The organism is Emticicia sp. BO119, from assembly GCF_013912375.1.
Taxonomy (GTDB): Bacteria; Bacteroidota; Bacteroidia; order Cytophagales; family Spirosomataceae; genus Emticicia.
On sequence record NZ_JACETV010000003.1, the window covers coordinates 173014 to 230684 of the forward strand.

Annotated in this window: 45 protein-coding genes (2 of these 45 only partly in view); 23 read left to right on the plus strand and 22 right to left on the minus strand. The window is 40.0% G+C overall.

The annotated features are described in order from the left end of the window. From H1R81_RS12140 to H1R81_RS12160, 5 genes are all read left to right on the plus strand, one after another. A protein-coding gene (locus H1R81_RS12140; RefSeq protein WP_229251117.1) for an HD domain-containing protein crosses the window boundary here: on the plus strand, nt 1-354 show its 3' portion. It extends 918 nt beyond the left edge of the window; 354 of the gene's 1272 nt are visible here — the last part of the coding sequence; its start codon lies off the left edge, out of view; the stop codon is at nt 352-354. Nucleotides 355-487: 133 nt separating this feature from the next. Next, the gene (gene lpxD / locus H1R81_RS12145; protein ID WP_181840994.1) at nt 488-1546 is read left to right on the plus strand and encodes a UDP-3-O-(3-hydroxymyristoyl)glucosamine N-acyltransferase; all 1059 of its coding nucleotides are present in this window, start codon (nt 488-490) and stop codon (nt 1544-1546) included. A 33-nt stretch (nt 1547-1579) separates the two neighbouring features. After that, nucleotides 1580-2971, plus strand: coding sequence for a bifunctional UDP-3-O-[3-hydroxymyristoyl] N-acetylglucosamine deacetylase/3-hydroxyacyl-ACP dehydratase (locus tag H1R81_RS12150; protein ID WP_181840995.1), 1392 nt, complete (start codon nt 1580-1582; stop codon nt 2969-2971). 76 nt (nt 2972-3047) lie between these two features. After that, on the plus strand, nt 3048-3848 hold the full coding sequence (gene lpxA / locus H1R81_RS12155; RefSeq protein ID WP_181840996.1) for an acyl-ACP--UDP-N-acetylglucosamine O-acyltransferase: 801 nt from the start codon (nt 3048-3050) through the stop codon (nt 3846-3848). Beyond that, entirely contained in the window at nt 3838-4458 is a 621-nt protein-coding gene (locus tag H1R81_RS12160) for an ABC transporter ATP-binding protein (protein WP_181840997.1), read from the plus strand. The genes lpxA and H1R81_RS12160 overlap by 11 nt, the downstream gene beginning before the upstream one ends. 89 nt (nt 4459-4547) lie before the next feature. On the opposite strand, the gene queG is transcribed toward H1R81_RS12160, so the two are convergent. Together queG and lpxK are read right to left on the minus strand one after the other, a co-directional pair. Then, a complete protein-coding gene (gene queG / locus H1R81_RS12165; RefSeq protein ID WP_181840998.1) occupies nt 4548-5480 on the minus strand; it encodes a tRNA epoxyqueuosine(34) reductase QueG in 933 nt (310 codons plus the stop codon). Between the two features lie 216 nt (nt 5481-5696). Next, nucleotides 5697-6758, minus strand: coding sequence for a tetraacyldisaccharide 4'-kinase (gene lpxK, locus H1R81_RS12170; protein WP_181840999.1), 1062 nt, complete (start codon nt 6756-6758; stop codon nt 5697-5699). 130 nt (nt 6759-6888) lie between these two features. Here lpxK and menC point away from each other — a divergent pair, with 130 nt between their 5' ends. After that, the gene (gene menC, locus H1R81_RS12175) at nt 6889-7974 is read left to right on the plus strand and encodes an o-succinylbenzoate synthase (RefSeq protein ID WP_181841000.1); all 1086 of its coding nucleotides are present in this window, start codon (nt 6889-6891) and stop codon (nt 7972-7974) included. 104 nt (nt 7975-8078) lie between these two features. Here menC and H1R81_RS12180 read toward each other — a convergent pair whose 3' ends face one another. Then, entirely contained in the window at nt 8079-9587 is a 1509-nt protein-coding gene (locus tag H1R81_RS12180) for an McrB family protein (RefSeq protein ID WP_181841001.1), read from the minus strand. A 429-nt stretch (nt 9588-10016) separates the two neighbouring features. Between H1R81_RS12180 and H1R81_RS12185 the strand changes: the two genes are divergently transcribed. The 4 genes from H1R81_RS12185 to H1R81_RS12200 all read left to right on the plus strand — a co-directional run bounded on the left by H1R81_RS12185 (nt 10017) and on the right by H1R81_RS12200 (nt 17125). Continuing rightward, a complete protein-coding gene (locus H1R81_RS12185) occupies nt 10017-13298 on the plus strand; it encodes a SusC/RagA family TonB-linked outer membrane protein (RefSeq protein ID WP_181841002.1) in 3282 nt (1093 codons plus the stop codon). Between the two features lie 29 nt (nt 13299-13327). After that, entirely contained in the window at nt 13328-15007 is a 1680-nt protein-coding gene (locus H1R81_RS12190) for a SusD/RagB family nutrient-binding outer membrane lipoprotein (RefSeq protein ID WP_181841003.1), read from the plus strand. Between the two features lie 72 nt (nt 15008-15079). Then, entirely contained in the window at nt 15080-15796 is a 717-nt protein-coding gene (locus H1R81_RS12195) for a hypothetical protein (RefSeq protein ID WP_181841004.1), read from the plus strand. A 78-nt stretch (nt 15797-15874) separates the two neighbouring features. Beyond that, the gene (locus H1R81_RS12200; RefSeq protein WP_181841005.1) at nt 15875-17125 is read left to right on the plus strand and encodes a hypothetical protein; all 1251 of its coding nucleotides are present in this window, start codon (nt 15875-15877) and stop codon (nt 17123-17125) included. Between the two features lie 16 nt (nt 17126-17141). Here the strand turns inward: H1R81_RS12200 and H1R81_RS12205 are convergent, their stop codons facing one another. Then, on the minus strand, nt 17142-17732 hold the full coding sequence (locus tag H1R81_RS12205; RefSeq protein WP_181841006.1) for a redoxin domain-containing protein: 591 nt from the start codon (nt 17730-17732) through the stop codon (nt 17142-17144). Nucleotides 17733-17796: 64 nt separating this feature from the next. Next, complete coding sequence (locus H1R81_RS12210; protein WP_181841007.1) at nt 17797-19116, minus strand: alkaline phosphatase; 1320 nt, start codon at nt 19114-19116, stop codon at nt 17797-17799. Between the two features lie 74 nt (nt 19117-19190). Here H1R81_RS12210 and H1R81_RS12215 point away from each other — a divergent pair, with 74 nt between their 5' ends. Beyond that, entirely contained in the window at nt 19191-20081 is an 891-nt protein-coding gene (locus H1R81_RS12215) for a diacylglycerol kinase family protein (RefSeq protein WP_181841008.1), read from the plus strand. A 10-nt stretch (nt 20082-20091) separates the two neighbouring features. On the opposite strand, the gene H1R81_RS12220 is transcribed toward H1R81_RS12215, so the two are convergent. After that, entirely contained in the window at nt 20092-20469 is a 378-nt protein-coding gene (locus tag H1R81_RS12220) for a hypothetical protein (RefSeq protein WP_181841009.1), read from the minus strand. Nucleotides 20470-20661: 192 nt separating this feature from the next. Between H1R81_RS12220 and H1R81_RS12225 the strand changes: the two genes are divergently transcribed. The 5 genes from H1R81_RS12225 to H1R81_RS12245 all read left to right on the plus strand — a co-directional run bounded on the left by H1R81_RS12225 (nt 20662) and on the right by H1R81_RS12245 (nt 27427). Continuing rightward, entirely contained in the window at nt 20662-23052 is a 2391-nt protein-coding gene (locus tag H1R81_RS12225; RefSeq protein WP_181841010.1) for a TonB-dependent receptor, read from the plus strand. A gap of 7 nt (nt 23053-23059) precedes the next feature. Continuing rightward, on the plus strand, nt 23060-24058 hold the full coding sequence (locus tag H1R81_RS12230) for a DUF4249 domain-containing protein (protein WP_181841011.1): 999 nt from the start codon (nt 23060-23062) through the stop codon (nt 24056-24058). Nucleotides 24059-24144: 86 nt separating this feature from the next. Continuing rightward, nucleotides 24145-24531, plus strand: coding sequence for a DUF3127 domain-containing protein (locus tag H1R81_RS12235; RefSeq protein WP_181841012.1), 387 nt, complete (start codon nt 24145-24147; stop codon nt 24529-24531). A gap of 263 nt (nt 24532-24794) precedes the next feature. Then, nucleotides 24795-26015, plus strand: coding sequence for a diaminopimelate decarboxylase (gene lysA, locus H1R81_RS12240; RefSeq protein ID WP_181841013.1), 1221 nt, complete (start codon nt 24795-24797; stop codon nt 26013-26015). A gap of 200 nt (nt 26016-26215) precedes the next feature. Next, on the plus strand, nt 26216-27427 hold the full coding sequence (locus H1R81_RS12245; protein WP_181841014.1) for an acyl-CoA dehydrogenase family protein: 1212 nt from the start codon (nt 26216-26218) through the stop codon (nt 27425-27427). 59 nt (nt 27428-27486) lie between these two features. On the opposite strand, the gene H1R81_RS12250 is transcribed toward H1R81_RS12245, so the two are convergent. Continuing rightward, a complete protein-coding gene (locus H1R81_RS12250) occupies nt 27487-28134 on the minus strand; it encodes a DUF4230 domain-containing protein (RefSeq protein WP_181841015.1) in 648 nt (215 codons plus the stop codon). Nucleotides 28135-28395: 261 nt separating this feature from the next. On the opposite strand from H1R81_RS12250, the gene miaA reads away from it, so the two are divergent. Further along, nucleotides 28396-29331: a tRNA (adenosine(37)-N6)-dimethylallyltransferase MiaA gene (gene miaA / locus H1R81_RS12255; RefSeq protein WP_181841016.1), complete on the plus strand. Its 936-nt coding sequence runs from the start codon at nt 28396-28398 to the stop codon at nt 29329-29331. Between the two features lie 220 nt (nt 29332-29551). On the opposite strand, the gene H1R81_RS12260 is transcribed toward miaA, so the two are convergent. From H1R81_RS12260 to cmk, 7 genes are all read right to left on the minus strand, one after another. After that, nucleotides 29552-30331, minus strand: a complete 780-nt coding sequence (locus tag H1R81_RS12260; RefSeq protein WP_181841017.1) for a response regulator transcription factor — start codon at nt 30329-30331, stop codon at nt 29552-29554. A 9-nt stretch (nt 30332-30340) separates the two neighbouring features. Further along, a complete protein-coding gene (locus H1R81_RS12265; protein WP_181841018.1) occupies nt 30341-31423 on the minus strand; it encodes a winged helix DNA-binding domain-containing protein in 1083 nt (360 codons plus the stop codon). Nucleotides 31424-31425: 2 nt separating this feature from the next. Next, nucleotides 31426-32412, minus strand: a complete 987-nt coding sequence (locus tag H1R81_RS12270) for a phosphotransferase enzyme family protein (RefSeq protein ID WP_181841019.1) — start codon at nt 32410-32412, stop codon at nt 31426-31428. A 51-nt stretch (nt 32413-32463) separates the two neighbouring features. Next, complete coding sequence (locus tag H1R81_RS12275) at nt 32464-33015, minus strand: hypothetical protein (RefSeq protein ID WP_181841020.1); 552 nt, start codon at nt 33013-33015, stop codon at nt 32464-32466. Between the two features lie 101 nt (nt 33016-33116). Continuing rightward, a complete protein-coding gene (locus H1R81_RS12280) occupies nt 33117-35438 on the minus strand; it encodes a hypothetical protein (protein ID WP_229251118.1) in 2322 nt (773 codons plus the stop codon). A gap of 66 nt (nt 35439-35504) precedes the next feature. Next, complete coding sequence (locus H1R81_RS12285) at nt 35505-36563, minus strand: FAD-binding oxidoreductase (RefSeq protein ID WP_181841021.1); 1059 nt, start codon at nt 36561-36563, stop codon at nt 35505-35507. A gap of 6 nt (nt 36564-36569) precedes the next feature. After that, complete coding sequence (cmk, locus tag H1R81_RS12290) at nt 36570-37271, minus strand: (d)CMP kinase (RefSeq protein WP_181841022.1); 702 nt, start codon at nt 37269-37271, stop codon at nt 36570-36572. A gap of 117 nt (nt 37272-37388) precedes the next feature. Between cmk and H1R81_RS12295 the strand changes: the two genes are divergently transcribed. Together H1R81_RS12295 and H1R81_RS12300 are read left to right on the plus strand one after the other, a co-directional pair. Next, entirely contained in the window at nt 37389-38000 is a 612-nt protein-coding gene (locus H1R81_RS12295) for a DJ-1/PfpI family protein (protein ID WP_181841023.1), read from the plus strand. A gap of 276 nt (nt 38001-38276) precedes the next feature. Continuing rightward, a complete protein-coding gene (locus H1R81_RS12300) occupies nt 38277-38942 on the plus strand; it encodes an MCP four helix bundle domain-containing protein (protein WP_181841024.1) in 666 nt (221 codons plus the stop codon). A gap of 155 nt (nt 38943-39097) precedes the next feature. Here the strand turns inward: H1R81_RS12300 and glgB are convergent, their stop codons facing one another. Next, nucleotides 39098-41065, minus strand: a complete 1968-nt coding sequence (gene glgB / locus H1R81_RS12305; RefSeq protein WP_181841025.1) for a 1,4-alpha-glucan branching protein GlgB — start codon at nt 41063-41065, stop codon at nt 39098-39100. 154 nt (nt 41066-41219) lie between these two features. Between glgB and H1R81_RS12310 the strand changes: the two genes are divergently transcribed. Next, nucleotides 41220-42482 (plus strand): replication-associated recombination protein A, encoded by a 1263-nt coding sequence (locus H1R81_RS12310; RefSeq protein ID WP_181841026.1) that lies wholly within the window; start codon nt 41220-41222, stop codon nt 42480-42482. 75 nt (nt 42483-42557) lie between these two features. On the opposite strand, the gene H1R81_RS12315 is transcribed toward H1R81_RS12310, so the two are convergent. The 4 genes from H1R81_RS12315 to H1R81_RS12330 all read right to left on the minus strand — a co-directional run bounded on the left by H1R81_RS12315 (nt 42558) and on the right by H1R81_RS12330 (nt 48279). After that, the gene (locus tag H1R81_RS12315; protein ID WP_181841027.1) at nt 42558-44570 is read right to left on the minus strand and encodes a beta-L-arabinofuranosidase domain-containing protein; all 2013 of its coding nucleotides are present in this window, start codon (nt 44568-44570) and stop codon (nt 42558-42560) included. A gap of 76 nt (nt 44571-44646) precedes the next feature. Beyond that, a complete protein-coding gene (locus tag H1R81_RS12320) occupies nt 44647-45498 on the minus strand; it encodes a hypothetical protein (RefSeq protein WP_181841028.1) in 852 nt (283 codons plus the stop codon). Between the two features lie 398 nt (nt 45499-45896). Further along, nucleotides 45897-47303, minus strand: a complete 1407-nt coding sequence (locus tag H1R81_RS12325; protein WP_181841029.1) for a Gfo/Idh/MocA family protein — start codon at nt 47301-47303, stop codon at nt 45897-45899. A 19-nt stretch (nt 47304-47322) separates the two neighbouring features. Next, on the minus strand, nt 47323-48279 hold the full coding sequence (locus H1R81_RS12330) for a PD40 domain-containing protein (RefSeq protein WP_181841030.1): 957 nt from the start codon (nt 48277-48279) through the stop codon (nt 47323-47325). Between the two features lie 188 nt (nt 48280-48467). Here H1R81_RS12330 and H1R81_RS12335 point away from each other — a divergent pair, with 188 nt between their 5' ends. Further along, nucleotides 48468-49193 carry an NrtR DNA-binding winged helix domain-containing protein gene (locus tag H1R81_RS12335; RefSeq protein WP_181841031.1) on the plus strand — a complete coding sequence of 242 codons (726 nt, stop codon included), beginning with the start codon at nt 48468-48470 and terminating at the stop codon, nt 49191-49193. Between the two features lie 218 nt (nt 49194-49411). On the opposite strand, the gene H1R81_RS12340 is transcribed toward H1R81_RS12335, so the two are convergent. The 3 genes from H1R81_RS12340 to H1R81_RS12350 form a co-directional block, all read right to left on the minus strand. Continuing rightward, nucleotides 49412-50107 carry a hypothetical protein gene (locus H1R81_RS12340; protein ID WP_181841032.1) on the minus strand — a complete coding sequence of 232 codons (696 nt, stop codon included), beginning with the start codon at nt 50105-50107 and terminating at the stop codon, nt 49412-49414. Nucleotides 50108-50264: 157 nt separating this feature from the next. Beyond that, nucleotides 50265-53000: a DUF1553 domain-containing protein gene (locus H1R81_RS12345; protein ID WP_181841033.1), complete on the minus strand. Its 2736-nt coding sequence runs from the start codon at nt 52998-53000 to the stop codon at nt 50265-50267. Between the two features lie 440 nt (nt 53001-53440). Beyond that, a complete protein-coding gene (locus tag H1R81_RS12350; RefSeq protein ID WP_181841034.1) occupies nt 53441-56182 on the minus strand; it encodes a DUF1553 domain-containing protein in 2742 nt (913 codons plus the stop codon). Between the two features lie 682 nt (nt 56183-56864). Between H1R81_RS12350 and H1R81_RS12355 the strand changes: the two genes are divergently transcribed. Together H1R81_RS12355 and H1R81_RS12360 are read left to right on the plus strand one after the other, a co-directional pair. Next, complete coding sequence (locus H1R81_RS12355; protein WP_181841035.1) at nt 56865-57527, plus strand: hypothetical protein; 663 nt, start codon at nt 56865-56867, stop codon at nt 57525-57527. A 108-nt stretch (nt 57528-57635) separates the two neighbouring features. After that, nucleotides 57636-57671 carry the 5' end (the start) of a hypothetical protein gene (locus tag H1R81_RS12360; RefSeq protein WP_181841036.1) on the plus strand. Its footprint extends 948 nt past the window's final position, so only the first 36 of its 984 coding nucleotides appear in the window; its start codon is at nt 57636-57638; the stop codon falls past the right edge of the window.

Consider the following 57671-nt stretch of genomic DNA (forward strand, 5'->3'; position numbering starts at 1 on the left):
AACTGGCAGTTTCATTCAGATATAATTTTATCAACCATTTGCAGAGATTTACTGAACAGAAACCTGTTCAAAATCAAAATAGCTAATAAACCCATTGAACCAGCACTTATTAGTTCATTAAAACAAGCACTCATTGACAACGGCATCCCCGGGAATCAGTCAGATTATTTTATTACCGAAGGAGACGTAAGCAACAAAGGCTACGTTCGTGGTGATGAAACCATCTACATTTGCACCAAAAACAAAGAAGTAGTAGATATTGCAGATGCCTCAGATTTACCGACTATCAAGGCATTAAGCAACATCGTGAAAAAATACTATGTATGTTGGGGCAAAAATGTATATTTGCAATGATTTTGCTATGTGGTGAATTATTTTTGTACTATTCAAAGAATATTTTCGACAAAAATAATTTTGTCGACACTTTATCCTGTTAAAGTGTTATATTATCCAACGTAAGCAAAATTTAAACACGCTGAAGTATTTTATGCAATTTACGATAAAGCAAATAGCTCACTTAATCAATGGAGAGGTGCAAGGAGACGATTCCTTGACAGTCAGCAAGTTAGCTAAAATTGAACAAGGAAATACCGGCGACATTTCGTTTCTCGCCAATCAGAAATACGAGCATTTTATCTACACTACCAAGGCTTCGGCTGTCATTGTCGGCAAAGATTTTGTTCCAAAAAAGGCTATTTCTGCTTCATTGATTGTGGTTGATAACCCCTATCTTTCGTTTACCCAACTCCTTGAAGAGTATCAGAAGATTTTGAATTTTTCTAAGAAAGGAGCTGAGCAACCAGTGTTTGTAGGAACCGGTACAGAGATAGGCGAAGGGGCTTATCAGGGGGCATTTTCATATGTGGGTAACAACACCAAAATCGGTAAAAATGTGAAGATTTACCCACAGGTTTATATAGGTGACAATGTGGTGATCGGAGATAATACACTGATATATGCCGGAGTAAAAATATATAGTAATGCCATAATCGGAAGCAACTGCGTGTTTCATGCCGGAGCAGTAATCGGGAGCGATGGCTTTGGCTTTGCGCCACAGGAAGATGGAACTTACAAAACTATTCCACAGTTAGGAAATGTAGTAATAGAAGACAATGTAAGCATTGGTGCCAATACTACTATCGATTGTGCTACTATGGGTTCTACCATTATCCACCAAGGTGTAAAAATTGACAACCTGGTTCAGGTAGCACATAATGTTGAAATCGGAAAAAATACCGTAATTGCAGCTCAGACAGGAATAGCCGGCTCAACAATAGTAGGCGAAAACTGTGTACTTGCCGGACAAGTAGGAGTTGTAGGCCATATATCTATTGCGAATGGCACAAAAGTCGGTGCAAAAGCCGGTGTAAGGAAAAGCATTAAACAAGAAAATACTTCTATAACAGGCACATATGCCTTTGAGTTAAATGACTATATGCGGGCAGCTGCTGTTTTCAAAAGACTTCCTCAACTGGATAAACAAGTACGTGAATTAGAAAAACGTCTTGAAGAATTGATTAATGAAGGAGTATTTTCTGAAGCATAAGGTAGCTGAAACCGCAAAATAAGATAATTGCCAATGAACGTAAAACAACAAACCATTCAAAAGAAAGTTTCAATTACGGGCGTAGGCTTGCATACAGGCGAACAAGTATCGCTTACTATTCAACCTGCACCTATCAATCACGGATATAAGTTTCAAAGAATCGACTTAGAAAACAAGCCTATCATAGAAGCTGATGTAGACTATGTTGTAGATACCTCGAGAGGAACAGTTTTAGAGAAAGATGGCGCAAGGATACACACTACAGAACATATTTTAGCAGCCTTGGTCGGTCTTCAGATCGATAATGTACTGATACAGATTGATGGCCCCGAGATTCCGATTTTAGATGGTAGTGCCATGAAGTTTGTTGAACTGTTAGAAGAAGCAGGCGTTGAAGAACAAGCCTCATTGCGTAATTATTACGAGGTAACAGAAGCTATTCATTATCGTAACGATGAACGTAGCATTGAATTAGCCGCATTGCCCCTGAACGACTATCGCCTGACGGCGATGGTCGACTATAACTCGTCTATCCTGCACAGTCAGCATGCGCAATTGCATGCCATTGAGTTATTTAAAGAAGAAATTGCCCCTTGCCGTACTTTTGTGTTCCTTCATGAGTTAGAAACCCTGTTTAAAGCCGGACTCATTAAAGGTGGCGACATCGGCAATGCAGTGGTGATCGTAGACAAAGAGGTATCAGAAGAAGAAGTAGAAAATCTGTCAAAACTACTGAATAAACCAAAAATCAAGGTTGGACAGACGGGGATTCTGAACGATGCCCCACTGCGCTTTCCGAACGAACCGGCACGTCATAAGTTATTAGACGTGATGGGTGACTTAGCCCTTGTGGGTCGTCCGTTAAAAGCACATATTTTAGCAGCACGTCCTGGTCATAAGCCTAATATAGAGCTGGCAAAAAAAATCAAGAAACAAATGCTTGATTCGGCCAAGGGTGCACCCCAGTATGATCCAAATGCTACTCCGGTACTGGATGTAAAAGATATAGCCAAATTATTGCCGCACCGCTATCCGTTTGCCTTATTAGACAAGATTATGTACTTAGACGGCCAAACTGTGATTGGTGTTAAAAATATTACGATGAACGAACCGCAGTTTACGGGTCACTTTCCTGAAAACCCTGTAATGCCGGGTGTGCTTCAAATCGAAGCGATAGCTCAAAACGGTGGTGTGTTGGTTCTTACTTCTACCGGAAATCCCGAAGCCTACTGGCCGTATCTGGTAAGCATAGATAATTGTCGTTTCTACAGAAATGTATTGCCCGGCGATACGCTTATAATCAGATGCTCGTTACTGGCTCCTATAAAATTAGGAGTTGCCAAAATGCATGGCGATGCCTGGGTAGGCAAAAACCTTGTATGCGATGTAAATATGACCGCCCGGTTAGTAAAAAAAGCTAAATAAAGCACAACCACCTGCTAAACTATAAGCTGATTAACTTGTGGTTTAGCTTACAATACTAAGCAATAATCAAACAATTATGAATCAACCGTTAGCATTCATACATCCAGACGCCAAAATAGCTCATAACGTAGTAGTTGAGCCATTTGCTGTGATAAACAAAGATGTAGAAATTGGTGAAGGAACATGGATAGGCTCTCATGCAATAATCATGGAGGGTGCGAGAATCGGAAAAAACTGTCGTATCTTCCCAGGAGCAGTAATTTCGGCTGTTCCGCAGGATCTGAAATTTAAAGGTGAGGAAACAAAAACCATTATTGGGGATAATACCACTATCAGAGAATGTGTAACCGTTAATCGTGGAACGGTAGATAAATACCGCACGGAAATCGGCTCAAACTGCCTGATTATGGCTTATACACATATCGCCCACGATTGCCTTGTAGGTAATAATGTAATTCTTGCCAACTGCGTACAATTAGCCGGACATATCTCTGTTGGCGACTTTGCCAATATTGGCGGGATGTCGGCCGTGCAGCAATTTGTCAAAATAGGTAAGCATACCTATATCGGGGGTTGTTCGCAAATCCGTAAAGATGTGCCTCCTTATATCAAAGCTGCACGTGAGCCCCTTTCATATGCAGGAATTAATTCAGTAGGACTCAGACGCAGAGGACATTCAGACGAAAAAATAGCTGAAATACAGGATATTTACCGGTATATTTATCTCAAAGGATTAAACAACAGTGATGCCATTACACAGGTAGAGCTTGAGTTTCAGGCCTCACCGGAACGTGATGAAATTCTGAACTTTATATCCAACTCTGAAAGAGGAATCATCAAAAGTCCTGCAAAAAAAGGTTTAGAAAGTGATTATTGAGCTTGCTAATATAGGTAAGAAATACCGTAACGAATGGATTTTTCGTAACACCAGTTTATCTTTTACTGCTAAAGAAAGCTATACTTTTGTTGGCCCAAATGGTAGCGGAAAATCCACTCTTTTACAAGTTATAGCGAGTATCCTGCCCCAATCAGAAGGGCAAATTACTTATACATCAGACGGCCAGCCAATAAGTATTGATGATATTTTCAGAAAAATCGTCATTGCCGCTCCATATCTTGAATTAGTTGAAGAATTTACGTTGCTCGAAATCGTTGAGTTTCATCAGCAATTCAAACCTTTCAAAAATCAAATTTCTCCTGCGCAACTACTCGAATTCATTGAATTAACTCCTCATAAAAACAAGACAGTCAGGAATTTTTCGTCAGGCATGAAACAACGACTTAAATTAGGTCTTGCTTTTTACTCAGATTGCCCAATCATTCTATTAGACGAACCAACCTCTAATCTTGATACCCAAGCTACGAGATGGTATCTTGATCAGATAGAACAGCACACCAACGAACGCCTACTGATTATCTGTTCTAACCAGCCTCACGAATATGATTTCTGTAAAAATATTATAGATGTGAGAGATTTTAAGAGGTGAGATGGATAGTACAATTAAAACTTTTTTTACCTTAGAAATCTACCTTAACTGCTGACAGTTTCATTGGTGAAGAAGGCTGTAAATTATTCCTACTTCACAAAATCAATATTCCTCTTCAATCCATCCAACTTTGTTCTTTTCACCGCAGAGCGGCGAAAGATTTCCTGGAAGAGTTCTTCTGTTATTTCCTCCCAGTCTTTTTTGGTAAATTCTGCTAATTGTGGGTTCAATTCAAATTCAGGTGTAGTATGCGGGCGGGCAAAGGAATTCCAGGGGCAAACATCCTGACAAATATCACAGCCAAAAATCCAGTTTTCAAATTTGCCTTTTACTTCATCTGGTATCGCTTCTTTTAGCTCGATGGTATAATAACTGATGCATTTGCTGCCATCAACCACATAAGGCTCTATAATAGCATCTGTGGGGCAGGCATCTATGCAGCGTGTACATGTGCCACAATAGTCTTTTATGGCGCCATCAGGCTGTAATTCAAGGTCGCAGATAATTTCGCCAATAAAGAAAAAGCTGCCTATTTCGCGGTTAATCAGGTTGGTATGCTTTCCCATCCACCCTACTCCACTTTTTCTTGCCCATGCCTTATCCATAACCGGAGCTGAGTCAACAAATACTCTTCCATTTACCTCGCCTATTTCTTCCGAAATCATTTGCATCAAGTCCTTTAGCTTATCTTTCATCACAAAATGATAATCTTTGCCATAGGCATATTTAGAGAGTTTCAGGTCTTCTGATTTTTGTGTCAGTTGTTTTTCCGGATAATAATTCAGAATGAGAGTAATGACTGATTTTGCTCCTTCTACCAATTGGCGGGGGTCGAGGCGTTTGTCGAAGTAGTTGGCCATGTAGGCCATTTGGCCATGATAGTTTTTGTTGAGCCATGATTCCAGGCGTGGAGCTTCTTCTTCCAGAAATTCAGCCCTGGATATACCACAAAAATCAAAGCCTAATTCTCTGGCTTTGGTTTTAATCAGATTGGCATATTTTACTGAATAAGATTGAAGCATGATGCAAATATAAAGCTAATCATTCTGGTAAAGTCATATAAAGTAAGAACCTATGATTTTATAAACATTAATACCGAAGAATAACAATACAGAAGTCTCATTGTTTTCTGACATAATCTTACTTTGTCCTGGCATAATTTTCATTCAAAGTCAGGTTGTATTAATAGCTTTACAAGGGTTATGATATAAGCCTTAAGCCATCAACCGATATCGGTTTCAGCTATTTTTTGAAATAGCTTTTGTAGTTTCAGAAAGGATAAATTTATCGAAATGATTTTTATCAGAGATACTTACTGCAATCGGAACGTAAAAGAATCTATCAAGCTTCTGCTTATTCAGTAAGGGTCTGAGTTTTACCATATCTTTTTCGGTTGTAATGATTTGTTGCGAAGGATTCTGTGCATCAACTATTTGCTCAATCTCCTTTGCTGAAAAAGCAAAGTGGTCTGGGTAATCCATTACTTTGTCAATCATATATCCTTTCTTTTTCAGATATTGATGAAACACTTCCGGTTTAGCTATCGCACTTACAACTGTAACAGGCTTTTGAACACTAAAAATTATACCGGAAGCGTATGGAGTAATATCTCTATAATGAATCACAGAAAAGAAAACCGGAGTGCCTGCCATTGTATATCGGTTTATGCCTGTCTTTAACTCCTCCTTTACTGACAAAGAAATATCGTCAGGGCATTTACTGACAATTACAGCGTGAGCTCTGCCAGCACTCCGGCGAATATCTCTTAATTTACCATAAGGCGCCAGATAATCTGCATAAAAAGGTTGGTTATAATCACATAGTAACAGATTAAGATGTGGAGCTATTTTGCGGTGCTGGAAAGCATCGTCTAAAATAACTAATTCATTATCAGGAAAAATGGCTTGAGTCTGGTTTACTCCTGCTACCCTATCTTCACAGACTACCACCTTGATTTTATCCTTGAATTTCAGATAATACTGCATAGGTTCATCGCCTATTGTTTTAGCTGTGGCGGTATCATCTGCCAGAACAAAACCCTGTGTCTGTCGCTTGTAGCCTCTACTAAGAATAGTGCTTTTGTACCGATTGGCTAATAGATTAACCAGATACTCTACATGAGGTGTTTTACCGGTACCCCCTAAATTCAGATTACCCACATTAATAGTAAAAACATCAGGTCGGGTAATTTTCAACACACCATTATCATACAGCCAGTTTCTTGTATAAACCACACAAGCCATCAGAAAGGTAATCGGAAATAGGATGATTCGTAAAATAAACATCAGGAGAAACCTCATAAATACTTTAGAGATATTGTCAGATTATTAGATTTTTTACACTTTTTCATAAGAAAACAACACAAAATGACTTATCTGTGGCATAAAAAATAAAACTTTCTGTACTTTTGCAAACTTACGCATTTTTTCGATGGGGCTGAAAGCTAATTGGGTCAAACACTTACTGAAGTTTAAATTTGAGGCGGGAACTTCTCGTGGTGTTTATACCGAGAAAGAAACTTTCTATTTAAGAATTACTGACACTGAAACTCCATCAGTTTCAGGATTTGGTGAGATAGCCCCCCTGCATGGTTTAAGCATTGATTATGTACCTGATTTTGAACAGGTATTAAATAATGTATGCGACACCTTCAACAGCCTTGATTTAGAGGTTTTTCCCTGGAATCTGAACATTATTCTTTCTCAATTAATTGATGATGCCTTTCCTTCTGTCAAATTTGGTTTTGAAACGGCTCTGCTCGACTTTATGAATGGGGGTAAAAGAATAATTTTTGATAATGATTTTGCAGATGGTCGAAAAGCTATTCCTATCAATGGTCTGGTCTGGATGGGTAGCAAAGAATTTATGGTGGATCAGGTAGAAGAAAAACTGAAGGCAGGTTTTGATACATTAAAATTAAAAATCGGGGCTATAAATTTTGAAGATGAACTGAGCATTCTCTCTTCTATAAGAGAAAGATATACACCTGAACAGATAAGTCTGCGGGTAGATGCAAATGGGGCGTTTCCTGTCGAAGAAGCCAGTCAAAAACTGGCAAAATTAAATAACTATCAGCTACACAGCATAGAGCAACCCATAAAAGCGCACCAGACTGAGGCAATGGCAATTTTAAGCGAAAGTAGCCCCGTGCCTATCGCACTGGATGAAGAACTGATTGGTATAAGCGACTATGTACAAAAAATGCAGTTGCTAAAAAAAATAAAACCACAGTATATCATTCTGAAACCCACTCTTTTAGGCGGGTTACAACACTGCCGCGAGTGGATTGAAATTGCCAACAGATTACACATTGGCTGGTGGATTACCTCTGCACTTGAATCAAATATCGGCCTCAATGCCATTGCACAATTTTCTGCCGAGTATAAAAACACACTTCCACAAGGCTTAGGCACAGGTGCTTTGTATCATAATAATATAGTAAGTCCATTGACTGTAGAGAATGGTTGTCTGAGATATGATACTAAAAAGGAATGGGATTTAGATATTTTAGAATAATACTTTACGTCTCTGAGTATCAGGGAATGGGGCTGGCTCTCTCAGACACCCGATAAATCCTCCGATTAAGCTTCTCCAGAATAACGCACTCCTGAAACACTTTGTTAGAGATATATACTCTTCAATATTTCTGGACTTAGCTCCTGATTAACCATATACCGATAAGTTTCATCATCATAATTATCAAGGTTTTTTCCGAATACCTCTTTAGTTCTGATGGTTTGTCTTAAAATAATTTCCTGACCTAAAATCAAACGGATTTTCTCCCAGTCGTTATAGAAATACTCTTGCAACAACGGAATGATTTTGTTCAGAAATACCCTGATTAATTCTTCTGCTGATTCAATCTCCATAAAATAGGCATGACCAATAGTATGATTTCGATCTAAAAGAAACTCTATACGCTGGTTTAGTTTTTGAAGTAGTTTTTCTAAATCAATTCCATCGGTTTCTTTCAGCAGATAAGGCTTTGGCATTAGTTCCTGAAACTCAAATCTTCGTCTTAAAGCCAGATCTAATAAGGCAATTGAGCGGTCGGTAGTATTCATAGTACCAACGATATAAAGATTTGCCGGAACTCCGAAACACTCCTGCGAATACGGTAGTATCAAAGAGAGTTCGTTAGCTGCGCCCAGCCGTTTGTCTTTTTCAATCAACGTAATTAACTCACCGAATACCTTAGAAATATTGGCGCGGTTCAGTTCATCAATAATCAATACGTGGCTTTCAGCGTTTTTAAATTTCTTCTCCCGATTTTCCTTTTTGTCATCAATACACGCAGCAAAACTACTATATCCTGCTTTTTTCAGAGCAGCCAGGCAGGCTTTATAGAAAATACCTTTTACAACTTCATAATTTACCTGTCCCCCTCTGGTAACAGGTCTGAGTCCTTCCAGAAACTCTTCGTAACTATATGACTGATGAAAAGTTATAAACTGTACCCTCGTTTTTTGTGCAATATTTTGTGCCTCAAAGGTTTTGCCCGTACCCGGTGGGCCATAATAGACCAGATTAAGCGGAATATCTAATTTCGGTAAATAATCAGTTTCTGTTTCATTGACAGTGGTATATCTATCATTCTGAAGTAAATAAGGCGTATCGGGATTCTCAATCTCCCAGAAAAGCTCATTCCGTAGATTTTCGTCTTCTGCTATCTGATAAATATACGGATTATGTCTTTCTTTTCTGGCACTCGACACCGCCATTGCTTTTAGTTCTTCCAGACACTCTTGCCAGGCACTTCTTATTTTGGTATCCTCAATTAAATGCTTCTCTTCAAAGGGTATATGTGCGTAAAAGTAATCAGAGTTACTCAGCGCCGAGATTTCAATGGTAGTGTGTTTTGAGAATAACTGCTCATGCCGTTTACAGAAGAGCATATCAAACCATACCCCCTTTTTCCGCCGAAAATCAAGCGCAACATAGTTATTAATATTAGCTGCAATGGCCTTGTCTTTCCTGATAGAAAAGGCTATACGGGGGTCATCGATACCCAGATTTGTCACCTCTATCAATTCTTGTAAAAGTACAAAAAACCTCAAAGAAGCCTCTTTATTACCTATTTCTTGCAGTTTTTTAATAAGTAACTCTTTGTTTATAGCTGGTGTATTCATTCTTTTGGTCTATATATTTTTTTTGGTCATATCAACAATTATTTTTTTCGTCGCAACAAAATACCTTTTTCGTATTTTCCTGATTCAGGAATAAATTTGTACTTAAAATAGAATATTTATTCCAGACACAAATAAGTAAAAACAACTATACTTTTAGTGAGTAGAAAGTAAAAAATTACACATATTGTATCAGTTTCAGAATATTATTTGGCTTTTATCAACAATCAAAGAATTTAACAAATGTTTGTATTCTATTTATAATAAAGTTAAATAAATAAAGATTTTCACATTTTTTTTACATTTATTTTCTTTTTTTCTAAAAAAAATCTAAGTTTAAGCACGAATGCGGCAAATAGGTATTTACTACTTTTCTGTAAAAATAGTTATTTCTGCTGCAATCGTGTTTAATAAACCTAAACTAAACTGTTCATGAAAAAAACTCTACTTCTCAGTTTACTGGGGGTCTGGCTTGCTATTGCCTCAATGGCGCAAACAAGAAAGATTACCGGTAAAGTGACCTCTTCCGATGATGGCTCTTCACTGCCAGGCGTTTCAGTTCAAGTAAAAGGTACTGCCAAAGGTACTCAAACAGATGTAGACGGCAATTATTCTATTGAAGCTACCACTGGCGCTACCCTGGTTTTCAGTTTTGTTGGTATGAATACCTATGAAGAAAAAGTAGGTAACCAATCTGTATTAAATGTGTCTTTAGGTGGTGATACCAAACAACTATCAGAGGTTGTGGTAACTGCCATCGGTATTCAACGTGAAAAACGGGCTTTGGCGTATGCAGTATCCAACGTAAAAGCTGAGGATTTACAACAGCGCTCTGAACCTGATGCGCTTCGAGCATTAAATGGCAAAGTGCCAGGTGTGAATATTATAGCCGGAGGTGGTGCTCCCGGTCAGGCTACACGTATTACTATCCGTGGTAATAACTCATTTGCCGGAAACAACCAGCCATTATTTGTAGTAGATGGGATTCCGTTCGACAACTCAGTGAATGCCACTGACGGTTTCAACCAGAATACAGTTACTTCTAACCGTGCCTATGACATTGACCCTAACAACGTGGAGTCATTAACAGTATTGAAAGGTGCGGCAGCCTCAGCCTTGTATGGTTCTCGTGCAGCCAATGGTGTAGTAGTTATTACAACTAAAGCCGGTAGCAAAAGTGCCAAAAAAGGTTTGGAAGTAACCTATGCATCTTCTTTTTCTACTGAGAAAATCTCAACCATTCCCGATTACCAGGACACATATACACAAGGTTCAAACCAGACCTATAATGGTGGTTTTATCGGTAACTGGGGAACGGTTTTCCCTTCTGAAGTTGACCGTGTAAATCAGGCATTAGGCTTTGAGCGCTATTCAAAGGTTATTGACTCTAATTATCCGGCCGGACAAGTACCTCATCCATTGGTTGGCGTGGCATATGGTGCTGCCCGCTATACTTCTGTATTCCCTGAATTATTGGATGCCAACGGAAAACCTGTTGGTGTTGAGCTGAAACCACATGATATTATCGGAGGTTTCTTCCGTACAGGTAATGTATTCGAAAACAGTTTGAATATCTCTTCTACTGGCGATAAAACAACTATTAGTGCCGGAGCGTCCCGCATGACCAACAAAGGTATCATTCCAAACTCAACCGCCAGCCGTACTACATTAAATTTCGGTGGAAATGCTATTCTGGCTAACAAAATAACCATGAGTGGTAATGTAAACTACGTAAACACTGATCAGCAATCACCACAGTCGGGTGCAGGTTACTACGCTGATTATGGTGGACTAAGCTTTGGGGGCTCAATCTATGGTCGTTTGTTCTATCAACCTCGTAACTATGATCTGAACGGCTATCCTTTCGAAAACCCTGTTGATGGTTCAAACGTGTATTTCCGTGCCCTTGATAACCCACTCTGGACAGCCAAGTACAATCTTTACAATAGTACTGTCAATCGTGTATTTGGTAATATGGCATTGAATTATGATGTAACTCCATGGTTGAATCTGACAGCTAAAGGGGGGATAAACACTTATGCGGAAACGCGTCGTAACGTTTTCCGTCCGGGTGGTGTAAGTGTGCCGTTGGGTAATGTAACTCGCCGGGATATTACCAACACCGAAATTGATTTCACTTTTCTGGCTACGGCTACAAAAGATTTTGGTGAAAAACTTAATATGCGTCTGATGGTAGGTTATAACGCTAACCAGCGCGCCAAAAACATCAGCTATATTACGGGTAATACAGTAATTGACCCTAACCTGCCAATTATTGGTGGTACTAATGCTCAGTTTGCTTCTGAATACCGTGAGAAAAGAAGATTATACGGTTTCTTTGCAGAATATACCGCAGGCTACAACAATATATTGTTCCTGACAGCAACGGTACGCAACGACCACTCTTCTACCTTACCAAAAGAAAACAACAGTTATTTGTATCCGTCAGTAAGTGCTTCATTTATTTTCACAGAGGCCTTTAAGATACCAACCAATATTCTGAGCTTTGGTAAACTGCGTGCCAACTATGCAAAAGTGGGTAAAGATGCTGACCCTTATCAGGTATTTACTGCCTATAATCTCGGTGCTACTTACTATAACGCTTCACCTATTTCGTCAGAAAGTCTACCGACTACCCTGAACAATGCAGGTTTAAAACCGGAGTTTACAGCAGAAGTAGAGGTAGGTGCAGAATTGCAGTTCTTCAAAAACCGCATCGGTCTTGACATCGCCTATTTTGACCGTACTTCTACCGATCTGATTGTTACAGCTCGTATTCCTACTTCAACAGGGTTTGATTATAAAGCTACCAACGCCGGAAAAATAAAAAACAATGGTATTGAGATCGGTCTGAACCTTGTGCCAATAAAACTGAGCAATGGTTTTACCTGGAATTCATTTGTGGCCTTCACCCGTTTACGCTCTGAAATAGTCGATGCAGGCCCAAGCGGTGAATTATTTTTAGGTGGTACTGGTCTGTCATCAACGGGTACTATGCACCGCAATGGTTATCCTTATGGTATGATTTATGGTTCAAAAAATGCACGTGATGATGCCGGTAAACTTTTGATCAGCCCGATCAACGGTTTGCCAATTTTAAGCCCTACTTCAGATATATTGGCCAATCCTGCCCCTAAGTTTACAGTAGGCTGGACGAACACTTTTACTTATAAAGGCTTTACTTTAACGGCTCTGATGGACTATCGCCATGGAGGTAATATGTTCTCGGCAACAGCAGCCTCTTTATTATTGAGAGGCCAGTTGAAGAACTCTGAAGACCGAGAAGGTATGCGTGTGATTCCGGGTGTATTAGGAGACCCTCAAACCTACAAACCATTGTTAGATGAAAGCGGAAAAGAAATCAGAAATACGATTCCTATGACGGCCTTCCAGTATCACTTCTCAAGCGGCTTTGGTGCCTATGGTGCCGACGAAACCAATATCTATGATATTACAACCATTCGTCTTCGTGAAGTTTCTTTAGGCTATGTAATTCCTAAAGCTGCTTTAAAGAAAGTTCTTCCTTTCTTTGGTAGTGCCAGAATCTCAGCGTCAGGAAGAAACCTTTGGTTCAAAGCACCAAATATGCTTGAAGGCTTGAACTTCGACCCAGAGGTATTATCAAATTTTGCCGATTCCAACGTTCAGGGTTTCGACTTAGGTGCTGCTCCTTCTACCCGTCGTTATGGAGTTAACCTTTCAGTAACATTCTAATTCTGGGAACAACCTAAATATCAGAAACAATGAAATTAAAAAATATATCAAAAATAATACTGACAACAAGTATTGTGAGTATAATGAGCAGTTGCGATATGACAGAGCTGGACATCAATAGAGACCTGAACCGTCCGTCCGTAGCCGCAGTAAAACTATTGCTACCTACGGCTGAATCAGCTGCTGTTAATGCCATTACCTCTTTATCTGAAAACTCTCTTGGCTTTGCAGGTTTGTTAAGCAGTGCTGATAACTATGACCTCAATAACCAGTCATATAATGGCACATGGAATGGTTTTTATCGTGATCTTAACAACGTAGAAGCCATTATTAATGCAAGTGCCAACAGCCCGCATTATTTAGGAATAGCCCAGACCCTGAAAGCTCTCGCTATGGGCAATTTTGTAGATATGTTTGGTGATGCCCCGTATTCTGAGGCATGGAAAGGCAATGCAGAAACAGCCATTATCACTCCTAAGTTTGATAAAGATTCAGAAATTTATGAAGACCTTATTAAACTATGTGATCAGGCGGTTACAAACCTCTCAAAAACCAGCCCGGTTTCGGTAGCGACTGAAGGCGGAGATTTTCTTTACAAAGGCAGTATTGCCAAATGGATTAAATTAGCTAAAACCGTTAAAATCAAGCTATTATTAACTTCCCGTAAAGGACGTGCCACCGGCAATGCCGACTTAAAAGCTGCCTTAGCCGCAGGCGGATATATCAGTGACCCTGCCGATGATTTTATCTACAGATTCAGTACTGCCTCAGCACCTGAAGGCCGTCATCCCTGGTTCCGTTCGGCTTATTTAGCTGATAACGGGTTTTCATACCCAAGCCATCAGTTAATGTCAGAAATGATTTTCAACAAAGACCCTCGTCTTGATTTTTATTTCTACCGTCAGACAGACAAAATCCTTGACCCCTCGAACCCAACTGATAGGGGTACTATCCCTTATGGTGGCTCGTACCTCGTATTAAAACCTGCGTTCTGGGAAAAATGGAATCAGGTATTCGGTAAACCTACCAAAGCTGATTCTTCATACGTAGCCGGATTCTTTGGCCGCGACAGAGGAGATAATACAGGGGTACCACAAGATGGTGCCTTACGTACCGCTCCGGGTGCCTACCCTGCCGGAGGTTTGTATGGGGGCCGTAGTGTTGCCGCCAAAGCTTTAACAGGAGGCAGAGGCTCAGGTAACGGTATGTGGCCATTGTTAACCAGCAATAACATCAAGTTTTATCAGATAGAGTCTATCCTTGACGGTGGTGGTGATGGCAATGCCAGAGCCATATTCGAATCTGCCATCAGAGAGCACATCAAACGAGTGGTTGACTTAGGCTTGAGTGTCGATGCAGCTAATGCCAAAGCTCCGGCAACTGCTGATATTGATGCCTATGTAAACAGCCAACTGGCTTTATTTGATGCAGCTCCATCAAACAATGCCAAACTGAATGTAGTAATGAAACAGATGTGGTTCTGCTCTTGGGGACAAGGTATTGAAATATGGAATGCTTTACGCCGTACAGGGTTTCCGTCTACTGTCAACAACCCGATTATCAAGCCTGCACGTCAGTTTGCTTTGCGCCTTCCTTATCCATCGCAGGAAGGAAGTCTGAACTCTAACGCAAGTTCAAAACTTACTGAAGTGATTTTTGACAGAGACCCCGTTTTCTGGGATAAAGTTAAATTAAAATGGGAGTTTTAATTTAACGTTTTCAACAATGCCGGTGTTGAATTTAATCTTTATCCTATCTCAAAATTTTAATTGCATATAACAATGAAAAAAATATTAAGTCTTTCAATCATTGCTTCTCTCCTGTTCGCATTCAGTGCGTGCCGTGATGAATCATTGAACCCGCTTCCGGGTTGGGATCCGGGCGTACATGCCTTTACAGTATTTGATGGCATCAACTTTAATGGTAATATCCTGGCAAGGCCTCAGCCTTATGAAGTGGCTAATGCTAAAAACTTTACCAAAGCCAGTCAGAATACCTCTAAGGTAGATCTGAAAACGCGTTGGGTATCGTTAGATAATAAACTGACAGTATCTAAAATCGAAATTTATGTACGTGTATTAGAGTCTTACAACGACCCTGACGGTAACCCTAAAGTAGCCGACCTAAGCGAAAACGGAAAGGGAAAACTGATTGCTACCATCAGCACACCTGCCGCCAACCGCCAATGGAATAGCTTTAGTATCTCAGCACAACAGGTATATGAAGCCTACAAGAATGCTTCAGTTGCCTACGACAAAGTCAATAAAGTAAATGTGTTTAATAATCCGGCAAGACCTCGTCCGGCGGGAGCCTGGTTCAGACCGGCAGAGACAACCGGCTATGGCAGTGTTGGAGCTGACAGTTTTGTAGTTACGTGGGTATTGACCACCAGCGATGGACAGGTTTTCAATACATGGAATCCTGATTCTATCTGTGCAGACCCCACTCCGGTTTCAGAAGCTAACTCAAACTGTCAGTTAACATTCACTGTTCGTTAATTTTTAGTTTGTTTAAATTGGAGAAATACCCCATCCACGATGGATGGGGCTATTTTTCTATAAGAATATTGTGGCTTTATGCAGCGGCTTTTGTTTCTTCTTCTTTTTTTATCTGTTCCAGTCGCTTTAGCTCAGTCTCCTGGCGAAATAAATTTCTATGACCACATCGCTCCTATTATTCACAAAAACTGCACCCCTTGCCACCAGCCTGATAAATCGGCACCTTTCAGTCTGATTACCTATGAAGATGTCAGCAAAAGAGCTCGTTTTATCAGGAAAGTTACCCAGTCAAGATATATGCCCCCTTTTCCGGCGGACAGGAGTTTCCAATCGTACCTCAACGAAAGAAGCCTGACAGTGGGTGAAATTGCCACTATTCAACTCTGGATAGAAGGAGGCATGAAAGAAGGCACTAAAAAAAAGGAGCTAATAGAAGAAATAAACTTTCAAGCCTATGAAACCCGACCAGATTTAGTGCTTAAAATGCAAAAGCCTTATCTGATTACAGGAGATAATACCGAAGATTTTCGTTTTTTCAGTTTGCCTACAAATCTATCTCAAGACCAATACATTACTTCTATTGAATTTGCGGCTGGCAATAAGAAACTGGTACATCACAGTCGCCTGATGGTAGACACAACCAATCAGATAAGAGGGATTGATGGTTTGGCAGAAACTGACCCTAAAGTTGCTGAATTTCAGAGAATTGCATTGAAAGAAGAATTTCTCTATGGCTGGGTACCCGGCAACGACCGCATCTATTTCCCACAAGGAACAGGTGTAAAACTCAATGCCCATTCAGATTTTATTCTGAATATGCACTACGCACCCTCACCCGTTCGTAGTAGTGATCAATCCGAAATAAGGCTGTATTTTGCCAGAGATAAGGTTGAGAGAGAAGTAAAGAATTTTACCCTGCGCGAAAACGATATTTCTAATAAGCCTTTTATTATTAAAGCAGGCGAAAAGCCTACTTTTTATATCTCAAAAAAAATAGACAAGACAGTCTCGCTGGTCTCCGTACTTCCACATATGCACCTGATTGGTAAGCGTTTCAGGGCATTTGTTATTACGCCTGCTGGCGAAGTAATTAATCTTGTAAAAATAGATAACTGGGATTTTAACTGGCAAATGACCTACCAGTTCAGGAAATTACTCAAAGTTCCTGCAGGCTCTACTTTTATTGTAGAAGCCACCTACGATAACTCAGCTGAAAACCCCGAAAACCCTTTTGGCCCTCCAAGAGATATTACCTATGGCTGGGGTACCAATGATGAAATGTTGAACTTAGTATTGTATTATCTGGATTATCAGGAGGGCGATGAATAATTTTGACTCAACCTTTTCATAGTGCACACCCTATGGGTTCATGGTAAGATACCCTTACACTTTCTCCTTTGATTAAAGCTTCAATTGCATCAGACAGATAATTTTCTGTGGCTTGAGCTCTGCTTTTACCTAAACTATAGTACCAGTTATCAATAGCTCCATGATAAACTGTTATACCCATATTACTGATTAAAAAAACCTCAGGCGTGACACTGCCCTTAAGTCGGTGAAGGAGTTTTTGTTTTTTATCAAAATAAATGGGCAAATTAAACTGATAGTTGGTTTTAAAATCCTTAAATGCTACAGGGTCTATATTCTTATGTGGATACACTACATATATCTTTATACCTTGACCCTGATATTTCTCATTAATTTCTTTGAGCAATTTGGTGTATTTCTGGCAGATCGGGCAATCAATATCAAAGAAGACCAAGACCGATGCTTTGTTCTGGCTGAGGTCTGAGAAATTGAATGAGAGTGTAGTATCGCTTCTGAGCTTTTGCCCGAAACATGGAAATAACATAAGGCCATAAAACATAAATAGCAACAAGAAGTAGTGTTGGCTCTTGTTTTTATATTTATGCTTTATGGTTTGTTTGGGGCTCATCTGATGATTTGTTATTGGTGAAGGTTCAATGCATTAGATTGCACAAAAACAATTGGTTCTTATGCTATTTCAATTCACTTGCCTTAATCTCTTTTGTCCACAGTTCTTTGCCGTCTTTATCCAATATATTGATTTTCAAAACCCTATTGGTGCGTGGGCCGGATATTTCAAGCAATCCGAAATTATGTCTGGTTACACTTGTGCCCTCTACATAAGGTGTATCTGCCTCTTCTTTCACCGGTTTTGATGCACCTGATGTGAGGGCTGAAACCGTCAGATCGTATAAAGGATATGTACCCGGACGTTCGATTTTGCAAAGAGATGTCCAGTGTCGGTCTCCGCTGATAAAAATAACACCCGGAATTTTCTCTCTGGCAATCAGGTCAAATAGCTGGTTGCGTTCTTCTTCATAATTGGCAAAGTTTTCAAATATCTTTGCCGGATTCCCTACCTGCCCGCCTACTACTACAAATTTAAATGGCGCATTCGAGAATTTCAATGCATCTATCAACCATTGAATCTGTTTTTGTCCGAAATACTCTCTTGCTCCTGTAATCCGGTCATTCGGTGTTCTCCACCAGCGGTCGTCCATCAGAAAGAACTGACAGTCAGCCCATTGAAACGAGCCTGTTACCCCTTCATCATTAAAAGTATAATTCAGGTTTCCCCAGAAAAGCTTAAAAGCATCAAGCGTTTGTTTCTTGCTCACAAAACCCCTGTCGGCATCATTCGGGCCAAAATCATGGTCATCCCAGATAGCATAATTGTGGACACTCCCCAACAATGGTTGCATTTCGGGCAAAGAGCGCGTATGCGTATAACGTTTCAGAATACCCGTTTTAGTGTTCCAGTCTACTTCTCTCAGATAGAGGTTATCACCACCCCAGAGCATAAAATCAGGCTTTGACTGGTATATACTTGTAAATATTTCGTACTCAGAGCCGTAAGGTGTTCCCGGGCGATCAAAACCATCTTCGTTGATATAAGCACAGCTACCTACTGCAAATTTGAAAGCAGGCGGATCTGTACGCCATTGCCAAAGTGTTTGGGTCTGAAATTCTAATGGATAGCTGATCGCAACTTTCTTTTTATCAACCCATACCTCATACCCGTATTTTTTGCCTGGTAGCACTTCATCAGCAACCAGTCTTGCCACAAATGCATCGGTTTTATTAGTTTTTACCTCATTGGTTGAGTATTTTATGGTAGGTTTTTCTTTATCCCAGTACACAAATTTAACCGAGGCCTCTTTTTTTGTTTGTACCCAGAGCATTACTTCCCGCATTTCTGAATAACCCAGCATAGGGCCGGATTGTATCTGGGCAGAAAGTGAGAGAACGCTAATTAATAAGATGGTTAATAGCAGATATAGTTTTTTTATCATAATATTAGGTGGTAAATGTGTAACCTGACAAATTTAACCTATTCCTTACAAACCCTTTATTAAACTTCTGTAAAATGCTAAAAAAACTTCTTTTGCTGGTGAATCCTCATTCGGGTTCGGGCAAAAGTCTTGCAGCCAGCGAGTTTCTGAAACAAAATCTTGCTGGCTATGAATTTAACACTGTTGTGAGTCAGTATAAAGGATATTTCGTTGATTTTTTACGCAAAGAAGACCTGACTCTCTATGAAAAAATTATTATTTTTGGCGGAGACGGTACCATGCACGAAGTAACCAATGGTATTGCGGAAAAAGATACTACTCCTCCGCTTCTGCTGTTTCCGTGCGGTGGTGGCAAAGCCTTGAATCATGATATTAATAACCTCGACTGGGAAAGTTCATTAGCAAAATTTCATCAACACAATACCAAGCAGATTGATATTTTCAGAGTGTGGTTTCCTAAGGCTGAGACAAACAAACAAATGATGTATGGCTTCAATATCATTGGTTGGGGATTAGTATCCAATATCAACCTGACTTCTGAAAAACTACGTTGGTCAGGAGATTTACGGTATAGCATAGCTGCCATTATACATATTTTCAAGAATACTGGTTTTGAGGGCAAGGTGATGATAGATGACGAAGTATTTACAGGCAGATTCAGCTTTGTATTGGCCTGCAATACCCAGCACACAGGCAAAGCCATGAAAATAGCTCCGTTGGCAGCCTTAGACGATGGCTTATTAGATATTCTGGTAATCAAGCACGTGCCTTTCTATCACCTGCTCCGCTTGTTTCCACTCATTTTCTCTGGCAAGCATATTCATTCACCACTGGTTATTTACAAAAAAGCCAGAAGATTCAGTATTGATGCCGAGCCTATGACATTGGTGATAGATGGAGAGGTGAAAGGACAGACGCCTTTACAGGCGGAAGTACTTGGGAATAGAATTAATATGATTGTGTGAAGTATGGGTGCTACGCCCCAGTAATCACCAATCCCACAATGCTAAACCCGCCGTCTTTTTCTGAGAGAATATAATGGTTGGTTTCTCTGGATACCTGTGTATCCGAATCATCATAATTCTCCCAGAATACTTTGCATACTAAGATTGTTTCTGAGACCCTTTCTTCTGTCAATACATAAGGTATGGCCTTAGTTATTTTTTGAGCGGCGTAAGGTTTCAATCCCTCTTCCCAAAATGCCAGTACTTCCTGTGGTTTTGTCACTACCTGCACACCCTGGTCGGAATAAACTGCCATTGGTGTTTTGTAAAATGTGGTGATATTGGCGGCTGAAAAAGAGAGTAAAGCCGCTGCATATTCTTTAAAAAAATCCTGCGTTGTGTGTGCCATGATCAATTGAGTTAAAGTATTTAATAGGCCAGATTGTTATCTCAGTCATACTTTTACTCTTTAAATAAGTATGCCAGCCATTCTTTAAGAAGGTGGAGTAGTTGCTCAGTGAAATACTATTTAGCCTGAAATGCTCAATATTGATTCCAACCGCTCGTTATTGATAAGAGTCAATCTTGCGAGAACGCTTTTATGAATAAACTTTTTACTTTTTTCTTCCTCTTACTCACGACCACCACCTTCGCACAGAATCGCTTCACAGTAAGCGGTTATATCCGTGAAAAAGGCAGTCAGGAACAATTAATCGGGGTAAATATCTATCTACCCAATTCGTCTATTGCCACTACCTCCAACACCTATGGGTTTTATTCGCTTACCCTTCCGGCACAGGATTCAGTTACGGTTATTTATTCCTTTGTGGGGTATCAGCGCCTTGAAAAAAGAATTGGCCTACAAAAAAGCCTTGAACTGAATATAGATTTAGCACCAGCTACCCAATTACAGGAAGTAGTGGTATCTGCTAAAAAACAGGAGGAGAAAGTCAGCGAATCGGTACAAATGAGTACAATAGACCTGCCAGTGAATCAGATAAAAAAAATTCCGGCTTTTCTGGGCGAAAAAGATGTACTCAAAGTACTCCAATTGATGCCCGGCGTACAGAAAGGTTCGGAAGGGCAATCAGGGATTTATGTGCGTGGCGGTGGTGCCGACCAGAACCTGATTATCCTGGACGATGCCATTGTTTACAATGCCAATCACCTCTTTGGTTTTTTTTCTACTTTTAATGGCGATGCACTCAAAAGTGTAGAACTCACCAAAGGAGGCTTCCCGGCTCGTTATGGAGGTCGATTATCATCGGTGATTGACCTGAACATGAAAGAAGGAAATAAAGAAAAACTTCATGGCGAAGGCGGTATCGGGCTGATTTCATCAAGACTAACCTTAGAAGGACCAATCAAAAAAGGCAAATCTTCTTTTTTGGTTTCTGGTCGACGCACTTATCTGGATATTGTTGCCCGTCCGTTTATCAAAGCATCAGCAGGCTCTGGCGACAATAGTAGTGGAGGTTATTATTTTTATGACCTCAATGCCAAATTGAACTATGATTTCGGGCGAAAAGATAAAGTGTATCTCAGTGGTTATTTAGGGCAAGACCGATTCTATATAGAATCAGAAGACGTTAATTCAAACGACGAATCAAACCTGAATTGGGGGAATATTACCGCTACTGCCCGTTGGAACCACTTATTTAACGAAAAACTATTTGCCAATACCTCGTTCATTCTGAGTCGTTATCAGTTTGGGATAGGCAGTTTTTATAGGGACAAGACACAATCAACAGAGGATTATACACTGAAATATAATTCAAGAATCAATGATATAGGATTGAAAAGCGATTTCGATTATTTCCCTGACCACAAACATTCTATCAGGATGGGAATCGCTGCTACACGCCATCGTTTTATTCCTTCGGCTATTGTACTGCAAAGTAATCAGACCAACTTAGATAAAGCTGCCACACCGATTGATGTACTGGAATCGGGCATCTATGGTGAAGATACCTGGAAAGTAACAGATAAATTTAAAATGAATGTGGGTTTACGATTAAGCTATTTTTTAGCACAGAAACGCAATTATTTGCGCCCTGAACCACGTTTTTCGGCTGCTTTGAAATTAGCCGAAAATCTATCAGCCAAAGCTTCCTATGCCGAGATGAACCAGTTTGTGCATCTGCTATCTAATACAGGCATAGGTTTGCCTACTGACCTATGGGTACCTACCACCCGGAACGTAGCACCGCAAAACTCAAAACAGGTAGCGGCAGGTTTAGCACAGGATCTCCCAGATCAGGATCTGACTTTAACAGTAGAAGGCTATTATAAGATAATGAACGATATTCTGGCCTATAAAGAAGGCTCAACTTTCCTGAACTTAGATGGTTTAGGCGCACAGGAGGTGAGCTGGGAAGATAACGTTACCGCAGGTAAAGGCTGGTCTTATGGTGGTGAAGTACTCCTGCAACGTAAAGCAGGCCGTTTTTCTGGTTGGGTAGGCTATACCCTTTCCTGGACACAATGGCAATTTACTGAATTGAATGCAGGCAAAAAATTCTTTCCGAAATATGATCGTCGACACGATATTTCGGTAGTAGGTATCTACGAGATAAGCTCAAGAATCACACTTTCTGGTACATGGGTTTATGGTACAGGAAATGCACTAACCCTACCGATTTCAAGCTATCAGGCTTATACTGACAGGTTTAATGGTTCCAGAAGAAATCCGGCGATTATAGACCGGATACAATGGAGTAATCAAGGAGTGAATGAATACGGCGAAAAGAACTCTTTCAGAGCAGAAGCCTATCATCGTCTGGATTTCGGGATTCAGTTTCATAAAAAACTTAAACGCCATGAACGCACCTGGGAGTTTAGTCTGTACAATGCCTACAACCGCCGGAATCCGTTCTTTTATGATATAGTAACCGAAACAAGCACCAGTAACTCAGCCGAAACCAAAACTGTATTGAAAAAGTATTCGCTGTTCCCGGTTGTTCCTGCTTTTTCCTACAACTTCAAATTCTGATTAAGACATGAAATATACCATTCATATATTGCTGATAGTTATGGCAGGATTTTTATTTTCCTGCGAGAGTCTGGTTACAACCGTGCCTGAGAGCAGATTACCCAAAGGCATAGAAAAGGTGGTTCTTCATGCCTATATTTCTCCACAAGACACGCTTATTTTAGTCAAACTTACAGCCTCACGCCCGCTATTAGGTGTATATAATAAAGATGGCGTAGGTTACACAGTTATAGGCAATGATACCATCTATTTTACAGGTGGTATTATAGAAAATGCAAACGTTATATTATCCAATTCCAGACAACAATATATCAGTATTCCGTATATCAAAAATGAAGCTACCTATATACTTGACGCAAGCAGGTTCCCGATTGAAGCAGGAGAAACCTATACAATCAAAGCCGAAACACCAATAGGAAATGTAGAAGCAACCTGCACTGTACCACCAGGAAATGCCATCATAGAAAAATATAAAATCGATACCACGACCGAGAATTTCTTTAACGGCCGCAGCAAGACCTTCCATGTCAATTTCGACTGGAAAGATATACCTTCGCAAGCCAATTACTATACAATGAAAGCCAGTGTTACCACAAAAATGTTACTTGAACCTACCACTGCCAACCACAACCCTGAAAAAACAGAAAGAATCATCACTTATTATGCTTTCTGGGATGAGGAAAACAGACAAGCTCAGTATCAGAGTGATATAAGCCGCGATGGTACTCTGTTCTCTACACCAAATGGTAATATCCCCCTGAATCTTGCAGTGATTTATTTAAATGACAAAGTATATATGGCCAACTTTGCCGGAGAAAAAAGCACGATCAGGCTCGAGGTACTCAACACTGATAAAAACTATTACGATTATCACAGAGCCGTAAGAATCAATAACAGGCAGGACGGCAATCCGTTTGTAGAGCCTGTACCCATACCTACCAATGTCAAAAATGGTTTAGGGTGTTTTGCGGCTACCAATAAATCTATTCTTACCGTTGTTTTCTAAGCTACTTGCTTTTTGACTGAGACAGCTTTATTTATTGCGCATTGCTTTGTATCTTTGCGCCCTTATTCTTTAATACTTTTAATCAAATGGAAATTACAGGTAGAATCATACAATTATTGCCTCTACAAACAGGTCAGGGTAAAAACGGTGTCTGGAAAAAACAAGACTTTGTTATCGAAACTGAAGGACAATACCCGAAGAAAGTGTGTATCTCGGCATGGGGCGATAAGGTAAGTGAGCAAATGCTGGTTGTAGGCAAAGAAGTAAATGTATCTTTCGATATCGAAAGCCGTGAGTTTAACGGACGTTGGTACACCGATGTAAGAGCATGGAAAGTAGAGGAAGCCGGTGGTGCCCCTGTAGAACCATACTATGCAGCACCCCAGCAATCAAGTACTCCGGCAGCCAATAAAAATGCTGCACCCGAGTTTCTGATTACTGCTGAAGACAGCAAAGATGATTTACCTTTCTAAGCAAAAAAATACAATTCAGGTTTACACGAAACACAGAGAATGTAACACTCTGTGTTTCTTTGTAATAAATAGAATAGCTATAATAGTAGCAATAAGATATTTTTTTTACGTAAAGATATAGTGAATGGTCTGCAAGTTATAGACAGGGCAATGCTTTGTCTCTACGAATTTTCCTGTTATTTTCTGTATTATGTCTTTATATTATCCAATCGAACCAGACACCCCATTTTTCATTCTTAAATAGCTGTTTTACAGCAACCACTATGTTTTCTATCCAGAATTTTACAGTTGAGTCTTTAGCCAATCAGTTCGGAACACCTTTGTATGTGTATGACGGTAATAAAATTGAGGAACAAATCGGTAAAATGCGCAAGGCATTTGCGGGTACTAATCTCAAACTAAAGTATGCTTGCAAGGCTCTGACAAACATCAATATCATGAAGCTCATGCGAAAGAATGGGGTTGATATTGACGTGGTATCCACTCAGGAAGCTCATCTGGCAATTCTGGCCGGATATGAGCCTAATCAGATACAATATACGCCAAGTGGTGTAGCTTTTGCTGAAGTACAGGAGGCTGTAACATTAGGTTTAAGAATGAACCTTGACTCCCTGCCTTTATTAGAGAAATTCGGACAAATTTACGGTAGCTCGCTGCCTATCTGTTTACGTATCAACCCTCATATCATGGAGGGAGGTACCATTAAAATCTCTACCGGACATAAAGATTCAAAATTTGGCATTTCGATTGAACAAGCTGATGAAATTCATGAAATCGTAAAAAAATATGGTCTTAAAGTAGTAGGTCTGCACCAACATACAGGCTCTGATTTCAAAAATGCCCATGTAATTATCGATGCTGCCGAAAAACTGTTCGACTTAGCGTTTAAATATTTCCCGAATCTTGAGTTTATTGATTTAGGTTCAGGGTTTAAGGTGGCCTATAAAGAAGACGACCACGTGACTGATATGGAGAAACTGGGCAAGGGTGTAGTAAAAGTCTTTAATGAATTCTGTGAGCAGTATGGTAAAGATGTACAACTATGGTTTGAACCGGGTAAGTTTCTTGTTAGCGAATGTGGGTATCTGCTGACAAGAGCCAATGTGGTAAAACATAATCCGGGACGTAATTTTGTGGGGGTTGATTCTGGATTAAATCATTTGATTCGTCCGATGATGTATGATGCCTACCATGAAATAATCAATGGTTCTGATCCTGATGGTGAAGAAAGAGAGAAATATGATATTGTGGGGTATATCTGCGAAACAGATACTTTTGGCAAAGACCGGACTATTCCGACAGTAAACGAGGGTGATATTATTGTCATAAAAAATGCCGGAGCCTATGGATTTTCAATGGCTTCTAACTACAATTCACGCTTCCGCCCCGCAGAAGTCTTGATTTATAATGAAGAAGTACACCTGATTCGCAAGCGTGAAACAATGGAAGATATTCTGAAAAACCAGATTGTTCTGGATTTATAGACTGATATACAATTTTGCAATAATTCTATTGCCACTCTATACAAACGATACACTATGTAACCCCTTAAAACAATTGTGTAACATCGGTCACCTAATGTATATTGTGGCAATATCTTTTCCTGTCGATCATCATATCTTCAAAATTGTATAGTACTATAAGATTGTTTACATTTGAATCATCAACCAATAAGAGTACTTACATGACCGCTTCAGAACAAACTTTCCATCGCTCCAATAAAAAAGACGAATTTGAATCACCTGATTTTTATGCAATAGACGATTTACTGACAGAAGAACAACTCATGATTCGTTCGGCGGTTCGTGATTTTGTAAAAAGGGAAATCTCCCCTATTATTGAAGATGCCGCCCAACGTTGTGTTTTTCCTGAACATATCGTCAAAAAATTCGGAGATTTAGGGGTATTTGGTCCAACCATTCCGGTTGAATATGGCGGCCAGGGCTTAGACTATATTTCGTATGGTTTGATGATGCAGGAAGTTGAAAGAGGCGACTCAGGTATGCGTTCAACGGCTTCAGTACAAGGTTCTTTGGTCATGTTTCCTATCTATAAATATGGTAGTGAAGATCAAAAAATGAAGTTTTTACCCAAATTAGGAAGCGGAAAATTTTTAGGTTGCTTCGGCCTGACAGAGCCAGATTTTGGTTCGAATCCAAGTGGAATGACCACCAATTTTAAGGAAGATGGCGACCATGTGATTCTGAATGGATCAAAAATGTGGATTTCTAATTCGCCCAGAGCAGATGTAGCTGTAGTTTGGGCAAAAAATGAGCAGGGACGTATCAAAGGAATTATTGTTGAGCGTGGTATGGAAGGATTCAGCACACCAGAAATACATGGCAAATGGTCTTTGAGAGCAAGTATTACCGGCGAACTGGTTTTTGATAATGTAAGAGTGCCCAAAGCTAATATTTTACCCGAAGCCGATGGGCTAAAAGCTCCGATGTCGTGCCTTGATAATGCCCGATATGGCATTGCCTGGGGTGCTGTAGGGGCAGCGATGGATTGTTATGATTCGGCACGCAGATATGCAATAGAACGCATCCAGTTCGATAAACCGATAGCTTCTTTCCAATTGACCCAAAAGAAACTGGCAGAAATGCTTACCGAAATCACCAAAGCACAATTAGTATGCTGGCGATTGGGCAACCTGAAAAATCAGGGTAAAGCTACCACTGCGCAAATTTCATTGGCAAAGCGAAATAATGTAGCAATGGCATTAGAGATTGCCCGTGAAGCCCGACAAATGCACGGAGGCATGGGCATTACAGGTGAATATCCGATTATGCGCCACCAGATGAACCTCGAATCGGTAGTAACCTATGAGGGCACACATGATATTCATTTATTGATTTTAGGAAATGCAATTACTGGTATCCCGGCGTTTAAGTAATGGCGGATTTGTGAATGGTGAATTAATGAATAGTAAATTCAAAATAATTATTCGCCGATTCACGATTCCGATTCACTAATCTCTTGAAATTCACTAAAGTCTGAGAGTTCCTTTTTATTGTTGGTTTCCAACTGTTTGTAGTCTATTTCCCAATTGACAGATGCGGCTAACTGATTCATCATGAGCCCTACCTGTCGGTTGGCCACTTTAGGTAAATCACTTTCCAGGGCTTTATCCTGCATCAGTTTTTTAGCTTCATTCAGTATATTGGTATAATCTTCATGACTGAATTTATTCAACCATCCCTGGTCTATATCATAAAATTTATAGTCTGTATCAATCGACAATACTTCTGCCTGCGGAAATTCTTCTACTATCAGTTTGCGCGTTGTTTCGTCTCGCCTGACCTTCATTTTGCCAAAATCAAACCCAACTGAAACCTTCGCCCTTGAAACCACCAAAGCTTTTTTATTAATTTTGAACAAACCCCAGAAATCTTTTTTGCTACTATGGTCATATATCTCTGTGAAATAGCCCTCAGCAACCACTACTTTAAATACTTTCTCTATGCGTTCGAGTAGCAGGGTCGATTCTCTGCGTAATTGCTCACGGTTATCCCGTATTTTTTTGCCATATACCCAATTAAAAACCTGCCATGCGGCAATACCCCCAACACCCAAAGCCGATATAAAAAACAAAAAATCCATGTTTCCCAAAGTGTATGTATAGAATTGAGACGTAAAAGTTAATAGATATTTCTTTATCAAAGATAGAAATTTTAAGTTACGGCCTGGTGTTTCTTAAACTATTTTGTTACGCTTAGTTCCGGGATGGTACTTTTCTTCAGGTAAAAAAGATAGCCCCTCAAAACCAAAAGAACAGAATAACAAAGGCATAAGAGAGTTTATGTTTGTCAGAAAAAAAGATAATTTTCTGTACTTTTGCACTAAAAATCGACTCAGACAAGTTTGACACAACCACCCAATAAATACCTGATTCTCTTAGTTGGCCCGACAGCCGTTGGCAAAACCGACCTGGCCATCAGATTAGCCCATCAGCTCGATACCGAAATCATTTCAGCCGATTCAAGGCAATTCTACAAAGAACTAAGCATTGGAACAGCCAAACCTACTCTCGAAGAAATGGACGGTGTCAAACATCATTTCGTTGATTCCCACAGTATTAATTCTTATTATAGTGCCGGAGACTTTGAAAGAGATGTAATGAAACTATTGGAAGAGGATATTTTTAACCGAAAAGATGTGGTGATTTTAACCGGAGGTTCCGGTCTATTTGTAAAAGCCATTACGGATGGTTTAGATGATATGCCTGAAGCCCCTTTGGCTTTGCGGGAAAATCTGATGCAAAGACTCGAAACAGAAGGAGTTGAGGCATTGGCAGAAGAATTAAAAAAACTCGACCCTGAATATGCCGCCACAGCCGATTTGCAAAACTCTCAACGGGTAGTGAGGGCTTTAGAAGTTTGCTTAAGCACAGGCAGACCTTTTTCTGAATTTCATAAAAAAACCAGAATAACCCGAAATTTCCATTTCATCAAAATTGGCATCGAACGCCCAAGAGAAGAATTATACAACCGTATAAACCAACGAATGGAACTTATGCTTGCCAATGGTTTGGTAGAGGAAGTAAAAGGCTTAGCCAATTACAGAAACCACAATGCCCTGCAAACAGTAGGCTATAAAGAAGTATTTGAATTTTTAGGAGGCAGTTACAATTACCCGACAATGGTTGAGCTATTGAAACGTAATTCGAGAAGATATGCTAAAAGACAAATGACATGGTTTAAAAATCAGGATAATTTCAGATGGTTCAATGCTGAGGATTTTGATGGAATTTATGGATTTGTACAGTCAGAAATTAAAAATTGTAACAAAAACAAATAAGTGATTCCCTGAACTACTAATTCAATCAGATAACTCTCCAGTTTCGTCCGGTTATCAGGCAATAAGAGGTCGTTAAACTGTCAGAAAGAGATTAACTCAAGCATTTTAAGTTATTCAATGTCTTCGATTACGATAGGTGTATGCTTGGTTATATACTTCTCGCCGATTTTGCAGATAATCATAATCAGATTCAAGAAATAAAAGTCCACTAAATACTTTCTCAGAGATTTCTAAGAGCGTTTTTTTCAAAATATTCCTCCGGCGTCTCTCCGGTAAAAACCTTGAAATCATGGATAAAATGAGCCTGGTCAAAATAGCCTGCTTCATAGCCTAATTCGGTCAATGTTTTTTCCAGATCATAGTCTTTCAATAAAGCATTGAACCGGACGATGGAAGCAAATTTTTTGGGCGAGGCACCTACTATTCTCCTGAATCGTTTTTCAAGGGGGCTTTTGCTGGTATATAATTGCCTTGCCAATTGGGTGATTCTGATATTACCCTTGGCTAACTGAATCTGGTGAATAGCTGATTGCACCAGAGCATCAGCCTGAATGGGTTGAATACGTGCCATCAGAAATTGTTCGATGATTGTAATTCGTTCCTGATTTGTTTGAGCTTCAGATAGACTTTCTTCTATTTCATTAAGTGATGATTTACTGACAAAGTTTTCTAAAGAAACACTTTCGCCAAACAACTCATTCATAGGCTCTCTGAAAAAACAGGCAGCACCTGTTTCGTTGAAGAAAACCAGAACAGTACCAATATTTTTTGAGTTCTGAAATACCCTGAATTTATCCTGTAAGCCTGTAATGCCGGCTGTTTCTAAAGGCTTGATGGCTGTATTCTCAATTGTTGAGAGGTGTCCCCGGTACTGAAAACCCATTACTAAAGAAGTGCCGGGCAAAACCTTATATTCCATTTCCTGAGTGACCTCAGAAATAGCCAGTAATCTGACATAAGGTTTCAGTGCATCAGTTGGAATAAAAGTGATCAGGCTCATATTTGAATATTATTCAGCATCATATATATTTTCGCTAAAGAAAGTTTTAAACCGATTGACAGATTTCTCTACAATGGCGTTTTCCTGTTCATTAAACTTGTAAAACGGTGCGATTTCTACATTTACTTCTTTGTTTGTAATGGTTCGCTGCCATGCACCCACAATAGTTCCGTTAACAATTATCATACGATTAAAAGGGAAAGTCGATTTACTACCATTAGGATTGCCCTTATCCTCAGGCAAGAAAACCGCCTCACGGTTTTTGTAGGCAATACCATATTCATCATAATCCGGCATCAGGAATGAATGCGTAGGATACTCTAAATCCTTCGGGCTGCATGGTGCATAAATATATTCATATTTATCAACTTTTGTATGAATAAAATAAGGCGGAAGGTTAGCAATACCAACACGGGCTTCTTTCATGGTTAAACCCGACCACCACACAAAATCCTGTGCTGTAGCAGGGCCACGGCTTGTAAAATAGCGTAAGGCCAGCTGGCTTAAGGCTTCTTCCTGGCTTAATGGCCGGGTAGGCGGTACACGTTCATCAATCAGAGCATATGTAAATTGTTTTCCCTGTCGGGGTCCACTACAGATAAGGCCATCCAGTTCGGCCTGCATCATGATACAACTTAATCCAACAGTGTCTGTTATGATGCCCGCCTCCTGAAAAGCTGCATTCAGAATAGCTCTGGTAAGAGATTTACCACCTTCCAGTTTTTTGACCATTATATCGTTGCACTTATTGAATACGGTGCTATCAAGACCATTCTTTCGATATTGATAGGCATTGAAAGCATGTACTCTCGGAGCTGTGAGCGTAAGTAGCCATCTGAGATCGGCCGGGCTTACAAAATGCCAGGTGGGGCGCATCACATGTGTTCGTAGAATTTTCCCCTCATTAATAGCGAGCTCTACATCAGTTTCATTTATTTTGTTCAGGCGCAATCCTATAGCCCATTTTGACATGGCATATTCCTGTGCCTGTACTGCCACCAGCCACGAAACAATTTCTTCAGGTCTGGTAAACTTCGTTTCTGTGATTTGCTGATTATAAAGCCTGTGTGCAATTATTTCGTTGTTGGTCATGGTTAGCCTAATTTGTTATAATCAAACCATCTTTTAATACGTAAATTTATGAATCTTTTCAGATAAACTTCATTGATAAATGTATTTGACCAATTATTAAAACGCTGGCACTGCACACCTAAATAAAACAAATAAATACACTCGCCAAGCATAGGCAAAATCCGTCTCTCTTCGTTGGTAAGAGGTGTAATAGCCTCATAGCCTTTCAGAAAACTTTCTGCCTTTAGCAGATATTCATTTTCATCTACTTCTGTACTATAAATCTGCATAATATAGTAGGCTATATCATAACTCAGCCAGCCATTGCCACAGAAATCAAAATCGAAAATAGTAATTTCTTTTTCTTCTGATATGTTCAGGTTATCAAACCAGATGTCAAGATGTATCACTCCCTTTCTTATTTGGGTTTCATCTACTTCCTTCAATTTTGCTGATAGATGTTTTTGTACGTACCTGATGAATTCTACCTCAGGGGAATCCTCAGGTAAAAAGCCAAAGAAATACCGAGGAGAGTCTATCAATAATTTTTCGGGCGTATATGTAACTCTATCCAAATAAAGATTATGTGTCAGCTGATGGAACTCTGCCATTATTTTGCCAATCTCCTTATGTAGTTCTGGTGAAAAACTAAAGACCTTCTCTCCTTTTGCATACGAAAACATCACGCCAAATCTCTCTCCTTCCGGAGCATTGAGTTTCTGAATATAATTATTGTTTGCATCAGCAACAGGATAGGAAACCGGAAGCTCATTTTCATGCAAAAGATTTAATAATCTGATTTCCTCAGCAATTTCCTTTTCACTTCGCCAATTGAGGCTATAGACTCTGAAAACGGATTTCTGCCCGCCATCATTAATCAGATATACATGGTTTATACCTGTTTTTAATAGTCGGCAGGTGGTTTTCGTGCTAAGGTTATACTGTGCTTGTAAAAATAAAGACAAATGCCGTTCTGAAAGCGTTGAGGTAATGACAGGAAAGGGATTCATTCAGGATAGTTTAATAATAGTGGGTAATGGTTTTGAAGGTCGTTTTTAGTATTATGAAGTTTGCCTTTTAAGTAAATGATTAATTCTGATACGGTTGTATTGTTGCAAAAAGATAGGATAAACGTTATAGATGATATTGGCAAAGGTTAGGAAAACACCCCAATCTATCATTCCGATCACAAAGGCATAAACAGTAATACAGACAAAAAATACAAAGACCAGATAATGGAATTTCTCTTGCATATAAGATTTGCCTATCAGTTTTTTGAGTGATTGCTTATTTTCTACATACTTATATTGTGGATGCTGTGATTTAATGAACCGATTCACCAGATCTCCGTCTTGTGTATATTTCTTAATAAACCGGATTCCGATTCTGGTATAAGGCTTTGAGGATTGGCTTAGCTGAATTTCACTTAATAATGAGGCAGGTAGAAAAATAACCAGACAGCTAATACCTATGAAAATATATAGGATTTTAAGGGGCAGATATTGATAACAGAAATAAACGATTGGAGCAAATGCCAGAATAGACCAGAAGAAATTAATCAACTGATTGTATAAAACGGCTGTTTGCCTGATTTTCTTCTGCAGGTTGGCCATTGGTTTTGTGGGTATTAAACAAACGAAAACCCATTCGGTGTGAACGGGTTTTTCGTTATCAACTTTAAATAGATGGCATCTATCCAAAGGTTATGTATTTTTTAGAAATCGTAACCTAACGAAATATATAGTTTAGGCTTATTTACTTCTTTATCTTCAAGCCCCCATGCATAATCAGCTTTTACAAAATAGCCAAGAATGGTAGTTCTTACCCCTACACCATATCCAACCAGAAATGGATTCTTGAAGTTGGTAACTGTTGCTCTGAATGGGTTATCACCGCCTCCGATCACCTCCGTATTCAGACTATTCTGGCGGTTAAATGGCCCTTTGTTACCATACCATGCAGTACCAATATCACTGAACCCGACAAATTGCATATTCCGCAGGAAGTTAGAGGTTATAGAACCTTTGGAGAAATATTGTGCCAAAGGCAGGCGAAGTTCAAAATTGGTTAATAAGTGGCTTGTGCCATACAATTTAGCAAAATTGAAACCCCTTAGATTACCTGCAAAATCGTAGAAGAGTATATCACGCAAATCGCGTGGTACACCTGTACCTTGTCCATTAGTAGTTTCAACACTACGGTTGATGGTATTTTCAACACCGCCCAGAAAAGTTACTTTTGGCGCATTGCCCAATGAGCGGCTATATGACAAGCGAGCGGCAAAAATAAAGCTCTTCAGAATTCGCTGGTAATGACGGGCATCAACAACCAAACGGCTGAAGTTTTCGTTTTTGGTGGCAAAGCTATAGGAGCGTTCTAAACGGATTTTAGCGCGTGTGCCTATTAATACTTTGCTGAATAGCGGAGTAGTATTATCATAAACAAGTTCGGCTTTATATCCTAAATAAGACGAGGTCAGATTCTTACGGCCTAACTCAATCAGATCAACGTCAGTGGTCGTCATGAAGAAAGGTGAGATACCTGCGCGCAGATTCCGGCTGAAAGGATAATTGGCATATGCCGAAAACTTATTATAATACAGACGTCTGTCGATAGCAATGATAGCTGTCTGCGGTGTGTTGATATTCAACGGACGGAACAGATACAAGCTACGGTAATCTAATTCGCCGAAAGAAATAGAGCGACGCATGATACCCAAACCCCAGTCGACACGTTTTGTATTATTGTTGTATTCCAGAAAAATATCATGGTTTCTTAGCACCGGTGTAATAAAAAGCCCTAATTTGATATTATGGTTTTCTAATAAATCGTTCAGCACAAGGGTATTTTTCATACCCATCCGACGCACAGGATCCATCAGGAAGTCAGATTTGACATCGTTTGCAATCATGATATTTTCATAAGCAAATGGTCCTTTTATTTTAAGGGCTTCCCTGTATCTTCCTAATTTAGGAGTCGATTTATCGGTATTATCAATCTTATTTCTGGCAGTTTCGTTCGCAAGAGATTTAATGATATTCTCGGCGTCGAACTCATAATTGTCTGTATCTACTTCACCTTTTTCTAAAACAAGTTTCTCTTTAGGCTTAGATAATTCTATTTTTGGAGACACAATGGCCTTCTTTTCCGGCTCATCAGGTTTTTCGTTGGTATTGGCATAAGCTCCACTCAGGTAGAACTCTTTCCACTCTTTCATGAAACGATTATAAGAAATACCGAGGGTACTTGTAATGCTTGATTCTTCGGTACGGATAATACGGGTCAGATTCAGGATATTAGAAATATTATCTTTCCCATAGCGCATAGCTATGTAATTCCAGATAGACTGGCCCACTGATTCAGCATCCTTACCTTCTAAATGAGAGATTTTTTTGTCTTTGTTTTTCATCACAGCAACCCGTAGGCGGTCAAGCACGGCAGGGTCTTCACTGTTTTCTGAAATATATGCGGCAATACCTGCCATATACCATTCGGGTACGGTCAATAAAAGCGAACTTTGCAACACCTCTTTCAATGAGCCGCCATACAGCATATCATAGACAAATAACCGGGCAATTTGTCTGATTAATTCCTTCCTGAATGTATCCTCGTTGCCTGTGTATGCAATCTGTACACGTGATTTAGCTAAGTTAAGAATACTACCGTCAAGGTCGATAGGGGCTGTCAGACCGATATTACTCTGTGCCAAATCTTTTGGTGAGTTGTAGAGGAAAATCTTCATGGTTGTGAAAGGCGTATAACCTAACAACTCGGTGATCCGGTCATATTCACTTTCTGAGAGTTTTGCAGCACTTTGGGCGATTTTATCGCCTCCACGGTAATAATTAAACTCGAAATTATTACTTCTGATAGTAAGCCATTCAAATCTTTTTTCCTGGATACGGTTTTTACCAAATTCTTCCTGCGTCGATGAAAAATAACTCTGGGCAAAAGCAGTTTGTATTCCTATGAAAATAAGAGCATTAAGGGTGAATAAGCGCATGGCGCATCGACGATAAGTAGAGAATTTTTCCATAGCTCTCTGAGTAATCCCGCTCCTTCAATCGGGTCAAACACTAATATCTTTGGATTATGGGTTTTCTTATAACGAATATAACGAATAAAATCGCTGAATGTTAGATTCAGGCATTAAATCTTTCTCTTTTTCTAAAAAATATAACATATGCTCTGCAAAATAGGGAGCAAGCGATACCCCTTTAGTGCCTAATCCGTTGAATACATAGACGTTAGGATAAGCAGGATGGTTGCCCATGAAAGGTCGACGGTCTTTAGTAGTCGGACGAATACCTGCCTGCTGTTCAGTAATCTGGTAAGGAGTTTTAAGAAACTTATCGATTTTGCTGGTAATGGTTTCTTTGCTCTCTTTTGTAGTTTGCCAGTCTAATTGATTCCAGACATAGGTTGAACCAAAACGGTATTGTTGATTGCCCAAAGGAATAATCCAGGCTCCCTGATTGACAATTTCTTTGATCGAATAGGTTTGCATTGTTGCAATAAGCGTTTCACCTTTGGCCGGATTAAAAGGCAACCAGTTGAAATAAGGATTCTGGGAAGCATAATATCCCTCACAGAAAATAATTTTTGATGCCTGAAAGTTTTTATAAATAACTTTCTCTTCTGAAATCTCTAATGCCTGATAATCAAATCTTTCATTATGATAGGCATTTGATTGAATAAACAATTTTCTGAGTACTCCAATCATCAAGGGTACATCTACCCAGCCTGCCGAGGTAGTAAAAAGACCACCTAAATGATTTTCTACTTCTTTATAGGCATCAGGCTTTACTAATCGGATGTATGTATCTAAATCATACTCATCGGTTAGTTGCAGAAAATGCCTGCGTTGCTGCTCGTTGGCATAAGGTCTGTAAAGATTGGTTTCGTGGTAGAAATGGCAATGTGTTTCATTTTCGAGCGAAAGATAGAAGTCTTTAAAATATGGAAAAATGGAATCGGCCAGCCATGTTTTATCCAGATTTTTTCCGGTAATGGGGTTGAATATTCCTCCGGCAACAGCCGAAGAGGTCGGAATCGATTCATCATTCAGTATCAATACCCGCCTGTCTGCTTTCAGGAGTTGATACCCCAACAAAGACCCTGCAATGCCCTGGCCTACGATGATGTAATCGAATTGTTGCATGAACCCTTATGCAGTAGTTTTTTTAAGTGGTTTACCCATTACTTCATCAGCCAACAAACAAACCACCTCTACCTGTTCGTCAAGTGTCATAAATGAGGTATCTACCTCAATGGCGTCATCTGCTTTTCTGAGTGGGCTCTCTGTACGGGTAGTATCTATTAAATCCCGCTTTTTGATATTTTCAATAATCTCTTCTAAATCTACCAAATCTCCTCTTTCGGCCAATTCAATTTGTCGGCGATTGGCTCTGATGATTGGATCGGCGGTCATAAAAATTTTCAGTTCGGCATCAGGGAAAACCACAGTGCCTATGTCCCGGCCATCCATTACTACACCTTTCTTTTTGCCCATCCGGCGTTGTTGGGCTACCATAGCGTGTCTTACGGCTGTAATAGCGCTCACCTCACTTACCTGATTGGCAATATATAGCTTTCTGATTTCATCTTCTACATTCAAGCCGTTCAGAAAAGTTTCATTTCGGCCATCGTTCGGGTTAAGGCGAAATTCGATATGAATGTTTTCAAGGGCTTTTTCTACTTCTTTATCGTTGGTGAATGTAATATGGTGCTCGAGGAAATACAGTGTAACTGACCGATACATTGCTCCGGTATCAATATAGCTATACCCCAAACTCTTTGCCACTCGCTTGGCTGTTGTACTTTTACCACAACTTGAATAGCCATCAACGGCAATGGTAATTTTCTGCATTCAATCTGAAAGTTTTTGCAAAGAAAAATCTAATTTGCGAGAGTAACAATCTGTGCAGACAGGTTTTAAGGATTATTCTTCGAAATATTCAAGAAATCAGGCTTTTAATTCCTTTCTATGAAATCGGTAGGTATTTTTATTTTTGATGATGTTGAGGTTTTAGATTTTTCAGGACCGTTTGAGATTTTTGGTGTGGCCGGAAAACAGGGAGGTAAGGCGGGCTATTTTAACGTTTTTACTGTAGCTGAAAAACCAGAAATCGCTGCCCGGAATAACCTGATAGTTAAAGTAAATTATACTTTTAATAACTGCCCGATACCAGATATACTTCTGATTCCAGGTGGAGGAGGATATAAACCTGACGGCACCCCCTTTGGCACAAGAAGAGAGATGAACAATTCAGAATTGCTGGAGTGGTTAAAATCTATGAACCAGAAGGTTGAATTATTACTATCCGTTTGTACAGGTTCGTTAATTCTGGCTAAAGCCGGTTTATTAGAGGGATTATCGGCCACGACGCATTTTAAAGCTGTGGAACAAATGCGGGAGATTGCCCCACACACAACTCTTTTGCCTGATGAGCGTTGGGTTGATAATGGGCGGATTATTCTTTCGGCAGGTGTATCGGCAGGAATTGATATGTCTTTATATGTATTGTCTAAATTGTTTGGTAAAGATGTGGCTAATGAAACTGCGGCTTATATACAGTATGATTATTGGCGGATTTGAAAATAATTGATATTTAGCCATGCACGATTCATTATATAAACTTTCTTCGGAGCAGCGTAAACATTAAGCCGACAGATGTACACTCCAGTCAATATATTTTAATTGAGGGCTGATTTTTTGCCTGAGAACATAACTATTCCTTTCAATGGCTATGAGAGACCCCTGCATTGCGTTTCTACAAGTCTCACGTTCCTTTGCATCATTCCGTACTGAAAAGTGTTAATAAAATATAGTTATTTTTACTTATATTTGTATTAAATCAATTTTGTATTCATCATGAAATGGGCATATAGTATTGAGCAGAAGATGAAAGCTGCAATGGCCTTGACGGTCATTTTCGTTTTTTTATTTATTAAGAATGTTTCCGACAAACGACACTTCAACGAATTAGGAGATAGTTTTTCAGCAGTCTATGAAGACCGTCTGATGGCCGAAAGTTATATTTATGAGCTATCGAATCATCTGTCAAGAAAGAAACTCTTGGTTGACGATTGCAATACACAGGAAGACTTCAACCAGATAAAAGATAAAATAAAGGCTCATAATCACTCTATCCGGTCGCTGATAGGTGCATATGAAAAAACCAAACTGACCCCTACTGAGGAGGTACTGTTTAAAGATTTCAAGAAAAAAATAGCTGATGGTGAGGCTTTAGAACAAAAGCACCTGCATCAGTCAGATTTCAGTAATGCTGAAACTGGCAGACAGGTATTAGATGAAGCCTTTTATGACGCACTGAATACGCTGAATCACCTTTCGAATATCCAGATTACTGAAGGCGCAAAACTGAATAAATCTTCGCAGAAAATTGTGCTGGGCTCGACTTCAGACAACCAGTTTGAACTGACTTTACTGATTGTTTTAGGTACGGTTATTCTGACTTTGATTTTTACATCAAATTCAACCATGCCTAAAATTCCGACGGATTCTTCTTTGAATTAAATTAACATAAAAAACGTATTCCAACTTTCGGTGGCTGGGTGTAGTTGAAGCCCCAAAAGTAATTGGATTACCTTGTAAAAAATGACTAATCTGTCAAATTTCTAAAGACCATAATTTATCAAAAAAGGCCCTGAAAAATTCAGAGCCTTTCGTTTTTATTTCTTCAATCTCAACACCACTCCCCCTAATGGCGGCAATGAGATTTCTACTGAATTATCTTTTCCATGCAACGGAGTATTGTCTGATTTCACATCACCATTTACCACTCCCGTTCCCCAATATTTCTGATTATCACTATTGAATATTTCTTCATAAATCCCTGAGTCTGGCACGCCTATTCTATATGGTGAGCGTGGTACAGGGGTAAAATTTAGCACAACTATTGTGGTATCCTTTTCATCAAAACCTTTACGAGCGTAGACAATCACTGCATTTTCACGGTCACTGGTATCAATCCACTCAAAACCATCCGGTGAAAACTGTTTGTCGAACAAAGCGGCTTCATTCCTGTACATTTTGTTCAGGTCTTTCATCAATTCATTGACACCCTTATTTGGCTGATGCTCTAATAAATGCCAGTCCAGGCTCTTCTCAAAATTCCATTCGGCATATTGCGCAAATTCACCTCCCATAAACAATAGTTTAGTACCAGGGTGAGTAAACATATAAGTAAACAACAAACGGAGGTTGGCAAACTTCCGCCATTGGTCACCTGGCATTTTTTCTATCAGGGAGCCTTTACCATACACTACCTCATCGTGTGAGAGTGGCAGCATAAAGTTTTCAGAGAATGAATAAACCAGGCTAAAGGTAATGTCGTTCTGGTGCCATTTCCGATACATCGGGTCTTTAGCAAAATAGCGCAGGGTATCATTCATCCAGCCCATCATCCATTTCATACCAAAGCCTAAACCTCCTGTATAAACTGGTCTTGAAACTCCCGGAAAAGCCGTTGATTCCTCAGCAATGGTTTGTGTATCAGGGAAACTCCTGTAAATTTCTTCGTTTAGCTCCTTAAAAAGTGATATTACTTCCAGATTCTCTCTGCCTCCAAATATATTAGGCACCCATTCTCCGGCATTGCGCGAATAATCACGGTAAAGCATAGACGCCACTGCATCTACTCTCAGCCCATCTGCATGGAATCTGTCTAACCAGAAAAGGGCATTACTTATCAGAAACGAACGCACCTCATAGCGTCCATAATTGAAGATATAACTCTTCCAGTCCGGGTGGTAGCCCTGACGAGGATCTTCGTGTTCATAAAGTGCAGTTCCATCAAAACGATAAATCCCGTGTGCATCATTCGGATAATGTGATGGAACCCAGTCTAACAATACCCCAATCTCATTGATATGAAGTTGTTCGACTAAATACATAAAGTCCTGTGGTGTACCAAACCGACTACTGGTTGAGAAGTACCCCGTTATCTGATAACCCCATGAGGGTTCATAAGGGTGTTGCATCACGGGCATAAACTCTACGTGCGTAAATCCCATCTCTTTCACATAAGGCACAAGCGAATTAGCTATTTCACGATAGGTCAGGCGGCGTTCAGGGTCACCAGGGTCTCTTTGCCATGAACCTAAATGAATTTCATACACCGAGATTGGAGCATTCAGCGCATTTTTCTGGCGGCGCGTCTGCATCCATTCTTTATCTTTCCACTCATACCAGGTATCCCATACAACCGAGGCTGTTTTTGGCGGATGCTCCCAATGCAAGGCATAAGGATCGCCTTTCTCAATATCTACCCCTGTATTTGACGATATAAAATATTTATATACTGTACCATTACCTATATTTGGAATCCAGCCCTCCCAGATACCCGAGCCATCCCAACGGGAGCTTAATGGGTGAGCCCCCCGGTTCCAGCCGTTAAAATCACCAATTACCGATAAATACCTTGCATTAGGTGCCCAAACGGCAAAATATGTACCTATGACTCCCTGGTTTTCAACCACATGCGAACCCATCTTTTCATAAAGACGATAGTGCTTGCCTGCCTTGAAAAGATTAATATCAAAATCTGTAAATAAACTGAATGGCTCTACGTTTTTGAAACTGGGGCTACTTTCTTGTGGTTCTTCTTGTTGCTTGGTAGAAGTCGTTTTCTTTGCCATAGGTCGAAGCTAATAAGTTTTGTTTTCGAATGGGTAAAAATAGATGAGTGGTTCTACAATTCCAAGAAGCGAAGTATATTTGTGATTGAAAATATTTCTTGCTAAATTTCTATCGCTACTAAGATAAATTATAAAATCTCATAACAACATTACCATGACTGCTCCATTAGCCGAACGCCTACGTCCGAAAAAATTAGACGACTATATTGGTCAGGAACATATTCTTGGCAAAAATAAACCACTCCGCAAAGCCATTGAGGCTAACCTTGTACCTTCAATGATTCTGTGGGGGCCTCCCGGCACAGGCAAAACAACCTTAGCTCTGCTGATAGCCGAGACTACCAAAAGACAGTTTCATCAGCTGAATGCCGTGAGCTCCGGCGTAAAAGAATTACGGGAAGTAATCAGTAGGCCTTCTGGTTTATTTCCTCCTATTGTATTTATTGACGAAATCCATCGCTACAATAAATCTCAGCAGGATTCACTTCTGACAGCTGTTGAGAAAGGGCAGATTACCCTGATTGGTGCTACAACTGAAAACCCCTCATTTGAGATTAATGGCGCGGTGCTTTCCCGATGTCAGGTATATGTATTGGAGTCTTTTGGAGAGAAAGAACTGAAAGAACTAACAGACAGGGCTATCAGGGAAGATATTGAATTGAAGAAGCGGGATATAAAAGTGGAGTCGTACGAAGCATTAATGCGCCTTTCAGGTGGTGATGGCAGGAAACTCTTGAACCTACTTGAAATCATTACCTTCTCGTTTCCGCCTGATGCACCGATAGTGATTACAGATGATTTAGTGGAAGAAGTGGCACAGCGTAATATCGCCCGTTATGATAAATCAGGCGAACAGCATTATGATATTATTTCAGCTTTTATCAAGTCGCTGCGTGGTTCAGACCCGAACGCAGCTTTGTATTGGATGGCACGCATGATTGTAGCAGGAGAAGAGGTAGAATTTATCGCCCGACGGATGCTGATTTTAGCTTCTGAGGACATCGGCAATGCCAATCCAACGGCTGTAATTATGGCCAATAACTGTATGCAGGCGGTAAAGACAATCGGATATCCCGAAAGCAGAATCATCCTCTCACAAACGGCTATCTATCTGGCTACTTCGCCCAAATCAAATGCTTCGTATATGGCTATCGAAAATGCGATTGCTCTGGCTGAAAAAACTTCTCATCTGCCTGTGCCACTGGCATTGCGCAATGCCCCTACCAAACTGATGAAACAGATTGGCTATGGTAAAAACTATAAATATGCCCACGATTATGAAGGTAATTTTACCAAACTCAATTTTCTGCCTGATGAATTGAAAGGTACAAAACTTTATGAACCCAGCAATAATGCCCGTGAAAATGAAATTCGCCGACAATTACAGGCATGGTGGGCGGAATGGTACGGGTATTGATTTTTTGTGGCGCGAACGTCTCGTTCGCAGGTAGGTATATATTTGCTGCGAACGAGACGTTCGCGCCACATGAGTTTACCGCTTATGCGCATCAACTACCGGGAACTGGGCAATACGTAAGGTTGTACAGCCATAAGGTATCAACGTAAGCGTTTCTAAAGGTGTACCCAGATTATTATATGGATAAGAAGGAAACGGAATTTTGGCAGTTGAGTTCATCGACATCTCCCAGAATGGAATCTGTCTGCCTTTAGCCGTTACGGTGATAGGGGCGTTTGCTAAATTCCAGGGATAATCAGATATTACCTCATTTACTTTCACCGTCATGGAATCGGCATGAATGTACTTCTGAGAAATACCGTAGTTCCAGGGAGTAGTAGCATTTACTTCATAGAACGTATCTTCATAGGCATCGGTTTTTACCTCGCTCCATTTTTCACCGATTTTAAGTGCATAGACCAATGGACCACGCTCAATGCCTACTGATTTTTCGTACCAATAGGAATATCTGAATTCCATAGGCAATTGTAAGATTACTTCATCATTTTCAGCCCATTGGCGGTTTAATACCACTATCTTTTCGCCATTATAGGCTTGTTCTTTGCCATTTACCTTAATAACTGGTTTTGTACACCATTCGGGTATTCTCAAATGGAGTGGAAATTGTGCTTTAAATTTGGTTTGATAAATGAATTTAATCTGATCTGAAAACGGATAATTCGTTACTTCTTCAAATTGAACTTCTACCCCATTGGCTACTTTTGCCTTTACTGTTGAGGCCGAATAAACCAAGGCTGCCAAGCCATTATCAGCGGTGGCATACCAGAGATTCTGCACAAATTTGGGGTAGCCCTGGTGCATATTTGAGACACAACAAGGGTAGCCTGTGGTTGTGCCAAACACCAATCTCGCCTCACGGTCATCAGCAAAGTTTCTGCCTTTGTCTGTTATTTCAATCTGGTTTACCTGCTGAAAATACTGTTTTTTCGTGTATTTATCATCATGTTGAGTAGGCAATACATTAAAGGCAATCTTCTCTAAATAATCAGCATAATAGACATCGCCGACAATGGGCAATATACTTTCAAAAGAATACATAAACTCTACTGCCGAACACAATTCTGAACCCTGTATAGGATCATTGCCATGCAATTGTTCGTCTCCACCATACATACCATTCACAAACCCATGCACATCTTTTAATGCTGATAAACCTTCTTTTACGGCATGGCTATACTGCGCTTCAGGGTGTTGCTGGTAATAAATCAATGGCTCCTTGATACCCTGTGCTACATTCACGCAATGCAAATCCGGGTAAGGATTCATTTTGCGAATGGTATTATTGGTGAGAATGGTGGTCCAGTTGAAAGATTGCTTATGGATAATTTCAGCTAAATCAAGCAGGTATTTTTCTTTCGTGATATTATAGAGCCAGTAAACGATTTGCAGGTTATCTCCTCCCCTTTGCTCCGCCCAGAAAGTATATTTGCCAAGCGGCACCGTTGGCAGCATCTTCAACTGGTATCTGAAATATTTATCCATTAATGTAACCACTCGCTTATCCTGCGTTGCCATATAATATTGCTGCAGAGCCTTGAGCATTACCATTTTCGGCCACCAGTCTTCACTCATAGTTTGTTGAGTGCCTTTGATAGTCTTCATGGTTTTAGGGTCAAAGGGGTATGGCCCGAAATAACCATCAGAACGCTGATTTTTGATGCTCCACTCTATCCATTCCTGTGCTTTGGCTTTTAGCCTGGCATCGTTCAGGATATATGCCAAAGGCACTAAGCCATCAATCCAGTAAGGCCCACGCTCCCAACTATCACCTGTACCTCCTAACCAACCGTTGTTTTTCCCACAAACAAGTGCATAGACACTATCCAGATTTCCAGTCAATCCATCCCGCTGTGTTTCAAGTATTTTTCTTAACCAACCCTTGGGTTGGATATTGCCTAAAGGTAGGGCTGTATAGGGTTGGGCATATAGTGGCGACTGATTGGTGATGTAGTGGGTGTTGCGGGATTGGGCGTTGAGAGTGGCAGATAGGATGCAGAGGGTTAGTATTGTTAGAAGGGTTGATTTCATGGGGATATTAGAATTGTAATTTATATGTAAGTGCGAAATTAGCAAAAAGTACAAGTCATAGGAAAGGGCTATTCAATCATAATGATGTATTGTCGAGAAAATGAGCAATAAAGGATTGGGAGTTTGAGTACTTTTCTATATTGCTTAAAATCATATCTTCAATAATTTTATTTTGTGCGTCAGATATATTAGTATTTTCAATATCTAATAGTCTCTTTGTAATAAAACTGGAGACATTCGGGTCTTTAAGTGTCATTTGTGTTGTTAAAAACTTACCTCCAATGGGATTTACTTTAGAATTTGGGAAGTTATTACTTTCAATTCCAGCAATATTTCCTACAAAAATGAAGTAAGGAATAAGGCAATAAAAATATGATACTTTATCGGTAAATAATACCTGAGTATCAATCATACGAGTAAAAAAGAAATTTGCTCCACGTATTTCTTTTGGAGCATTGACTATAAAGGATGTCATTCCAATATACATTTCATTAAAATCAGTCGGGAAAATTTCTTTATTCAGAAATTGGCGTAATTCGATTTCGCAATTTATCATTTGCTGTTTGAATGAAGACTCATCATAAACCTTTCTATCTATATTCACTACAAGTGACCGCCAAAAAAGTGAGGCGACGAATTTAAATAGCATCTCATTATACTCATACGTTATTTTTACTCCCGAAATACTTGGGTGAAAAAAATTATTGGCAAACCATGTTTCATATTTACTAAATTTATCTTCACAATCAGAGCATAATAAGTATTGTTTCTTGCCATCTTGAAAGGGAATATTAGGATTTCCTAATCCTCTAAGTCTACCAGTTGCTGATGTTTTTTTTATCCATCGTGAAATAAATTTTGGAGTAATGTGACTTTCTTCTAATTTCTTATTTATATTACATAATTTACAAATACCCTCTACTTTCATTATCTTTTCTCTTTTAAATGAACAAAAGTTAAGTTTTAATTTACAATATTAATTACCTAACTTAAATATAATAGGATGCAGGTGTTTCATAACAATAATTGCAAAAAAAGCCACTTCCATTCCCACAGACAAATCATTTACATTTCATTTTACATCTCCTGCAAACTCCCTTCCTCAACTCCTTCACAACATAATCAGCAGAACGGACTGTTGTTCCATAAAGGTAAATCAGGAATTTTGATTAATGTTGAAGTCATACAAGCAACATCAGTTATGAATTGTTTAGCAGCGAAGTTTGAGAGTCTTTACTCATTCTTATCATTTATAGCAGTAGTGAGCAATAAAAACAACAAAGGCCACCCAAGAGGCAGCCTTTATCATTGACTTATATGTAACAATTAAGCCTTCAACTTCATATTTACAGGGTCCCACTTAATTATTTTCTTTGTAAGCAAACTTTCGTTACAAGCCAGGGCCGGAGCCGCTGCTCTGAAACCAAATACTGCATCTTCAACGACAACTTTTCCGGTTCTGATTGAATCAAAGAAATTGGTGAAGTGATCTACGTGTTCGCTATAACCTGCCGGAGGGTTGAACACGATGTCTTCCTTCGTCTTTTTCCTTCTTTGCTCAGGCGTCCATTTAGCCTCAAAATCTTTCTGCATTTCTTCACGCATGGCTTTGGAGAAAGTAAAAAGGGAATCATATCCGCCAAAGCCCGGAGCCTCTGGCATAATGCTATGTTTTACTGTAATTGTATTGCCTCTTACGTCGATTATCCCTTCCGAACCTATCAGACGGGTTAATTCCTGCCCACCAGTTCCACTGATAAAGTTTACCTGTAAAGTCAACTGGAAAGCAGGATGTTCGTCACAGTCAGGATATTGCATCACACCCGACATTACGTCAGGCAAATCGCGTCCATCTTTCCAGTAGCTGAACTGTCCGGTACTTACAATCGATTCCGGTCCTTTAGAATTAGTCATGAAATGTGTGCCACTCAATAAGTGGATAAACAAGTCGCCTGCCACACCTGTACCTACATCTTTAAAGGCTCTCCACCAAAAAAATTTCTTCGGGTCATAGGGTATTTTTTTTCCGGTAATAGAAATAAATCTATCCCAGTCCAATGTTTCAGGGCTTGCATCTTTCGGAATGGTGTACTCCCATGCGCCGATAGAGCTTTGTCTGTCATTAACTGAATTAACCATATTCAGCTTGCCGATTTCTCCTGATGCCAATAGTTCTTTCGCTTTTGCCAGACCAAGGCTACTCACCCGCTGACTACCAATCTGCACCACTTTACCTGATTTTTTGGCGGCTGCCACTACCGGGTTACCTTCGCTGATTTTATAAATCATGGGCTTTTCACAGTAAACATGTTTGCCTTTTGCCAGCGCATCAATCGTCATTTTCGCATGCCACACATCGGTAGTACAAATCAATACGGCGTCAATATCACTTTTATTCAGCAATTCTCTGTAATCTCTTGTTACAAACAGGTCATTGCCATACATTTCTTTGGCATTTTCAAGTCTGCCCGGGTACAAATCGCAGATACCTGCCAGTTCAACACCAGGTACTTTCAGTGCTGAACCTAAATCATAATGGCCCTGCACACCAAAACCAATCACCCCTATTCTGACTTTGTCGTTGGCAGTAATTTTTCTGTCATAGGTTAAAATGCGTTCTTCTGCTTTTTGCTGGGCAGCTAACGAAGCAAATGGCGATGAAGCAGCTACTAAACTGGTAGCACCAATCTGCTGTAGAAACTTCCTTCTGGAAGATGAACTATCGTTTTTCATGTTTTGTATTAAGGTTGATTTATTTAACTAAGTAACTTACAAAGGCTATTTTTTTACTATCAGCACTCCACGAAGGAACATTGATTGTGCCCTGCCCGCCAAAGAATACAGAGGTAATATCTCTGATGGCTTTGGTCTTCAAGTCCATCAGGCGCAATTTAACACTTTTACCAAACAAATGGCTTTGTTTTTCATCAGAAGTATAAGCAATGTACACAATAAATTTATTGTCGGGCGACGGATGCGCAAACCAGTTGGAATTTTCATCAGATGTCAATTGTTCAGGTTGTGTTCCGTCTGCCAGCATCCGCCATATCTGCATATGCCCCGTGCGGTAAGAGTTAAAATAAATATACTTACCATCCGGCGAATAATCCGGGCCATCGTCTAATCCTGCGGTTTCAGTCAGTCTTTTTTCCTCCCCTCCCTCTGTACTAATGGTATAAATATCAAAATTACCGTTGCGCTCGGCACAATAGGCCAGTGTTTTTCCGTCGGCACTCCACCCATGCCAGAATGAGGGTACTTCGGGCGTAATTTTTCTGGGTTCTCCTCCTTTTATCGGCAATATAAATAAAGCAGACTTGTAACGCTTGGGAGAAGGATCGGTTTTGTCGTTATGACTGATAACCAACCATTTGCCATCCGGCGAAATCCCGTGGTCGTTATTACTTTGATCGGCAAATCCGGTATTGAGTTCCGACATTTTTTTTGAAGATAAATCCAGCGTGTAGATTTTCCCTTTGCTATTCAGTACAAGATAATTGTCCCGGTGCCAGTTAGGCGCCTCAAAATGTTTTTTAATCGTCAGGATAGTATCAATTTTTCCGGTATTTATATCTAACGTATGAATATAACTTGTAGTGTCTACTTTGGTTTGCGCCATGGCAACCCACGAAAATTGTACAAATAAAACGGCCACACAAGCCATTCTAAAATTAGGCATTGCAGCCCATAACTGAAAAGATTTTTTCATAAAAATATATTGAGATTAGTAATGAGTATTAAATGAACAAATGTAGACATTATTCTTTTATTATCTATAAAATAGATAATAAAACTTATTACTATTATATCTTTAAATAATCATATTTTAAAGAGTAAAATATAAAAAGATAAGCCTTATTTTTGTGAGGGAATTAGTTATGAGAAAAATCGGCATTGATGCAGAAATTTGACACTGAAAAGTATATATCACATCTTTCGATTGACTGTGTGATTTTTGGTTACAAGGATAAAGAACTGAAAGTCTTGATTTCCAAATTCAAATTTGGCAGAGGGGTCTGGTCTTTGCCGGGTGGGTATATTATGAAATCAGAGGGAATTGATGCCGCAGCAAGCAGGATTCTGAAAGAAAGAACCAGTTTAGAAAATATTTATCTTGAGCAGTTCAGAATGTTTGGCGATGAAAACCGGATTCAGAATGACCCTCATAAAGAAGAAATAAGAGCCCGACTTACTGAATTTGACCCGCAACGGTTTGATGCAGTAGTAACAGAATGGATAACGAGCCGATTTGTATCTATCGGTTATTATGCCTTAGTTGATATTAACAAGGTGAATCCTCAGAATGGTGAATTTGAAGAATTTCTTGAATGGCGAAGCATGAATGACATTCCTGAAATGACCTATGACCATAAAGAGATTCTGACTTTTGCGCTTGAAGCCCTCCGCAAAAATCTCGATGAAAAGCTGATTGGTTTTAATCTTTTGCCAGAAACCTTTACGATGCGGGAAGTACAGGAACTCTATGAGGCCATCTACGATAAAACATTCCCCATGAATAATTTCCAGAAGAAAATTCTTGACCTGAATGTACTGGAACGCCTCGAAAAGAAATTCACTGGTGCGCAGAATAAGGCTCCTTATTTGTATCGGTTCAGGAAGTAATTATCGGTAAATGAAAAAAATGAGGGTATCTAAAAAGGTTTTTACGCCAAATAATATTTGGAGAAAACCCCATCCCAACCCTTCTCCAACAATGGGGAAGGGCTAAAAAGTCCCTCTCCCCACAGTTGGGGAGAGGGATTTAGGGTGTGGGGTTGAGCTTAGCCAAATAATATTTTGCGACTCTATACTTTTTAGACACCCACAAAAAAATGCCTTTACTAATTCTCAATCTTAGTCACCACCATAAAGTTCTGCCGATTCCCTTTTTCATCAAATTGCTCTGACTTTACCAATCCTACTCCTTTGGCTATATACTCAGCACATTTCATTGTGCGGTTACCCATAAATTTCATATTCATCGTATAAGTAATTTTTGCACAATCAAACTTACCTGCAGGTGTTTCCACAGTTTCGTAGGCTTCTACCTTACGGTTGGTGATATTGGCATTCATGTTCATAATCGTCATACCGCCTTCAAAGCCAGTTTTCACATTGATGCTCGCATCTTTCAGGTTATCGCCTACTTTGAGGTCGCCGGGGTATATCATCTGGTCGCCTGTTACCGTTATCTTCATATCCGGTGATTTTGGCATTACATCGCTACTGATGTTACGAATATCAGTATAATAGTCGCCTCCGATACACTTTCCAACTGACTCACTTTTTGATATAAGTTTACCTTTGGCATCATACACTTCATGTGCAAATACCATTGATACACCACCGTCAGCAGGTTTGTAATCTATTACTTCATATCTGGTTGTAACCGTAGGCTTGTCTTTTCTGTCATAAGAGGTCATTTCAACCTTCATGCCTTTTTTAAAGGCAAAATAGCCACCACAGTCCTGGGCAAAGATTGAATAGGTATTGAATAGAAGTACGAATGAAGAAAGGAAAGAGAGTATTTTTTTCATGGTTTTGGGATAGTTTTGATTGACACCCCTAATAAACCACTATTATACGGTTTTAGTATTTTTTCATGACTAATAAAACCAAAAATTTATTAAGCGTAAGGTCTATGCAAATTTAATCTCCAAATCGGGTCTTAAACTGGGTGCCTGGAATCTACAACTACTCTTTAGTCACAATCTCATCCAGATTCAGCATCGCATTGGCCGTAACAGCCATAGCAGCCATTTTGGGTGAAACATCAGAACGACCGAAAAATTTATAGGCTTCTATTGGATGTTTGATGTATTCCTGTTCAGTTTGACGATAGAGCTTCGTGAGTACCTGAAGTTTCCTGTTATCAATATTCCGCATCATAATCAGATTGAAGCCAGCCTGTATCTGTTCTTCGGGTGTTTTACCTTTTTGCAACATGCGCCTGGCCAGTTCCTGAGCGGCTTCAACATAGGAAGGGTCGTTAAGGGTAACCAGAGCTTGTAATGGCGTATTGGTTCGCTGACGTCTTAGCTGGCAGAATTCCCGGCTCGGGGCATCGAATGACATCATAGACGGATATGGCGTGGTACGTTTCCAGAAGGTATAAATGGCTCTACGATACTTGTCCTCTCCTTTTGAAAGTTTCCATGATTCGCCACTCCAGGGCGAGAGCCACAAGCCATCAGGCTGGTAAGGCATCACGCTTTTGCCGTACATCTTTTCAGACAATAAACCACTGACCAGCAATGCCTGGTCTCTTACCTGTTCTGCTGATAGCCGGATGCGAGGGCCACGCGCCAGAAAGCGGTTATAAGGGTCTTTTTCCAATAGTTCTTTATTAACATCAGACGATTGCCGATAAGTCCCTGATGTCACAATCATTCTAAGCAGTTTCTTCACACTCCAGTGCATATCGTCCTGAAAGGTAACAGCCAGATAATCAAGTAATTCAGGATTAATAGCACTAAAGCCTTGTGTACCAAAATCCTCTACCGTTTCTACAATACCTATCCCGAATAGCTGTTCCCAGAAACGGTTGACCGCCACACGGGCTGTAAGCGGATTTTTACCATCAACCAGCCATCTGGCCAATCCTAATCTGTTATGGGGATAGTCTTTTGGCATTTGAGGCAGATACCTGGGTACATCGGGTTTCACTTCCTTGCCATGTACCAACCAGTTGCCCCGCTCAAAAATATGCTGTTTACGTGCCAGATCACCCTCTCCATCATTCATGATCGGAGTAAAGTCGGCATTTGCATTGAGTATTTCTTTATATTTTACTTCAACAGGTTCGTATTCTTTACCCTCACCAAAAGCCTTCTGAAACGAAAACCATTTGATTTGTATCCACTCTTTTGGCTTTTTAGGATTGGTAAAAGTAAAATACAAATCATGCTTACCTTCCATTTTTGGCAACTCATAAATCATCACAGTATCCTGCGCTGCCGGAATCGTCAGAATAATACTCCCATCCTGTTTACCATCTCTGATTTGCAGGACGCCCTTATCAGTACCCCAGTCGTAGCTGATTATCAGTCGGTTTTTACCTGTCAGCGTTACATCTTTCAATCGACCATAACCGCCATGCTGAAAACCAATATATCTTGAACTTAAAAGAGAAGAAGTACCTTCTGATAACGGTTCTACATCATGCGAATTGAATTTAGGCTCTAAAACCCTGACAAATTTCTCAAAATCTTTTTCGTTTTGCCCCTTTGCTAAAATCCAGCTTTTTACCTCTTCTATTTTGGTAGAATCTTCCGGTTTATAGAATCTTAGATAGGGAGTATCGGTATATATATCTTCATCACGGGCATTGTTAAAAAATGCCATTAGTTTGTAATATTCCTCATGTCTGAAAGGGTCATAAGGGTGCGTATGGCACTGTACACAACTCATGGTAGTGCCTTGCCATACATCAAAAGTTGTATTTACCCGATCAAGCGTAGCCGCCACCCTGAACTCTTCATCCACCGTTCCGCCTTCATCATTATTCATCGTATTGCGGTGAAAACCTGTCGCTATCAGTTGCTCATTGGTAGGGTTCGGCAATAAATCTCCGGCTAATTGCTCAATCGTGAATTTATCAAAAGGCTTATCTTCATTGAAGGCTTTAATCACATAATCCCGGTATCGCCAGATATTACGGTACATATCTGCTTCATAACCTTTGGTATCAGCATAGCGAGCCAGGTCTAACCACATGGCTGCCCAACGCTCGCCATAGGTTGACGAAGCTAATAACTGGTCTACTACTTTTTCGTAAGCGTTTTCTGAGGTATCATTCAGAAAGGCTCGTGTTTGTTCTTCGGTGGGTGGTAGGCCCGTCAAATCAAGATAGACGCGGCGCAGGAGCGTTCCTTTATCAGCAGGTTTTGAGTGTCCGAGACCTTCTTCCTTTAATTTATGCAGAACAAAATTATCAATCTCATTTTTAGCAAAGCGTGTTTCATCGTCTTCAATCAGGCCCAATCGGGCAAAAAAACCACCGACTGACGGTACATCAGGTTTTTCAGGCTTCTGATAAGCCCAATGATCGCCCCAGGGTGCACCCTGGTCAATCCATTTTTTAAGTACCGCAATATCCTCTTTACTAAGCGGGTCTTTTCCTTTAGGCATCCGCTCTTCGTTATCATTGGTAATGAGGCGTTTATAAAACTCCGAATGCTCGGCATCACCAGGTACAATAGCCACTTTACCTGATTTCCCTTTGGTATTAATAGCTTCCTGAGAAAACAGGAAACTCAGATTGGCCGCTTTTTTCACACCTCCATGACATGGCGCACAATGCTTGTTCAGAATCGGCTTGATTTCGGTATTGAAATCAACCTGCTCAGAAAAAGGATTGAAGCTGAAAGCCATGATTGCCCCAAGAGCAATAACTGTCTGGGAGAATAAAAAAAGTCTGGAGTATTTCATAGATGCTTTTGCAATGAACCTGTTTAAACTTTTTGTTTTATGACGAGAATGAGCTATTTTTTTAATCAGATAAGACGATTTGTTGAGTGCGTAGCAGAGCTACGGACGAAATAAATTGGCGAAATATGATTAAAAAATAGCCATTCGTAGGCAAAAGAAATAAGTTTAAACAGGTTCAATTATAAATCTACATACACATAAGCCATTCAATGAGATCTTTTAATATATCGTCCTAAAGAGACTTTACTTCTAAAGATATATGATAATTCTACCGATATACCATCCCTAACGGGATATTTTAGTGCCATAGGAACTATATATCGGTAGAATTGTATGATTGTTTGGTTATAGGTATCCCGTAGGGGATGGTATATTGATATTCTGCTAAAGGATAATAGCCTGTAAAACAGGTCTGTGTCAAATAATAAAATCAGCCATCTTTACTCCTTCGTCACAATCTCATCCAGATTCAGCATCGCATTGGCCGTAACTGCCATAGCCGCTATTTTTGGTGAAACATCAGAGCGACCAAAAAACTTATAGGCTTCCACCGGATGTTTTATGTATTCCTGCTCGGTCTGGCGGTAAAGTTTAGTGAGCACCTGCAATTTCCGGCTGTCAATATTCCGCATCATAATCAGATTGAAACCTGCCTGAATCTGTTCTTCGGGTGTTTTACCCTTTTGCAGCATATGTTTAGCCAGTTCTTGCGCGGCTTCTACGTAGGTCGGGTCATTGAGGGTTACCAAAGCTTGTAGAGGTGTATTGGTACGTAAACGTCTTAACTGACAGAATTCCCGGCTTGGAGCATCGAACGACATCATGGACGGATAAGGGGCTGTACGTTTCCAGAAGGTATAAATCGCCCTGCGGTACTTGTCCTCACCTTGTGAAAGTTTCCATGTTTCCCCATTCCAGGGCGACTGCCACATCCCATCAGGCTGATAGGGCATCACGCTTTTGCCGTACATTTTCTTCGACAATAAACCACTTACCAGCAATGCCTGGTCTCTTACCTGTTCTGCCGACAAGCGGATACGTGGCCCACGAGCTAAGAAACGGTTATAAGGATCTTTCTCTAATAATTCTTTGGTAACATCAGATGATTGCTGATAAGTACCTGATAGTACAATCATTCTGAGTAGTTTCTTTACACTCCATTTCATATCGTCCTGAAAGGTAACCGCCAGATAATCGAGCAGTTCGGAGTTAGAAGCACTGAAACCCTGTGTACCAAAATCTTCCACAGTTTCTACTATTCCCGTTCCGAATAGCTGCTCCCAGAAACGGTTGACCGCCACACGAGCTGTAAGCGGATTATTGCCATCAACCAACCATTTTGCTAATCCTAATCGGTTATGTGGATACTGTTCAGGCATTTTCGACAGATACTTAGGCACATCTGGTTTCACTGCTTTGCCATGCACCAGCCAGTTACCCCGCTCGAAGATATGCTGTTCACGGGCCAGATCGCCCTCGCCCTCACTCATGATTGGGGTAAAGTCAGCTTTAGTATTAAGTACTTCTTTGTATTTTAACTCAACAGGTTCATAATCTTTGCCATCACCGAAAGTCTTCTGGAATGAGAGCCATTTAATCTGCAACCAGTCTTTAGGCTTTTTAGGGTTCGTAAACGTAAAGTACAAATCATGCTTACCCTTTAACTCTGGCAAATGATAGAACATGACTGTATCACGCGCCTTTGAAATGGGAATCGTGAGAATGATATTGCCATCTACTTTACCGTCTCTGATATGTAACACACCTTTTTCGGTACCAGTATTGAAATTCATCACCAGCCGGTTTTTATCTGTCAGTGTTACACCAGCCAATCTTCCATACCCCGTGTGCTGCAAGCCTAAATATTTGGCATCTAACAGAGACGACGTACCATTAGAAAGTGGCACTATATCATGCGAATTAAATTTGGGTTCTAAAATCCTGACAAATTTCTCGAATTCCTTTTCATTTCTGCCTTTGGCTAAAATCCATTTTTTGATTTCTTCTACTTTGGTTGAATCATCCGGTTTATAGAATCTCAGGTAGGGGGTATCACTTACCACATCTTCATCACGGGCATTGTTAAAAAATGCCATCAGTTTGTAATATTCCTCATGCCTGAAAGGGTCATAAGGGTGCGTGTGGCATTGTACACAACTCATGGTAGTGCCTTGCCATACATCAAAAGTTGTATTTACCCGGTCGAGTGTTGCTGCCACCCTGAACTCTTCATCTACCGTTCCGCCTTCATCATTATTCATCGTATTGCGGTGAAAACCTGTCGCTATCAGTTGCTCATTGGTAGGGTTCGGTAATAAATCTCCGGCTAATTGCTCAATCGTGAATTTATCAAAAGGCTTATCTTCATTAAAGGCTTTGATTACATAATCACGGTATCGCCAGATATTCCGGTACACGTCTCTTTCATACCCTTTGGTGTCAGCATAGCGGGCCAGGTCTAACCACATAGCTGCCCAACGCTCGCCATAAGCCGATGAGGCCAGTAACTCATCAACTACTTTTTCGTAAGTATTGGCAGAACTGTCTTTCAGAAAGGCTTGCAGTTGCTCTTCAGTGGGTGGTAAGCCTGTCAGGTCAAGATAGACCCGACGTAATAATGTTCCTTTATCAGCAGGTTTTGAGTGTCCGAGACCTTCTTCCTTCAGTTTATGTAAAACAAAATTATCAATCTTATTTCTGGCAAATCGGGTTTCATCGTCTTCAATCAGACCTAATCGGGCAAAAAACCCACCGACTGATGGGACATCCGGTTTTTCAGGTTTCTGATAAGCCCAATGCTCGCCCCAGGGTGCGCCTGCATCAATCCATTTTTTGAGTATCTCAATTTCTTCTTTGTTGAGAGGGTCTTTACCTTTAGGCATCCGCTCTTCGGTATCGTTGGTTACTAATCGCTGATAAAACTCTGAATGGTCGGCATCGCCGGGGATAATGGCTACCTTACCAGATTTACCTTTCGTATTAATGGCCTCCTGCGCAAACAGGAAACTCAATTCTGCCGCCTTTTTCACGCCTCCATGACAAGACACACAATGCTTGTTCAGAATCGGTTTGATTTCGGTATTGAAATCGACCTGATTTGAAAAAGGATTGAAGCTGAAAGCCATGATAGCACCTACGGCCACCACTATCAGGGAAAATAAAAACAGCTTTGAATATTTCATAGTACTTGTCTATACAACCATAAATCTACACAAATTTAAACACTGTTTGCGGGAATTGCCATAGATGATAGAGAATTAATTCGCCTTAACAGAGGATTTTTTCATCATTTTTGGTAGGGGGTGTCTAAAAAGTCCAGAGTCGCAAAATATTATTTGGCTAATCTCAACCCGCGCGGCGTCCGCCCACACCCTAAATCCCTCTTCCCAACTGTGGGGAGAGGGACTTTTTAGCCCTTCCCATTGTTGGGGAAGGGTTGGGATGGGGTCTTTTCCAAATATTATTTGGCGTAAAAACCTTTTTAGACACTCCCCGGAGGCCTGTCTTAATCCATATATTTTATCTGAAGAGAGATTTTTAAACATCAATTCAAAACCTCTCTTGCTTACAGCCCCCTGGAGACGTATTACAATATGTCTCTACTGCAAACGATTATTTTTTAAATATTAATCCACCTCTGCTCATTTAATAAAGATATTTATACAAAAATCCCCACAGATTCACAAGATTTCAAAAATCATCACTAAATTTAACCATTCGACACTACGTTTGCTTGGATTGTGTGATAATGTTTGTACAATCTCTACAATACCTCAACATTTGAATCGAAATTAATCACACAGGTATAATTCACAAACCAATAAATTATTTCATTTAAGCTAAAAAATAGCATTAAAATACGAAATGAGCGATATTTTCAAAACATTAAAGGGTCTTTTTGTAGTACAAACTTCAACAGAGGGAGAAACCACCGAAAGTAATACTCCAGCCAAACCGGAAGCAAAAACTACCACTACTGCCACAAGTGCAGTACCCCATATACCTGAAGGAAAAGCCTCAGAAAAATTTTATGACATCCTGCTAAATGCCATGGAGGCCAATAATCAGGAAGGCTTTGACTATCTGGAGTATAAAAAATCTCTGCAAACCCTTGCCAAAATGCCTATGGATGAGCAGACCCGCTATTTTTCGGCGTTTGCGGCTGCGCAGGCAATGGGTGTAACATCACAGAAACTAACAGATTCAGCTAATTTTTATCTGAAAGTACTGGCTTCAGAAGATGCCAAGTTTCAGGAGTCGGTAGCCGCTCAACGAGAGAAACAAATCGGAAATAAAGATAGAGCTATCAATGACTTAGAGGCCACCATTAAAGCCAAAACCGAGCAGATTGCCAAAATGACTCAGGAAATACAGGCACACCAGGCAGATATGGAAAAAATGAAAGCAGAGATTTCGGATGCAGTTATCAAAATTGAAACAACTTTAAGTGACTTCCATGCTACTTTCAACGAATTGACTACTCAGATTGGCAAAGACGTTGAAAATATGGGCAAATATTTAAAATAAGTAAAACCCTGATTCTAAAGGAGAAAGCCCCATATCTCTTATAGGATTAAAACATACATGATAAATTTTAGCAGACTTCTCCGGGGGCGGAGGGTTACCCGATAAAATATGGAAATGCAAGAAATGAAACCCAAATCATTTTGG

Coding starts and splice junctions, on each gene's coding strand:
- H1R81_RS12300 (WP_181841024.1), top strand. CDS start 38,277: ATGAAATGGGCATATAGTATTGAGCAGAAGATGAAAGCTGCAATGGCC.
- H1R81_RS12250 (WP_181841015.1), bottom strand. CDS start 28,134: ATGGATTTTTTGTTTTTTATATCGGCTTTGGGTGTTGGGGGTATTGCC.
- H1R81_RS12195 (WP_181841004.1), top strand. CDS start 15,080: ATGAAAAAAATATTAAGTCTTTCAATCATTGCTTCTCTCCTGTTCGCA.
- H1R81_RS12315 (WP_181841027.1), bottom strand. CDS start 44,570: ATGAAATCAACCCTTCTAACAATACTAACCCTCTGCATCCTATCTGCC.
- H1R81_RS12220 (WP_181841009.1), bottom strand. CDS start 20,469: ATGGCACACACAACGCAGGATTTTTTTAAAGAATATGCAGCGGCTTTA.
- H1R81_RS12185 (WP_181841002.1), top strand. CDS start 10,017: ATGAAAAAAACTCTACTTCTCAGTTTACTGGGGGTCTGGCTTGCTATT.
- H1R81_RS12200 (WP_181841005.1), top strand. CDS start 15,875: ATGCAGCGGCTTTTGTTTCTTCTTCTTTTTTTATCTGTTCCAGTCGCT.
- H1R81_RS12295 (WP_181841023.1), top strand. CDS start 37,389: ATGAAATCGGTAGGTATTTTTATTTTTGATGATGTTGAGGTTTTAGAT.
- cmk (WP_181841022.1), bottom strand. CDS start 37,271: ATGCAGAAAATTACCATTGCCGTTGATGGCTATTCAAGTTGTGGTAAA.
- H1R81_RS12210 (WP_181841007.1), bottom strand. CDS start 19,116: ATGATAAAAAAACTATATCTGCTATTAACCATCTTATTAATTAGCGTT.
- H1R81_RS12265 (WP_181841018.1), bottom strand. CDS start 31,423: ATGACCAACAACGAAATAATTGCACACAGGCTTTATAATCAGCAAATC.
- H1R81_RS12280 (WP_229251118.1), bottom strand. CDS start 35,438: ATGGAAAAATTCTCTACTTATCGTCGATGCGCCATGCGCTTATTCACC.
- H1R81_RS12285 (WP_181841021.1), bottom strand. CDS start 36,563: ATGCAACAATTCGATTACATCATCGTAGGCCAGGGCATTGCAGGGTCT.
- H1R81_RS12350 (WP_181841034.1), bottom strand. CDS start 56,182: ATGAAATATTCAAAGCTGTTTTTATTTTCCCTGATAGTGGTGGCCGTA.
- H1R81_RS12345 (WP_181841033.1), bottom strand. CDS start 53,000: ATGAAATACTCCAGACTTTTTTTATTCTCCCAGACAGTTATTGCTCTT.
- H1R81_RS12330 (WP_181841030.1), bottom strand. CDS start 48,279: ATGAAAAAATCTTTTCAGTTATGGGCTGCAATGCCTAATTTTAGAATG.
- H1R81_RS12335 (WP_181841031.1), top strand. CDS start 48,468: ATGCAGAAATTTGACACTGAAAAGTATATATCACATCTTTCGATTGAC.
- queG (WP_181840998.1), bottom strand. CDS start 5,480: ATGCTTCAATCTTATTCAGTAAAATATGCCAATCTGATTAAAACCAAA.
- H1R81_RS12310 (WP_181841026.1), top strand. CDS start 41,220: ATGACTGCTCCATTAGCCGAACGCCTACGTCCGAAAAAATTAGACGAC.
- lysA (WP_181841013.1), top strand. CDS start 24,795: ATGTTTTCTATCCAGAATTTTACAGTTGAGTCTTTAGCCAATCAGTTC.
- H1R81_RS12275 (WP_181841020.1), bottom strand. CDS start 33,015: ATGGCCAACCTGCAGAAGAAAATCAGGCAAACAGCCGTTTTATACAAT.
- H1R81_RS12205 (WP_181841006.1), bottom strand. CDS start 17,732: ATGAGCCCCAAACAAACCATAAAGCATAAATATAAAAACAAGAGCCAA.
- H1R81_RS12235 (WP_181841012.1), top strand. CDS start 24,145: ATGGAAATTACAGGTAGAATCATACAATTATTGCCTCTACAAACAGGT.
- H1R81_RS12245 (WP_181841014.1), top strand. CDS start 26,216: ATGACCGCTTCAGAACAAACTTTCCATCGCTCCAATAAAAAAGACGAA.
- lpxD (WP_181840994.1), top strand. CDS start 488: ATGCAATTTACGATAAAGCAAATAGCTCACTTAATCAATGGAGAGGTG.
- H1R81_RS12215 (WP_181841008.1), top strand. CDS start 19,191: ATGCTAAAAAAACTTCTTTTGCTGGTGAATCCTCATTCGGGTTCGGGC.
- H1R81_RS12355 (WP_181841035.1), top strand. CDS start 56,865: ATGAGCGATATTTTCAAAACATTAAAGGGTCTTTTTGTAGTACAAACT.
- lpxA (WP_181840996.1), top strand. CDS start 3,048: ATGAATCAACCGTTAGCATTCATACATCCAGACGCCAAAATAGCTCAT.
- H1R81_RS12260 (WP_181841017.1), bottom strand. CDS start 30,331: ATGAGCCTGATCACTTTTATTCCAACTGATGCACTGAAACCTTATGTC.
- H1R81_RS12180 (WP_181841001.1), bottom strand. CDS start 9,587: ATGAATACACCAGCTATAAACAAAGAGTTACTTATTAAAAAACTGCAA.
- lpxK (WP_181840999.1), bottom strand. CDS start 6,758: ATGAGGTTTCTCCTGATGTTTATTTTACGAATCATCCTATTTCCGATT.
- H1R81_RS12340 (WP_181841032.1), bottom strand. CDS start 50,107: ATGAAAAAAATACTCTCTTTCCTTTCTTCATTCGTACTTCTATTCAAT.
- H1R81_RS12225 (WP_181841010.1), top strand. CDS start 20,662: ATGAATAAACTTTTTACTTTTTTCTTCCTCTTACTCACGACCACCACC.
- H1R81_RS12320 (WP_181841028.1), bottom strand. CDS start 45,498: ATGAAAGTAGAGGGTATTTGTAAATTATGTAATATAAATAAGAAATTA.
- H1R81_RS12230 (WP_181841011.1), top strand. CDS start 23,060: ATGAAATATACCATTCATATATTGCTGATAGTTATGGCAGGATTTTTA.
- H1R81_RS12270 (WP_181841019.1), bottom strand. CDS start 32,412: ATGAATCCCTTTCCTGTCATTACCTCAACGCTTTCAGAACGGCATTTG.
- H1R81_RS12150 (WP_181840995.1), top strand. CDS start 1,580: ATGAACGTAAAACAACAAACCATTCAAAAGAAAGTTTCAATTACGGGC.
- H1R81_RS12190 (WP_181841003.1), top strand. CDS start 13,328: ATGAAATTAAAAAATATATCAAAAATAATACTGACAACAAGTATTGTG.
- menC (WP_181841000.1), top strand. CDS start 6,889: ATGGGGCTGAAAGCTAATTGGGTCAAACACTTACTGAAGTTTAAATTT.
- glgB (WP_181841025.1), bottom strand. CDS start 41,065: ATGGCAAAGAAAACGACTTCTACCAAGCAACAAGAAGAACCACAAGAA.
- H1R81_RS12325 (WP_181841029.1), bottom strand. CDS start 47,303: ATGAAAAACGATAGTTCATCTTCCAGAAGGAAGTTTCTACAGCAGATT.